55 protein-coding genes (2 of these 55 cut by a window edge) are annotated in these 57,671 nt (G+C 31.9%); 44 read left to right on the top strand and 11 right to left on the bottom strand.

Annotation, left to right across the window (positions count from 1 at the left end; genetic code table 11):
• Nucleotides 1–868: the 5' portion of a reprolysin-like metallopeptidase gene (locus tag CELLY_RS17225; RefSeq protein WP_244846992.1), read on the bottom strand. Its footprint begins 779 nt before the window's first position; the window shows 868 of its 1,647 coding nt (coding positions 1–868); it begins with the start codon at nt 866–868; its stop codon lies off the left edge, out of view.
• A 48-nt stretch (nt 869–916) separates the two neighbouring features.
• On the opposite strand from CELLY_RS17225, the gene CELLY_RS08870 reads away from it, so the two are divergent.
• The 7 genes from CELLY_RS08870 (at nt 917) to mgtE (ending at nt 8,983) form a co-directional block, all read left to right on the top strand.
• Nucleotides 917–1,846 (top strand): bifunctional riboflavin kinase/FAD synthetase, encoded by a 930-nt coding sequence (locus CELLY_RS08870; protein WP_013621338.1) that lies wholly within the window; start codon nt 917–919, stop codon nt 1,844–1,846.
• The gene (locus tag CELLY_RS08865; protein ID WP_013621337.1) at nt 1,843–3,153 is read left to right on the top strand and encodes an HTTM domain-containing protein; all 1,311 of its coding nucleotides are present in this window, start codon (nt 1,843–1,845) and stop codon (nt 3,151–3,153) included. The genes CELLY_RS08870 and CELLY_RS08865 overlap by 4 nt, the downstream gene beginning before the upstream one ends.
• A gap of 88 nt (nt 3,154–3,241) precedes the next feature.
• The gene (gene serS, locus CELLY_RS08860; RefSeq protein WP_013621336.1) at nt 3,242–4,513 is read left to right on the top strand and encodes a serine--tRNA ligase; all 1,272 of its coding nucleotides are present in this window, start codon (nt 3,242–3,244) and stop codon (nt 4,511–4,513) included.
• A 56-nt stretch (nt 4,514–4,569) separates the two neighbouring features.
• A complete protein-coding gene (locus CELLY_RS08855) occupies nt 4,570–6,357 on the top strand; it encodes a tetratricopeptide repeat protein (protein ID WP_013621335.1) in 1,788 nt (595 codons plus the stop codon).
• A 51-nt stretch (nt 6,358–6,408) separates the two neighbouring features.
• The gene (locus tag CELLY_RS08850) at nt 6,409–6,741 is read left to right on the top strand and encodes a DUF4286 family protein (RefSeq protein ID WP_013621334.1); all 333 of its coding nucleotides are present in this window, start codon (nt 6,409–6,411) and stop codon (nt 6,739–6,741) included.
• A 48-nt stretch (nt 6,742–6,789) separates the two neighbouring features.
• Nucleotides 6,790–7,650 carry a 16S rRNA (adenine(1518)-N(6)/adenine(1519)-N(6))-dimethyltransferase RsmA gene (gene rsmA / locus CELLY_RS08845; RefSeq protein ID WP_013621333.1) on the top strand — a complete coding sequence of 287 codons (861 nt, stop codon included), beginning with the start codon at nt 6,790–6,792 and terminating at the stop codon, nt 7,648–7,650.
• A complete protein-coding gene (gene mgtE / locus CELLY_RS08840; RefSeq protein WP_013621332.1) occupies nt 7,637–8,983 on the top strand; it encodes a magnesium transporter in 1,347 nt (448 codons plus the stop codon). Before rsmA ends, mgtE begins: the two co-directional genes overlap by 14 nt.
• Here the strand turns inward: mgtE and CELLY_RS08835 are convergent.
• Nucleotides 8,978–9,430, bottom strand: a complete 453-nt coding sequence (locus tag CELLY_RS08835; RefSeq protein ID WP_013621331.1) for an Lrp/AsnC family transcriptional regulator — start codon at nt 9,428–9,430, stop codon at nt 8,978–8,980. The genes mgtE and CELLY_RS08835 overlap by 6 nt on opposite strands.
• Nucleotides 9,431–9,591: 161 nt before the next feature.
• On the opposite strand from CELLY_RS08835, the gene CELLY_RS08830 reads away from it, so the two are divergent.
• The 8 genes from CELLY_RS08830 (at nt 9,592) to CELLY_RS08795 (ending at nt 16,133) form a co-directional block, all read left to right on the top strand.
• Nucleotides 9,592–10,743, top strand: coding sequence for a histidine decarboxylase (locus CELLY_RS08830; protein ID WP_013621330.1), 1,152 nt, complete (start codon nt 9,592–9,594; stop codon nt 10,741–10,743).
• A 104-nt stretch (nt 10,744–10,847) separates the two neighbouring features.
• A complete protein-coding gene (locus CELLY_RS08825; RefSeq protein WP_013621329.1) occupies nt 10,848–11,843 on the top strand; it encodes an MBL fold metallo-hydrolase in 996 nt (331 codons plus the stop codon).
• 39 nt (nt 11,844–11,882) lie between these two features.
• The gene (gene ggt, locus CELLY_RS08820; protein WP_013621328.1) at nt 11,883–13,553 is read left to right on the top strand and encodes a gamma-glutamyltransferase; all 1,671 of its coding nucleotides are present in this window, start codon (nt 11,883–11,885) and stop codon (nt 13,551–13,553) included.
• A gap of 17 nt (nt 13,554–13,570) precedes the next feature.
• The gene (locus tag CELLY_RS08815; protein ID WP_013621327.1) at nt 13,571–13,936 is read left to right on the top strand and encodes a cupin domain-containing protein; all 366 of its coding nucleotides are present in this window, start codon (nt 13,571–13,573) and stop codon (nt 13,934–13,936) included.
• A 2-nt stretch (nt 13,937–13,938) separates the two neighbouring features.
• Complete coding sequence (locus CELLY_RS08810; protein WP_013621326.1) at nt 13,939–14,877, top strand: 2-hydroxyacid dehydrogenase; 939 nt, start codon at nt 13,939–13,941, stop codon at nt 14,875–14,877.
• A gap of 31 nt (nt 14,878–14,908) precedes the next feature.
• Complete coding sequence (locus CELLY_RS08805) at nt 14,909–15,364, top strand: DUF1801 domain-containing protein (protein WP_013621325.1); 456 nt, start codon at nt 14,909–14,911, stop codon at nt 15,362–15,364.
• 7 nt (nt 15,365–15,371) lie between these two features.
• Entirely contained in the window at nt 15,372–15,758 is a 387-nt protein-coding gene (locus CELLY_RS08800) for a VOC family protein (protein WP_013621324.1), read from the top strand.
• Between the two features lie 60 nt (nt 15,759–15,818).
• Nucleotides 15,819–16,133 carry a TM2 domain-containing protein gene (locus CELLY_RS08795; RefSeq protein WP_013621323.1) on the top strand — a complete coding sequence of 105 codons (315 nt, stop codon included), beginning with the start codon at nt 15,819–15,821 and terminating at the stop codon, nt 16,131–16,133.
• A 54-nt stretch (nt 16,134–16,187) separates the two neighbouring features.
• Here the strand turns inward: CELLY_RS08795 and CELLY_RS08790 are convergent, their stop codons facing one another.
• The 4 genes from CELLY_RS08790 to CELLY_RS08775 form a co-directional block, all read right to left on the bottom strand.
• Entirely contained in the window at nt 16,188–17,192 is a 1,005-nt protein-coding gene (locus CELLY_RS08790; RefSeq protein WP_013621322.1) for a carboxypeptidase-like regulatory domain-containing protein, read from the bottom strand.
• A gap of 12 nt (nt 17,193–17,204) precedes the next feature.
• Nucleotides 17,205–19,016, bottom strand: coding sequence for a GNAT family N-acyltransferase (locus tag CELLY_RS08785; protein ID WP_013621321.1), 1,812 nt, complete (start codon nt 19,014–19,016; stop codon nt 17,205–17,207).
• Between the two features lie 79 nt (nt 19,017–19,095).
• The gene (locus CELLY_RS08780) at nt 19,096–20,346 is read right to left on the bottom strand and encodes an aspartate kinase (protein ID WP_013621320.1); all 1,251 of its coding nucleotides are present in this window, start codon (nt 20,344–20,346) and stop codon (nt 19,096–19,098) included.
• A 37-nt stretch (nt 20,347–20,383) separates the two neighbouring features.
• Complete coding sequence (locus tag CELLY_RS08775) at nt 20,384–20,863, bottom strand: GNAT family N-acetyltransferase (protein ID WP_013621319.1); 480 nt, start codon at nt 20,861–20,863, stop codon at nt 20,384–20,386.
• A gap of 112 nt (nt 20,864–20,975) precedes the next feature.
• Here CELLY_RS08775 and fbp point away from each other — a divergent pair, with 112 nt between their 5' ends.
• A complete protein-coding gene (gene fbp, locus CELLY_RS08770) occupies nt 20,976–21,986 on the top strand; it encodes a class 1 fructose-bisphosphatase (RefSeq protein ID WP_013621318.1) in 1,011 nt (336 codons plus the stop codon).
• 68 nt (nt 21,987–22,054) lie between these two features.
• Here fbp and CELLY_RS08765 read toward each other — a convergent pair whose 3' ends face one another.
• Nucleotides 22,055–22,477, bottom strand: coding sequence for a tellurite resistance TerB family protein (locus CELLY_RS08765; RefSeq protein WP_013621317.1), 423 nt, complete (start codon nt 22,475–22,477; stop codon nt 22,055–22,057).
• A gap of 236 nt (nt 22,478–22,713) precedes the next feature.
• Here CELLY_RS08765 and CELLY_RS08760 point away from each other — a divergent pair, with 236 nt between their 5' ends.
• From CELLY_RS08760 to CELLY_RS08715, 10 genes are all read left to right on the top strand, one after another.
• Nucleotides 22,714–23,439 (top strand): GLPGLI family protein, encoded by a 726-nt coding sequence (locus tag CELLY_RS08760; RefSeq protein ID WP_013621316.1) that lies wholly within the window; start codon nt 22,714–22,716, stop codon nt 23,437–23,439.
• A 102-nt stretch (nt 23,440–23,541) separates the two neighbouring features.
• Nucleotides 23,542–24,249, top strand: coding sequence for a GLPGLI family protein (locus CELLY_RS16715; RefSeq protein ID WP_013621315.1), 708 nt, complete (start codon nt 23,542–23,544; stop codon nt 24,247–24,249).
• Nucleotides 24,233–24,943, top strand: coding sequence for a GLPGLI family protein (locus CELLY_RS16710; RefSeq protein WP_013621314.1), 711 nt, complete (start codon nt 24,233–24,235; stop codon nt 24,941–24,943). Before CELLY_RS16715 ends, CELLY_RS16710 begins: the two co-directional genes overlap by 17 nt.
• Nucleotides 24,933–25,700, top strand: a complete 768-nt coding sequence (locus CELLY_RS16705) for a GLPGLI family protein (RefSeq protein WP_013621313.1) — start codon at nt 24,933–24,935, stop codon at nt 25,698–25,700. Before CELLY_RS16710 ends, CELLY_RS16705 begins: the two co-directional genes overlap by 11 nt.
• 1 nt (nt 25,701) lies before the next feature.
• A complete protein-coding gene (locus CELLY_RS16700; protein ID WP_051983468.1) occupies nt 25,702–26,439 on the top strand; it encodes a GLPGLI family protein in 738 nt (245 codons plus the stop codon).
• A gap of 254 nt (nt 26,440–26,693) precedes the next feature.
• Nucleotides 26,694–26,903 (top strand): hypothetical protein, encoded by a 210-nt coding sequence (locus tag CELLY_RS08735; protein ID WP_013621311.1) that lies wholly within the window; start codon nt 26,694–26,696, stop codon nt 26,901–26,903.
• A 61-nt stretch (nt 26,904–26,964) separates the two neighbouring features.
• Nucleotides 26,965–27,687, top strand: coding sequence for a GLPGLI family protein (locus CELLY_RS16695; protein ID WP_013621310.1), 723 nt, complete (start codon nt 26,965–26,967; stop codon nt 27,685–27,687).
• A 7-nt stretch (nt 27,688–27,694) separates the two neighbouring features.
• Nucleotides 27,695–30,370: a TonB-dependent receptor gene (locus tag CELLY_RS08725; protein ID WP_013621309.1), complete on the top strand. Its 2,676-nt coding sequence runs from the start codon at nt 27,695–27,697 to the stop codon at nt 30,368–30,370.
• 90 nt (nt 30,371–30,460) lie between these two features.
• The gene (gene mfd, locus CELLY_RS08720; RefSeq protein ID WP_394363714.1) at nt 30,461–33,757 is read left to right on the top strand and encodes a transcription-repair coupling factor; all 3,297 of its coding nucleotides are present in this window, start codon (nt 30,461–30,463) and stop codon (nt 33,755–33,757) included.
• An 84-nt stretch (nt 33,758–33,841) separates the two neighbouring features.
• On the top strand, nt 33,842–35,158 hold the full coding sequence (locus CELLY_RS08715) for a TlpA family protein disulfide reductase (RefSeq protein WP_013621307.1): 1,317 nt from the start codon (nt 33,842–33,844) through the stop codon (nt 35,156–35,158).
• Between the two features lie 11 nt (nt 35,159–35,169).
• Here CELLY_RS08715 and CELLY_RS08710 read toward each other — a convergent pair whose 3' ends face one another.
• Together CELLY_RS08710 and CELLY_RS08705 are read right to left on the bottom strand one after the other, a co-directional pair.
• Nucleotides 35,170–35,829 (bottom strand): hypothetical protein, encoded by a 660-nt coding sequence (locus CELLY_RS08710; protein WP_013621306.1) that lies wholly within the window; start codon nt 35,827–35,829, stop codon nt 35,170–35,172.
• A gap of 157 nt (nt 35,830–35,986) precedes the next feature.
• Nucleotides 35,987–36,346: a YraN family protein gene (locus CELLY_RS08705; RefSeq protein ID WP_013621305.1), complete on the bottom strand. Its 360-nt coding sequence runs from the start codon at nt 36,344–36,346 to the stop codon at nt 35,987–35,989.
• Nucleotides 36,347–36,541: 195 nt separating this feature from the next.
• On the opposite strand from CELLY_RS08705, the gene CELLY_RS08700 reads away from it, so the two are divergent.
• Both CELLY_RS08700 and CELLY_RS08695 read left to right on the top strand, forming a co-directional pair.
• Nucleotides 36,542–38,035, top strand: a complete 1,494-nt coding sequence (locus CELLY_RS08700) for a DUF1800 domain-containing protein (RefSeq protein WP_013621304.1) — start codon at nt 36,542–36,544, stop codon at nt 38,033–38,035.
• Nucleotides 38,036–38,044: 9 nt separating this feature from the next.
• Nucleotides 38,045–39,760 (top strand): DUF1501 domain-containing protein, encoded by a 1,716-nt coding sequence (locus tag CELLY_RS08695; RefSeq protein ID WP_013621303.1) that lies wholly within the window; start codon nt 38,045–38,047, stop codon nt 39,758–39,760.
• Nucleotides 39,761–39,821: 61 nt separating this feature from the next.
• Here the strand turns inward: CELLY_RS08695 and CELLY_RS17075 are convergent, their stop codons facing one another.
• Entirely contained in the window at nt 39,822–39,992 is a 171-nt protein-coding gene (locus CELLY_RS17075) for a hypothetical protein (protein WP_013621302.1), read from the bottom strand.
• A gap of 171 nt (nt 39,993–40,163) precedes the next feature.
• Between CELLY_RS17075 and metG the strand changes: the two genes are divergently transcribed.
• The 6 genes from metG to CELLY_RS08665 all read left to right on the top strand — a co-directional run bounded on the left by metG (nt 40,164) and on the right by CELLY_RS08665 (nt 46,650).
• Nucleotides 40,164–42,242 carry a methionine--tRNA ligase gene (metG, locus tag CELLY_RS08685; RefSeq protein WP_013621301.1) on the top strand — a complete coding sequence of 693 codons (2,079 nt, stop codon included), beginning with the start codon at nt 40,164–40,166 and terminating at the stop codon, nt 42,240–42,242.
• 29 nt (nt 42,243–42,271) lie between these two features.
• Nucleotides 42,272–42,790 (top strand): ferritin, encoded by a 519-nt coding sequence (locus CELLY_RS08680; protein ID WP_013621300.1) that lies wholly within the window; start codon nt 42,272–42,274, stop codon nt 42,788–42,790.
• 75 nt (nt 42,791–42,865) lie between these two features.
• The gene (locus tag CELLY_RS17070) at nt 42,866–43,039 is read left to right on the top strand and encodes a hypothetical protein (protein ID WP_013621299.1); all 174 of its coding nucleotides are present in this window, start codon (nt 42,866–42,868) and stop codon (nt 43,037–43,039) included.
• Nucleotides 43,040–43,211: 172 nt separating this feature from the next.
• The gene (locus CELLY_RS08675) at nt 43,212–43,688 is read left to right on the top strand and encodes a lipocalin family protein (RefSeq protein WP_013621298.1); all 477 of its coding nucleotides are present in this window, start codon (nt 43,212–43,214) and stop codon (nt 43,686–43,688) included.
• A 43-nt stretch (nt 43,689–43,731) separates the two neighbouring features.
• Nucleotides 43,732–44,439 carry a YiaD family glycine zipper/OmpA-like lipoprotein gene (locus CELLY_RS08670; protein ID WP_013621297.1) on the top strand — a complete coding sequence of 236 codons (708 nt, stop codon included), beginning with the start codon at nt 43,732–43,734 and terminating at the stop codon, nt 44,437–44,439.
• A gap of 87 nt (nt 44,440–44,526) precedes the next feature.
• On the top strand, nt 44,527–46,650 hold the full coding sequence (locus CELLY_RS08665; RefSeq protein ID WP_013621296.1) for a Tex family protein: 2,124 nt from the start codon (nt 44,527–44,529) through the stop codon (nt 46,648–46,650).
• A 66-nt stretch (nt 46,651–46,716) separates the two neighbouring features.
• On the opposite strand, the gene CELLY_RS08660 is transcribed toward CELLY_RS08665, so the two are convergent.
• On the bottom strand, nt 46,717–47,052 hold the full coding sequence (locus tag CELLY_RS08660; protein ID WP_013621295.1) for a single-stranded DNA-binding protein: 336 nt from the start codon (nt 47,050–47,052) through the stop codon (nt 46,717–46,719).
• 367 nt (nt 47,053–47,419) lie between these two features.
• On the opposite strand from CELLY_RS08660, the gene CELLY_RS08655 reads away from it, so the two are divergent.
• From CELLY_RS08655 to CELLY_RS08610, 10 genes are all read left to right on the top strand, one after another.
• A complete protein-coding gene (locus CELLY_RS08655; protein WP_013621294.1) occupies nt 47,420–47,776 on the top strand; it encodes a hypothetical protein in 357 nt (118 codons plus the stop codon).
• 257 nt (nt 47,777–48,033) lie between these two features.
• Nucleotides 48,034–49,104, top strand: a complete 1,071-nt coding sequence (locus CELLY_RS08650) for a DUF4297 domain-containing protein (protein ID WP_013621293.1) — start codon at nt 48,034–48,036, stop codon at nt 49,102–49,104.
• Nucleotides 49,105–49,158: 54 nt separating this feature from the next.
• Nucleotides 49,159–50,919 carry a hypothetical protein gene (locus CELLY_RS08645; RefSeq protein WP_013621292.1) on the top strand — a complete coding sequence of 587 codons (1,761 nt, stop codon included), beginning with the start codon at nt 49,159–49,161 and terminating at the stop codon, nt 50,917–50,919.
• A 232-nt stretch (nt 50,920–51,151) separates the two neighbouring features.
• Nucleotides 51,152–51,844, top strand: coding sequence for a hypothetical protein (locus tag CELLY_RS08640; RefSeq protein WP_013621291.1), 693 nt, complete (start codon nt 51,152–51,154; stop codon nt 51,842–51,844).
• Between the two features lie 212 nt (nt 51,845–52,056).
• Nucleotides 52,057–53,190: a hypothetical protein gene (locus tag CELLY_RS08635; protein WP_013621290.1), complete on the top strand. Its 1,134-nt coding sequence runs from the start codon at nt 52,057–52,059 to the stop codon at nt 53,188–53,190.
• Nucleotides 53,163–54,623 carry a leucine-rich repeat domain-containing protein gene (locus CELLY_RS08630; RefSeq protein WP_013621289.1) on the top strand — a complete coding sequence of 487 codons (1,461 nt, stop codon included), beginning with the start codon at nt 53,163–53,165 and terminating at the stop codon, nt 54,621–54,623. Before CELLY_RS08635 ends, CELLY_RS08630 begins: the two co-directional genes overlap by 28 nt.
• A 168-nt stretch (nt 54,624–54,791) precedes the next feature.
• On the top strand, nt 54,792–55,181 hold the full coding sequence (locus CELLY_RS08625; protein ID WP_148228895.1) for a hypothetical protein: 390 nt from the start codon (nt 54,792–54,794) through the stop codon (nt 55,179–55,181).
• Nucleotides 55,182–55,704: 523 nt separating this feature from the next.
• The gene (locus tag CELLY_RS08620; protein WP_013621285.1) at nt 55,705–56,241 is read left to right on the top strand and encodes a hypothetical protein; all 537 of its coding nucleotides are present in this window, start codon (nt 55,705–55,707) and stop codon (nt 56,239–56,241) included.
• Between the two features lie 197 nt (nt 56,242–56,438).
• Entirely contained in the window at nt 56,439–57,269 is an 831-nt protein-coding gene (locus tag CELLY_RS08615; protein ID WP_013621284.1) for a DUF5694 domain-containing protein, read from the top strand.
• A gap of 233 nt (nt 57,270–57,502) precedes the next feature.
• Nucleotides 57,503–57,671: the 5' end (the start) of a carboxypeptidase regulatory-like domain-containing protein gene (locus tag CELLY_RS08610; RefSeq protein ID WP_013621283.1), read on the top strand. The gene runs 338 nt beyond the window's last position; the window shows 169 of its 507 coding nt (coding positions 1–169); the start codon lies at nt 57,503–57,505; its stop codon lies beyond the right edge, outside the window.

The following is a 57,671-nucleotide window of genomic DNA, read 5'->3' as shown; positions in this document are numbered from 1 at the left end:
CTTGATGAAAAAGGTGTCCAACATCATAATTAGCAGCACCTATTACTGTAGAAAATGTGTTTTGGGCTTGCGTATTTAAACTACCAGAGTACGGATCTGTTGTTGCATCTGTATAAATTACCTCATCTGTATTTGCTACTAGTTCTAAATGTATTCCTAAATCGGTCTCAAAAACCTGATTTACCCTAGTTAGTGTTGCATTTATTGCTGCCAATGCATCTGCCACGCTACCACCATGATAAGCTGTGTACTCACCAGATGCAGAAATAGCTATTCTGTATGTTCTTAAAGTTTGGTCGTTTATTTGCTTAGCTGCAGACGCTTTTTTACTTGTAGCTATTACAGATTCTGTTTCACAAACAAACGCATCTTTATGCTGGTGTGCACTTGCTTTGTATATAACGTATTCTCCTTTGTTTTGCTTTGTAGGCTGCATATAAGTTGCTTCTTCCTTATCTGCATTAACCATCATACTTTGTATACCCTTGTGAGAAACACTAAAACGTATTCTTTGGTTAGGATTTACAACTCCTTTACCTATGTATGACTTAATATTAGGATATTTTGCAGCCAAACCTGGAGCAAAAATTGCATGTTCTTCCACATAAAAAGCTTTTAGTTCTGCGTTAGCATCAGGAAAATACATTACTTTTTTTCCTTTAGCACTTATATTTGGCTGTAAAGAAGCAGAAAAAGAAGATTCATCTAAATAAAACGTTTTTGCTTTATTTACATCTATATTTTGTATAGTTTTAGACGCTAAATTATGTTGTAAGCTACCAGTTTTCCAATAATTCTGTTGTGCAAAACCGTAAAAGCTACCAAATAATATGGTTATTGAAAAAACAAGGCGTAGTTTTGTAATCATTAAAAGCAATTTAATATTCAAAAATAGTCTTTTTATTATTTTAGTCTCGTGATAACAATTAAAAGCATTACAAAATTCGACAAAGCACACGCTACAGTTATTACAATTGGTACTTTTGATGGTGTACACATTGGCCATAAAAAGATACTAGAAAGACTCATAAATAGTGCCAAACTATTAGAAATAGAAAGTACTGTGCTTACTTTTTTCCCGCATCCTAGAATGGTTTTGCAACAAGATAGTAATATTAAATTACTTAACACTATTGAAGAAAAAGAAATGATACTAAGCAACTTAGGCTTAGATTTTTTAATTATTCATCCTTTCTCTAAAGAATTTTCTAGGCTTAGCGCAATAGAATTTGTTCGTGACATCTTAGTTAATAAACTCAATACCAAAAAAATTATTATAGGATATGACCATAGATTTGGGCGTAACCGTAATGCAGATATTAACGACTTAAAAAATTACGGCACTACGTTTGATTTTAATGTAGAGGAAATTACCGCACAAGAAATTGATGACGTATCTGTAAGTTCTACAAAAATTAGAAAAGCATTAGCAGAAGGCGATGTTAGCAAAGCCAACAGTTACCTTGGCTACAATTATATGTTAACCGGTATTGTTACCAAAGGTAAAGGCTTAGGGAGACAATTAAATTTTCCTACTGCAAATATTTATATAAAAGAAGAGTACAAATTAATACCTAAAAATGGTGTGTACGTAGTTAAAGCCAAATTAAACAATTCTACTGTTTTTGGTATGATGAATATTGGCTACAACCCTACTGTTAACGGAACAGAAAAGACCATTGAAGTAAATTTCTTCAATTTTAATGATGATCTTTACGGCAAAAAAATACAGGTAGACATTTTAGAGCGCATTAGAGATGAAGTAAAGTTTGACTCTATTAACGATTTAAAAGTTCAGCTTACAAAAGACCAAGAAACTGCTACTAGTTTAATTGCTAAACTATGACCACTTTCCTATTTAAAAAAATAGACAATGCCGGCTTAATTCTATTTAGAATATTTTTTGGCATACTTATAAGTTTAGAATCCTTTGGAGCTATACTTACTGGCTGGGTAAAGGCCAACCTTGTAGAACCTACTTTTAATTTTTCTTTTATTGGTTTTGAGTGGCTAAATATTATTACTGGCCCTAGTATGTATGCCTATTTTATTATTATGGGTATTACTGGTATTTTTATTTCTGTAGGATACAAATACAGGTACAGTATGCTTGCCTTTGCATTGTTATGGAGCTGTGTGTATTTAATGCAAAAAACATCATACAACAACCATTATTACCTATTAATGTTAATTTCTTGGATAATGGTGTTTTTTCCAGCTAACACAGACCTTTCTGTAGACGCTAAAAATAACCCAGAACTACGCACTACCAAAATGCACGCATATTATAAATATATAATTGTACTACAGCTAACCATTGTATACACATATGCTTCTGTAGCCAAATTGTATGCAGACTGGTTAGACTTTGGCTTTATAAAAGTGCTAATGCAAAACAAAGCAGACTATTTTTTAATTGGCGAGTTTTTACAACTTGCTTGGGTGCACAAAATTGTAGCTGTTTTTGGTATTTTGTTTGATTTACTTATTATTCCTGCATTATTATGGAAACCTAGCCGAAAAATTGCTTTTATTTTAGCTATCTTTTTTCACTTGTTTAACTCTATTGTTTTTCAAATAGGCATTTTCCCGTACTTAGCTTTGGCTTTTACAGTTTTCTTTTTTGAGCCACAAAAACTTAGAGATATCTTTTTTTTAAAAGAGAAAAAATACAAAGTACATACACTTGTCCCGCCAAAACACAAAAAACTTATTGTAGGTATTTGGGTTATCTATTTTTTATTTCAGTTGGGGTTACCCATAAGACATCATTTTTTTAAAGACAATGTTTTATGGACCGAAGAAGGGCATAGACTTAGTTGGCGTATGATGCTACGCTCACGTTCTGGCAGTGTTACTTTTACTACAGTAGACAAAGACACAAGTGAAAAAAAGCGAATTAATTTAAACAACTATCTTACTAAAAAACAACGCAGAAAAATTGGAGCATATCCAGATTTTATTTGGCAATTTGCACAACATTTAAAAAAAGAAGCCAAAAAGGAAAATAAAAATATTGCTGTATACGTAAACTCTAGAGTTAGCATTAATGGTAAACCATACCAACCTTTTATAGATCCTAAAGTAGATTTAGCACAAGAAAAATGGCATCATTTTAAGCACAATAATTTTATTTTACCTAGTCCAAAATAAATCACAAGCACTAAACTCTTCAACTTTTACGCATTCTCTTTTGCGCAATCCCTTTTTACCATTAAATTTGCTTTTAAAATTTAAATAAATGCTACAGCTTCAAGCTATCCGAGAACAAAAAGACGAGATTATTATCGCCCTAAAAAAGCGTAATATAGATGCAGCTCCTTTGTTAGAAAACGTACTTTCATTAGATGAAAAACGTAGAGATGCACAAACCAAATTAGATAACACACTTGCAGAGAGTAATAAGTTATCTAAAGAAATTGGTATGCTTTTTAAGTCCGGAAAAGCATCTGAAGCAACAGTTTTAAAAGAGCGCACCGTTGTTTTAAAAGAAGAGTCTAAAACATACCAAGAAGAATTAAATACGGTTGCTGAGGAATTACAAAGTTTACTGTACCAAATTCCTAATGTACCACACCCTAGTGTACCTGCAGGAAACACAGATGAAGATAATGAGGAAATTTTTAGAGAAGGAGATATTCCTGAATTAATAGAAGGTGCTTTACCACACTGGGAACTAGCTAAAAAATATGACATTATAGATTTTGAACTTGGTGTTAAAATTGCTGGTGCTGGTTTTCCTGTTTATAAAGGAAAAGGTGCTAGATTACAACGTGCACTTATTGCTTACTTTTTAGACAAAAATACAGCCGCTGGTTACCAAGAAATTCAAGTTCCGCATTTGGTAAATGAAACTTCTGGTTACGGAACAGGTCAGTTACCGGACAAAGAAGGACAAATGTACCACGTTACTGCAGATGATTTATACTTAATACCAACTGCAGAAGTACCTGTAACTAACATTTTTAGAAACACTATTGTTAACCAAAAAGATTTTCCTATTACATACACAGGTTATACACCTTGTTTTAGGAGAGAAGCTGGTAGCTATGGTGCGCACGTGCGTGGCTTAAATAGATTGCACCAGTTTGATAAAGTAGAACTTGTACGCGTAGAGCACCCAGACAATTCGTATGCTGCTTTAGATGGTATGGTAGAACATATAAAAGATATTTTAAGAGAATTAAAATTACCATACAGATTGTTACGCCTTTGTGGCGGAGACCTTGGTTTTACATCTGCTCTTACGTTTGATTTTGAAGTGTTTTCTACAGCACAAGACCGTTGGTTAGAGATTAGCTCTGCGTCTAACTTTGAAGCATACCAAGCTAACAGACTTAAACTACGTTTTAAAGATGAAAACGGCAAAAGCCAATTTGCACATACTTTAAACGGAAGTTCTTTAGCTTTACCACGTGTTTTAGCCGGGATTTTAGAAAATTACCAAACAGAAAAAGGCATTAAAATACCAGATGTTCTTGTGCCTTATTGTGGTTTTGACATGATAGATTAAGGTTCTTTAACAAGAACTTCTTATATTCTTGGTATCTTTACTAAAAAATAGATTTCTTGAGAATATTTATACTTATACTAGCCTGCTGTTTTGCGCAACTTTCCGTTGGGCAAAACAGCTTTTTAGCTAAACAGTATTATGATGATGGTGATTTTGACAAGGCAGTAGTTTTTTACGAGAGATTAGTAAAAGAAAACCCAAGAAGATCTGACTACCAAACGTTTTTAATTAGTTGTTACCAACAGTTAGAGCGTTATTCTGATGCCGAAAAACAAATTAAAAAAAACTTAGATTCGCCCAACCCAATACCTGTTTATTATATAGACTTAGGACACAATTATACCTTACAAGGCAATAATGAAGAGGCCAAAAAATATTATGACTTGGCTTACTCTAAAGTAGAAGAAAACCCAAGAAACGGATACGGCTTAGCATATAAATTCCAAAACTACTCACTTTTAGAGTATGCCGCAAAAACATACAACAAAGCAATGGAATTAAACCCGGCTTTAGATTTTAATTTTCAGTTAGCACGTATTTATGGGGAACAAGGTAATGTAGAGAAAATGTTTACCAGTCTACTAAATATAGTTGCTAAAGATCCTAATAGAATGTCTTCGGTAATACGTAATTTAGACGATTTTATTACCACAGATTCTGATAACAGAAACAACACAATACTAAAAAAACTTATTCTTAAAAACGCACAAAGAAGTCCGGATATTATTTGGAATGAAATGCTAAGTTGGCTTTTTATACAGCAAAAACAATTTTACAGTGCTTTTAGTCAAGAAAAAGCAATTTACAAACGCTCACAAGACAACAGCTTAAGAAGATTACAAACATTAGCTAATATTTGTGTTGATGAAAACGAAAAAGAAACTGCACAAGAAATTTATAATTACATTGTAGTTAACAGCCCTAGGGTAGATAATGTAAAATTATATGCAGAATTGCAAAGGATAGCATTAGACTTAGACTTGTCTAACAACAAAAATACAGATGCTACACAAAAAGCATTTGCTGTATTGCTAGAAACTTATGGTTACAAACCACACAGTATAATGTTACAGCTTAGGTACGCTAACTTTTTAGCTTTTAAAAAAGATGAAACAGAAGAAGCTACATTTGTATTAAAAAAAACACTAGAACTACAGCTTAACAGGTATGAAGAAGCTAAAATAAAAATGGCTTTAGCAGATATTTTGGTATACAACAAGAGGTTTAATGAGGCCTTAATTTATTACACACAAATACAAAAAAACCTAAAAAATGATGTTTTAGCTCAAAACGCGCGTTTTAAGGTTGCAAAAGCTAGTTTTTACAAAGGAGATTTTGACTGGGCTTTAGCACAATTAAAAGTGTTACGCAGTTCTACATCTCAACTTATTGCAAATGATGCTATGCAACTTAGCCTTTTAATTTCTGACAACAGCTTGCAGGACTCTACCCAAACAGCCTTAAAAAAATATGCTACTGCAGATTTATTAGCCTATCAAAATAAAACCACAGAAGCAATAGCAGCTTTAGATGATATTTTAGAAAATCACAAAGGAGAAAAAATTGAAGACGAAGCTCTGCTAAAACAAGCAGAACTTCTTATAAAACAACAAGAGTACGAGAAAGCAGAGCTTAATTACCTAAAAATTATAGAGTTTTATAAATCAGGAATTTTAGCAGACGATGCACACTATGCCTTAGGCGAGTTGTACCGTACAATACTGTACAAACCAGAAGAAGCTAAATACCATTACGAGAAAATAATATACGGCTACCAAGACAGCTATTTTTTTCCTTTAGCCAGAAAAGAGTTTAGAAAACTTAGAGGAGACGCTATAAATTAGTTATAGCTTTGCAAACTGTACAAAAATAAACATTACACTAAAAAAAAGACTATGTATATATACAACGTAACCATTAATGTAGAGGAAGAAGTGCACGATAAGTGGTTGTCTTGGATGAAAGAAACACACATACCAGATATGTTAGCAACTGGTAAATTTACTGGCGCAAAAATGTGTAAGGTTATTATAGAAGAAGAAATGGGAGGTGTAACATACTCTGTACAATACAGCACACCAAACAAAGAAACTTTAGACGTTTATTATAAAGATGATGCAGATAAACTACGCCAGGAAGCAAACAAGCTTTTTGCTGGCAAGTTTGTAGCTTTTAGAACAGAGTTAGAAGTTATTGGAGAAGCAGTATTAACTCCTGCAAAAAAATAAAACTACCTTTTGCAAAAAACAAAGTTTTAAACAATTAGCTACATAATTATGTCTAAAAAAAAGAAAGAATTTTTCAAGAAAAACAAGGCCCAACGTAAAAATGATAGTCCAGTTAAGGCTAAAAAACACCTTGGCCAGCATTTTTTGACAGATGAAGCTATTGCCCAACAAATTGCAGAAACACTAACTCATAATGGGTATACTAATGTTATAGAAATTGGTCCGGGTACTGGTGTACTTACCAAGTACATTTTAAAACATGATTTAAATTTAATAGCTATGGATTTAGATACTGAATCTATAGCATATTTAAATCAGAATTTTTTACTAGAACACCCAGAACTACTTAACCGAAAAGGTACATTTAAAGTTGTGGAGGCAGATTTTTTAAAACAAGATTTAACTACCATTTTTGGCGACGAACAATTTGCAATAAGTGGCAACTTCCCGTATAACATATCTACACAAATTGTATTTAAAACATTAGAGCATAAACAGCAAATACCAGAGTTTACAGGAATGTTCCAAAAAGAAGTTGCAGAGCGCATTTGCTCTAAAGAGGGCAGCAAAGCATACGGTATTTTATCTGTATTAACTCAAGCTTACTACCACGCAGAATATTTATTTACAGTACCGCCAACTGTTTTTAATCCGCCACCAAAGGTAGATTCTGGCGTACTAAGACTAACACGTAAAGAAAATTTAGACATTGGTGTAGATGAAAAATTACTGTACCGTGTTGTAAAAGCAGTTTTTAATCAGCGTAGAAAAACCATTAGAAACAGCTTAAAAACCTTTGAACTTTCTGATAATTTAAAAGAAGACCCTATCTTTGGCAAACGTCCAGAACAATTAGCCGTTGAGGATTTTGTAGCACTTACAAAAAAGATAGCCAATGACACCGTTTAAATTAACAGACGAATTTTTACAGCATATAGAAACATTAATTTCCAATCAAAAAGACGCAGATATTCAGCTTCTTTTAGAGGAAATACACTATGCAGATATTGCCGAAATAGTTAATGAGCTTAATACTGATGAGGCTACTTATATAATTAAATTATTAGAGAGTGATAAAACCTCTGATATTTTAACGGAGCTAGATGAAGATGTAAGAGAATCTATTTTAGGAAACTTATCTACCAAGGAAATTGCAGATGAGCTTAATGAACTAGATACAGATGATGCCGCAGATATTGTTGCAGAGTTACCACAAAACATTGTACAAGAGGTAATATCTGAACTAGAAGACAGGGAACATGCAAAAGACATTGTAGATCTTTTACGATATGATGAGTATTCTGCAGGTGGATTAATGGCAAAAGAGCTTGTAAAAGTAAATGTAAACTGGAACGTGCTTACTTGTGTAAAAGAAATGCGTGCACAAGCAGAAAATGTTACTAGAGTACACTCTATTTATGTAGTAGATGATGAAGAAAAACTCAAAGGAAGGTTATCATTAAAAGATTTACTTACCACATCTACAAAAACACACATTAAAGATGTGTATATCCCAAAAGTAGACTCTGTTTCTGTAAACGAAAAACCAGAGGAAATTGCAAAAATAATGTCTAGGTATGACCTTGAAGCTATACCTGTTGTTGATGAAATTGGCAGGCTAGTTGGAAGAATTACTATTGATGATATTGTAGACGTAATTAAAGAAGAAGCAGATAAAGATTATCAGATGGCTGCAGGTATATCTCAAGATGTAGAAGCAGATGATAGCATATTAGACTTAACAAAAGCACGTTTACCTTGGTTAATATTAGGCCTTTTTGGAGGTGTAGGTTCTGCCACTATTATGGGTACTTTTGAAGGTGTTATAAATGGCCATATTTCGCTACTATTATTTACACCCTTAATTGCCGCTATGGCTGGTAATGTAGGTGTGCAATCTAGTGCAATTGTTGTGCAAGGTATTGCCAACGATGATTTAAAAGGCAGTATGGTAAATAGGCTTATAAAAGAAATACTTTTATCTGCACTTAATGGCACTATACTAGCCATTATACTTTTTTGTTTTGCTTGGCTTATGGAGGGCGATGTTAAAATGGCATTTGCCATATCTATATCATTAATAGCAGTTATTATTGTTGCTGGTATTATTGGTACGTTTGTACCTATTTTTTTACACAAAAGAGGTATAGACCCTGCCATTGCTACAGGACCATTTATTACAACCAGTAACGATATTTTTGGTATTATAATCTATTTTTCAATAGCTAAAATGTTCTTATAAAACATAAGCTGTATCATTCTTAATTTCTTCTAACACAAAAGAACTTTGCACGTTAGATATACCCTTAATTACAGATAATTTATCTAATACAAATTGTTGGTACTGCGTCATATCACTAACAGCAACTTTTAGTAAAAAATCATAATTACCAGACAAGTGTTGGCAGCTCATAATTTCTGGCAAATGGGCCACATTATTTTTAAAATTATCTATTAACTCTCTAGAGTGTGTTGCTAGTGTAATATGGCAATACACTTTTATGGCTTTATTTATTTTTTCTTCATTAAGCAGGGCAACATAACCCTTAATATAATTTTGCTGCTCTAACTTTTTTATACGCTCAAAGGTAGGAGATACTGTTAGTCCTATTTTATCTGCAATTTCTTTAGTGTTCTGTTTTGCATTTTGTTGCAATAACATTAGTATTTTTTTGTCTACAGCATCCATACCAGTATATTTTTTTGTTAAGCCGATAAAATTTAATCAAAATTAGAATAATACTATTGAAAATAACCACATATGCAGTATAATTTATCAAACTAACAACAAATTAAAGACACTTTGCCTGAAAATACTAATTTTACAGCATTAAAACCTACGCTACTACTATGTATAAAAATATATCAGTAAAAGACACAGAACGTCTTCATAAATTAAAAGAAAATATAGAACAAGCCAGGGATTCATTTTTAGGTTACCCTGTATCTAAAGATTTTAATTACGCTGAGCTTAGTAGTTTTTTACAATACCCAATAAACAACTTAGGAGATCCGTTTGAAGATGGCACGTATAAGGTACAAACCCACGAAATGGAAAAGGAAGTTGTTGCATTTTTTGCTAAACTATTTAGAGCACAACCAACAGATTATTGGGGCTATATAACCAATGGTGGCTCTGAAAGTAACTTATATGGTTTGTATTTAGCAAGAGAATTATATCCAAAAGGAATGGTGTATTACTCAGAATCTACACATTATAGTGTGCGTAAAAATATTCATTTATTAAATATTCCTAGCATCATTATTCGTTCTCAAGAAAACGGAGAAATAGATTATGAAGATTTTGAAAATACGGTAAGAATGAATCGTCATAAACCAGCAATTGTACTTACCACTTTTGGCACTACAATGAAGGAAGCTAAAGACGATGTTTCTAAAATAAAAGGCATTTTAAAAAACTTAGCTATACAAGACCATTATATACATTGTGATGCTGCATTATCTGGCACATACGGTGCATTTATGGAGCCACGTATACCGTTTGACTTTAAAGACGGTGCAGATAGTATATCTATAAGCGGACATAAATTTATAGGCTCGCCAATACCATCTGGTGTTATAATAACAAAGCGCAGTAACAGAGATCGTATAGCAAAAGGCATCTCTTATATTGGCTCTTTAGACACTACAATTACAGGATCTAGAAATGGTCATAGTCCGTTATTTTTATGGTATGCACTTAAAAAATTAGGTGTAGATGGCTTAAGAGCACGTTACCAAAAAAGTTTAGAAACAGCTGTTTATTGTGAAAATAGGTTAAAAGAAATTGGTGTAAATGCTTGGCGAAATCCAAACGCTATTACTGTTGTTTTACCTAAAACAGCACTAGAAGTAAAACAAAAATGGCAATTAGCCACAGAGGGTAATGTTGCCCACGTTATATGTATGCCCAATGTTACAAAAGCACAAATAGACGAGTTTATTTATGATATGTCACAAGCCAGTACTATTGAAGAAGAAGAATTTGAGCTAGATTTTTAGATTAACACTACTAGTTTAGAACCCAAAAAGTCAATGGATACAATTTCCATTGGCTTTTTTTAATGTCAAATAGTTATCTTTATAGAACTACAAAGCAACTACATATGACAAAAAACCTTTTACATATTTGTGTCTTATTACTTTTATTTAGTGCGTGTAAACCTAAAAACAAACCTGCTACCGCAACAGATAACACAGACCATAATACAGCAAGTAGCTCACCTACAAAGATTAGCAATACAGCTTTAATTATTTTAGGTACTGTACAAGATGCAGGGTCACCACAAATAGGCTGTAAAAAAGACTGTTGCAAAAACTTATTTACAAACCCAGATCCAAACAGAAAAGTAGTTTCATTGGGTGTTGTAGACAACCAAAACAAAGCCACATTTTTGTTTGAAGCCACACCAGATATTGCAACACAAGTAAAGGCCTTAAAAAACAGTGCTAATTTTAATGCACAAGAAATTCCTACTGGTATTTTTTTAACACACGCACATATTGGTCATTACGCAGGTTTAATGTTTCTTGGGAAAGAAGCTATGAATGCTAGTAACACACCTGTTTATACTATGCCAAAAATGAAAACTTTTTTAGAGGAAAACGGTCCTTGGAGTCAGCTTGTTGCAAATAAAAACATAGCTATTAAAGCAACAGAAAACAAGCAAACACTAGAACTTACCTCTAATTTAAAGGTGGTTCCGTTTACAGTGCCACACAGAGATGAGTTTTCGGAAACCGTAGGTTATACTATAATTGGGCCAAATAAAAGAGCATTATTTATTCCTGACATAGACAAATGGAATAAGTGGGGCCAAGATATTACTACTGAGATTGCCAAGGTAGATTATGCCTTTATAGATGCTACTTTTTTTGATGCCGAAGAAATAAACAACAGAGACATATCAGAAATTCCACATCCGTTTATTATAGAAAGTATGGGATTATTTAAAGAGCTACCAGCTACAGAAAAAAGCAAAATTAACTTTATACATTTTAATCATACAAATCCGGCTCTAAACATAAAAAGCACAAAGGCAAAACAAGTAATAAAAAACGGCTTTAACATTGCGCAGATTAATACTGTTTACAATTTATAAAATACCTATTAATACTATATTTACTCTAAAATTACACCTATGAAAATTAAACTGTTTTATCTTATAGCTTGTGCACTTTTCACTACAATTACCAACGCACAAACCTATGCTAAAAATGGTATGGTAGTATCAGACAATAGTGCGGCATCTAAAGTTGGCACAGAAATACTAAAAAAAGGCGGTAATGCAATAGATGCCTCTATAGCAACTGCTTTTGCACTAGCAGTTACGCACCCACAAGCAGGTAATATTGGCGGTGGTGGCTTTTTGGTTTTTATGAAATCTGATGGCAACGCCACAACTATAGATTTTAGAGAAAAAGCACCTTTAAAAGCTACAACAAATATGTTTTTAGATAAAGATGGTAACTTAATTGCTGGTTCTAACCACAACGGGTTACAATCTGTAGGTGTACCTGGCACAGTTGCAGGTTTATATATGGCTCATAAAAAGTATGGAAAATTGCCGTGGGCTTCATTAGTGCAGCCCGCTGTAGACTTGGCAGAAAATGGTGTACCGCTATCTTACACATTATACAAACATGCTTTACACTATAAAAAAGAATCTGAATTTATGGCTAACTATTTCACCAATGAAAAAGGTGAAATAACACAAATGGATGAAATTTGGAAGCAACCAGTACTTGCCGCTACGCTAAAAGAAATTAGAGACAACGGTAAAGATGGTTTTTACAAAGGGAAAGTTGCCAAAGAAATTGCTCGTTTTATGAAAAAGAACGATGGATTAATTACACTCAAGGATTTGGCAAAATATGAAGCTGTAGAAAGAGCCCCTTTAAAAGGCACTTACAAAGGTCATGATATTTTTGTAATGCCACCACCAAGTTCTGGTGGTGTTGCACTATTAGAAATGATGAATATTATGGAGTTAGCAGATTTTAACAAAGCACCTTTTAACTCAACTCCTTACGTACATTTGGTTGCAGAAGCTATGCGTAGAGCCTTTGCAGATAGAGCAGAACATTTAGGTGATCCTGATTTTAATTTAAATATGCCTTTAGAAAAACTTACCTCTAAAGAATTTGCTAAAAATAGGTACAACAATATAGATTGGCAAAAAGCATCTGTAAGTGACTCTACCAAGTACGGACAAATTTATGATGGTACCAACACCACACATTTATCTGTTTTAGATAAAGATGGCAATGCTGTCTCTTTAACATATACCTTAGAACACTCTTATGGCTCTAGATTAGGTTCTCCTAAACTTGGTTTTATTTTTAATAATGAAATGGGCGATTTTAATCCGCAACCAGGCTATACAAACAGCAAAGGCCTAATTGGCTCTGCTGCAAACATTATTAAACCAGAAAAAAGAATGCTTTCTAGTATGACGCCTACAATTGTAGCTAAAGATGGTAAGGCTGTATTGGTAATTGGCAGTCCAGGCGGAAGAACTATTATAAACACAGTTTTTCAGACAGTATTAAATGTTATTGAGTTTGATATGCCTATACATATGGCTATTGAAACTATGAAAATTCACCACCAATGGTTGCCAGATCGTATTTTATATGAAAGAGGCCTGCTATCACCAGATACCGTAAAAGCTTTAGAAGCAATGGGACACACTATGGAACCACGTGGCCAACTTGGTCGTTTAATGGGCATTACAGTTGATTCTGATAATAAAGTCTATGTAGGAGCATCAGACTCATCTAGTCCAGATGGTGGTGCTGTTGGTTATTAATTTTAATACATTTTATTTTGAAAACTATTAACCTACAAGAAAAACAAAGCAAGTTTAACAAACAGTGGCATCCGCACCAAATTGCTGTTGTAGACAATATGCAGGTACTTTTAGCCAAATTAAAGGGCGACTTTGTTTGGCACGCACACGAGAATGAAGATGAACTTTTTCAGGTATTAAAAGGCACACTTTATATGCAATTTAGAGACCGTACAGAAATTGTAAAAGAGGGTGAAATAATTGTGGTACCAAAAGGCGTAGAACATTGCCCTAGAACAGAAAACGATGAAGTTGTAGAGGTATTGTTGTTTGAAAAACTATCTACCTCACATACAGGCAATGTTATTGACAAAAAAACACAAACTGAATATCCAAAAATATAATAATGAAAGTATTGCATTTAGATAAAAATCATCCTTTAATAATAGAACAATTTAAAGGTTTTGGTTTTACAAACGATGTAGATTATACCGCAACTAAAGAAGAAGTAGAAGCTATAATTCATAACTATGAGGGCTTAATTATACGCAGTAGATTTCCGTTAGACAAAACATTTTTAGACAAGGCAACCAATTTAAAATTTATAGGGAGATTAGGTGCTGGTCTAGAAAATATTGATACAGATTACGCTACCCAAAAAGGCATTTTTTTAGCCTCTGCACCAGAAGGTAACCGTAATGCTGTTGGCGAACATACATTGGGGATGATTTTATCTTTGTTTAACAAACTAAACAAAGCAGACAAAGAAGTCCGTAATGGAAAATGGGACAGAGAAGGCAACCGAGGAATTGAATTAGATGGCAAAACTGTGGGTATAATAGGCTATGGTAATATGGGCAATGCATTTGCAAAAAAATTACGTGGTTTTGATGTAGATGTTATTTGCTATGACATTAAAGATGGTGTTGGAAACGAAAATGCAACACAAGTAGACTTAGAAGAATTGCAACAAAAAGCAGATATTTTAAGTTTGCATGTACCACAAACACAGCTTACAAAAAATATGATAACAGCGAATTTTATAAATGGTTTTAAAAAACCGTTTTGGTTATTTAATACTGCACGTGGCAAGTGTGTTGTAACGGCAGATTTAGTAACTGCATTAAAAGAGGGTAAAATATTAGGCGCAGGACTAGATGTTTTAGAGTATGAGAAAGCTTCTTTTGAACATATGTTTACAGATAACGAGCTACCAGAAGATTTTGAATATTTAATAAAATCTGATAACGTATTACTTAGTCCGCACGTAGCTGGCTGGACGGTAGAAAGCAAAATTAAACTTGCGCAAACAATTGTAGACAAGGTTAAAGCTAAATTTTTGTAAATTTAAAAGTGAACCAAAAGAACAGCAGATTATGCAATCTAAAGCAACAACACCAGACCAATATATAAATGAGTTACCAGAAGAGCGCAAAGAAGCTGTATCTAAAATTAGAGAAACAATTTTAAACAATATTCCTACTGGTTTTACAGAAACTATGAGTTATGGTATGTTAGGCTATGTTGTACCACATACTTTGTATGCAGATGGCTACCATTGTGATCCTAAATTGCCGCTCCCCTTTATGAATGTGGCATCGCAAAAAAACTTTATAGCATTGTACCATTCTGGTATTTATGCAGATCCAGACTTGTTAAATTGGTTTACTACAGAATATCCTAAGCATTGCAAACGCAAGTTAGATATGGGCAAGAGTTGTATCAGGTTTAAAAAGTTAGATGATATCCCATACGAGTTAATTGGCGAACTAGCTACAAAAATGACAGTACAACAATGGATAGATTTATACGAGAAAAACACTAAAAAATAAAACCAATATGAAGAATAGAGTTACAGGTTTAGGAGGTTTCTTTTTTAAAACAGAAGACCCAGATAAAATAAAGCAATGGTACAAAGAAAGATTAGGTCTGGATACAGACCGCTATGGTTGCACTTTTTGGTGGAAAGATAAAGAAGGAAAAGACTGTAGTACACAATGGAGCCCTATGAAAAATGACACTACGTATTTTGAACCAAGCAAATCTTCTTTTATGATGAATTTTAGGGTAGAAAATCTAGTAGAATTATTAAAAGTATTAAAAGCAGAAGGCGTTACTATTGTTGGTGAAATAGAAGAATATAGCTACGGTAAATTTGGATGGATACTGGACCCTGACGGAAATAAGTTAGAATTATGGGAGCCAATAGACGAAGCTTTTAAGTAATAATTAAAAAAAATTACTACATTTAACCCACAATTAAATTAAACCAACACACAAAAAATTATGTCAGAAGAAAACAAAGATTTTAACACAGAAGCAAAAGAAACTGCTAATGAATTCTCAGAAGGTCTAAACAATATGGCTAATAACGAAAATAAGAAAATGCTTGCAGGTATTTTAGGTATTCTATTCGGTTATTTAGGAATTCATAAATTTATATTAGGCTACCAAAAAGAAGGTATTATTCAAATAATAGCAAGTGTGGTAACTTGTGGTGCAGCAGGAATTATAGGATTTATTGAGGGTATTATATACTTATTAAAATCTGATGAAGATTTTTACAACACTTACCAAGTAGGTAGAAAGCCTTGGTTCTAAAGAATTAAAAACACTACAATACAATAAGGCTATCTATTTTTTAGATGGCCTTTTTTATTTTACAGACTCATAGTTTAAGGGCAATGTATTTGCTATTCTAAGCAAGCCCATATCACCACCAAACAACACCACATCTACAGGAGAGTGGTTGCCGTAAGCATCTATATAAAAAGGGTTTTGAGTTACAACAACAAAAGAATTACTCCACCTATTATACAGTATATTTAATCGTTCTAAAGACTGAACTACTTTAGCGCTGCCATCTTCTATTTTTTCTACTTTGTAATAGTCATAAGGGTTTACCTCTAAGCTTTCTTTAAAAATTCTAAAATTTTCTTCTGTAAGTCTCTTTGCAGACAAAGCCCTCATAAAATGCAATGTAGATCCCAAATAGGTAATTTCTCTATTTTTAACGTACTTACGTTTTACCTTTTTGTTTATCTCTGTAAATAATGCTGTACCTGCGTAAAATACAGACCCTGTAAGTCTAAAGCCATTAACATTAGTTTTATATCGAACCTCAAAATCTTGCAAATAATACGATAACTTATACCCTAAAAACTTATTTACTACTATAATAGGTTTATTTACATAAGCGTAAAGAACATCTTCTTTTTTACTGTAATACAAGCGTATGTCATCTTCATTTAAAATTTTACATTTTTGCGCAGGTAAAGTAGTTCCTAAAAACTGATTTCTAAAGATGCGTAACTTCTTTTCCCTACTCCAAGTATCGGGTTCTAAAACAACTTCATTTAATTGCTCTACTTCTTCTTGTAAATAAATAGTGCCAAGATCTTTTTTACCTACTGCACTTATAATTTTATTTTTATAACCAAAGTAACTTATAACAAGTGGCGCTGTGCTATTTTTTTCTGTGGAAATACTAAAATATCCTTTTGTATTGGTAACTACACCAATTGTGGTACCATCATAAAATACAGAGGTACCAATTAGGGGTTCTTTAGTATTTGCATCTAAAACATAACCCGTAACTGTTTGCTGTGCGGTGACTTTTAAAAAAACAAATGCAAATAAAAAAAAGAGTGTTGTTTTCATTTGCATTTAATATTATTCTGCCTGTTCGTTATTGTGTAGTTTCTGCTCTAATTCTGCCTGAAATTCTTCCATAACAGGCTTTACTGTACTCTCTGGTATATCTGCAATTTTTATATACATTAAACCATCTACAGAGTTGTTAAAAAGCGGATCTACATTAAAAGCTACCACTTTTGCATTTTGTTTAATGTATTTTTTAATTAAAACTGGTAATCTTAAATTTCCTGGTTCTACCTCATCAATAAGTCTATCAAACTTATTTAAATCGGCTTCAGTTTCATCAAAAATAAATTCTTTATCTGCATCTTTTAATTTTACTTTAAACTCCTTTTTAGGTCTAATGTATTGCGCCACGTAAGGATCCCAGTAGTTAGACTTCATAAACTCTATCATTAAAGATTTAGAGAAATTAGAAAACTGATTACTTATACTTACACCACCAATTAAGTATTTGTACTCTGGGTGCCTAAGTGTTGTATGCACAATTCCTTTCCATAATAAAAATAAAGGCATAGGTTTTTGCTGGTATTCTTTAACAATGTATGCCCTACCCATTTCTATGGTTTGTTTCATCATACCATACAGTTCTGGTTCTAGTCTAAAAAGATCTTGCACATAAAAGCCATCTATACCGTATTTTTTAAATATTTCTCCACCAAGTCCCATACGGTAAGCACCAACTATAGCTTTACCATTGTCATCCCAAAGAAATAAATGATGGTAATAATTGTCAAACTCATCTAAATCTATAGCCTTGTTTGTCCCCTCTCCTATTGCTCTAAAAGTAACTTCTCTTTGCCTACCAATTTCCTGTAAAATAAATGGCATATCATCTGCTGTAGCCAAAAACACTTCATAAGATTTACTTTGCAATAGCCTACAGTCTTTTTTACGAAGCTCTTCTATCTCTTGTTCTATAAGTTCTCTACTAATAGGTGTGGCTATTTTTTTAGGTGCCTTAGGTATTTTAAGTGTTGTAGGTACTTTATCTATTAACCTTTCTTTTTCAAAGGCATTAGAAAGCATATATGTTTTTCTACGTAATAGATCTGTAAAATCTACCAAGCTCTTTTGCTCATTTTGAGTTTTTACAGATATAGGCTGACCAATTCTAACCTTAATAACCCTGTTTTTTTGTGTAGTTACTTCAGAAGGTAATTTAGCGGTTCTAAAAACATCACTAATTTTAGACAACCTGTAAAACAACCTGCTATTTTTTGCGTGAAAATAGATAGGTACAACAGGCACCTCTGCTTTTCTAATTAATTTTAAAGCTGTTTCCTCCCAAGGTTTATCTACAATTAATTTTCCGTCTCTGTAGGTAGAAACCTCACCTGCCGGAAAAATACCTAATGGATGTCCGCCTCTAATATGAAGCATCGCATTTTTAAATCCGGCTAAACTACTTTTTACTTCCTTTCTACTCTCAAAAGGATTTACAGGTAATATGTAAGGCGACATTGGCTCTATTCTGTTTAACAGAAAATTAGCCATTATTTTAAAGTCTTCCCTGTGTTGTAATAGTAGTTTTAACAACAAAACACCATCTATACCACCCAGCGGGTGGTTAGATATAGTGATGTATGCTCCGTCTTTTGGAAGTCTTCTAAAATCTTCCTCAGGAATCTCAAATTTAATTTGATAATGCTCTAAAATAGCATCTAAAAAAGCAGTCTCTGTTAGGTGCTTATGATTGTCATAAAAGGTATTGATACTAGAAATTTTAGTCACCTTCATTAGCAACCAACCTATAAAAGTGCCAATAAAGCCAAACTTATCTACTTTAATGGCTTGCGCAACTTCTTTTGCTGTAACTAATCCCATACATTATATTGTGATAAACAAATATAACTTATTAGTTTTAATGTAAAACAATGTTGCTTATTTTAATACCAACAACATATTACTTTACCACTAATTGCACCGTTTCTTTAGCTCTTTGCTCTAGCAATATTTCTTTACCGTTTTGTATACTATCTATTGCTTTTGCATTAAAATGACGAATAGTATATAACGATACTCCCTCTTGATGGTTTACCTTAAACTTTCCTTTTAGCTTGTTTAATAAATCTGGTAACTGATCAAACTTATTATCTACACAAACAGAAAAACTAATAGCAGAATTTTGTATTAAATCTACCTTCATTTTATGGTCATGCAACAATTTAAATAACTCACTAATACTATCTTCCACAATAAAAGAAAAATCTAAAGAAGAAAGTTTCATTAAAACCAAATCTCTTTTAATAATAAAACAAGGCACTTTTGGCTCTATTCCTTCACCTTTACCAACAGTAGTTCCTGCATCTAATGGATTTAAAAAAGATTTTACACGCAGCGGAATTTCTTTACGCTGTAAAGGCTGTAATGTTTTTGGGTGAATTACAGAAGCTCCGTAAAAAGCAAGTTCTATTGCTTCTCTGTATGATATTTTGTTTAACAGCTGTGTTTCTTCAAAATACCTTGGATCTGCATTTAAAACACCTGGCACATCTTTCCAAATAGTAACCTCTGTAGCATTTAAGCAATACGCTAAAATAGCAGCAGAATAATCAGACCCTTCTCTACCTAAAGTAGTGGTAAAGTTATTATCATCACTACCTAAAAAACCTTGTGTAATGTTAAGTTTGCTTTTATCTATACCTGCAGTAATTTTTTCTTGTGTTTTATCCCAATCTACAATAGCATCTCTGTAATTGTCGCTAGTTTTTATAAACTCTCTAACATCTAACCAATTGCTTTGTATGTTAACTTGGTTTAAATAAGCACTTAATATGGTAGTAGAAAGCAACTCTCCGTACCCTACAACTTGGTCATAAACAAAGCTACGTTTTGGTGATTTGTTCCATGCTAAAAAGCCTTGTACCTCATCAAACAATACTTTTACTTTACCATAAACTTCATGTTGTGTATTATCAAAAAGATCATTTAAAATATCCGTATGAAAATCTATAACCTCTTGTATTGCTGCTGGCAAAGCCGCTTTATCTTTAAAATATGCATTTACAATATCTTCCATTGCATTTGTAGTCTTGCCCATTGCAGAAACCACAACTAAAGTATTTGTATGTCCTACTTGTTGCAATACGTTTACAACATTTTTTACTCCCATAGCATCTTTTACAGAAGCGCCACCAAACTTAAAAATCTTCATTCTATTATGTTATATTTTGTATTAGCTAACCTATTACCTACAGGTTTGCTATATAATTTTCAATTCCTTTTTCATCTAAATGCACAACGTCCCAATCTCTTTTTACGTCTGCACCTTTGCTTTGGTAAAACTTAATGGCAGGCTCGTTCCAATCTAAAACTTCCCAACATATACGTTTAACACCCTGACTATGGCCGTACTTTATAACCTCATTTAACAACAAAGTTCCTATACCAGAACCTCGCATTTTTAGGGTAACAATTAAATCCTCTAAATGCAAAACAGGACCTTTCCAGGTAGAGTATCTGTTGTAAACCAAAGCCAAACCAACAACTGTATTATTTGCTTCTGCAACAAAGCAGTGAAACAATTTATGATCACCAAAACCATCTAAAATTAAATCATCTACAGTAACCTCTACCGCTTCTGGTTCTTTTTCAAAAAGCGCCAATTCCTTAATTAAATTAAGCACTTGCGGCATATCTTCCTTAGTTGCATCTCTTGTAATAAACTCCATAATTATTCTCTAATAAACTGCAAAGTAACACGTTTAAGCGACTTTAAATAACGAAAACGTTGTAGTATCACAAAATTATCGATATTTGTACTTAAATAAAACACAGCTATTAATGGACAAAAAAAACAAGACTTTAGGAGAATTCATTATTGAAAACCAATCCTCATTTCAATATTCTTCTGGAGAACTTTCTAAACTGATTAACGCCATACGTTTAGCCGCAAAAGTGGTAAACCACGAGGTAAACAAAGCAGGATTAATAGACATTTTAGGAGCCGCTGGCGACACCAACATACAAGGTGAAGACCAACAAAAACTAGATGTTTTAGCAAATGAAAAGTTTATACAGACGTTAAAAAACAGAGAAATTGTTTGTGGTATAGCATCTGAAGAAGAAGATGATTTTATTAGCATTAATAGTCAAGATGAGCAACACCAAAACAAATATATTGTACTAATAGACCCATTAGATGGCTCATCTAACATAGACGTAAACGTATCTGTAGGTACTATTTTTTCTATATACCGCAGGGTAACACCAGTTGGTACACCGGTTACAATTGAAGATTTTTTACAACCAGGAGACAACCAAGTAGCAGCAGGTTACATTGTTTATGGTACATCTACAATGTTAGTATATACAACAGGTGACGGCGTAAATGGTTTTACATTAAACCCAGCAATTGGTACATTTTACTTATCGCACCCAAATATGCAATTTCCAGAAACAGGTAAAATATACTCTGTAAACGAGGGGAATTACATACACTTTCCGCAAGGTGTAAAAGATTATATAAAATACTGCCAGCAAGAAGAAGGAGACAGACCATACACGTCTAGGTATATTGGCTCATTAGTATCAGATTTTCATAGAAATATGATAAAAGGTGGCATTTATATGTATCCAAAAAGCAGCAAGGCTCATGAAGGCAAACTACGCTTGTTGTATGAGTGTAACCCAATGGCATTTTTAGCAGAACAAGCTAATGGTAAAGCAAGTGATGGTAAAGGCCGTATTATGGCTTTAAAACCAACAGAATTACACCAACGTGTACCTTTCTTTTGTGGAAGTACTAAAATGGTAGAAAAAGCAGAAGAATTTATTGCAAAAGCAAATAAATAAAACCATATTAAAAATAAAAAACGAGGCAAAAGCCTCGTTTTTTTTTATACTTTAAAAATACTATTTGCTTATTTTCTAACAAGCATAGCATAATCTTCAAAATCTAATTTACCACCAAAAATAACAATAGATCTAGTAATAACTTTATCTGCAGACTCATTAGAATATCCTAAACCAATAGCATATTTTTTAATAAGTACTCTTTCATCATCATCAATATCATGATCTGCAAAAATAATTTTAAACAAATCGTACATACGCTCTAAACGTCTGTCTAAACTTGTTGGCGGATCTATTGGGTAAGCCCCTGGGTTTTTCATTACCTCTTTGTACTCAGTTTCAGTAATATCTAATTTACGTGCAAAACGGTCTAAAACAACTTTTTCTGCATCGTTAACCTCACCATCTACACTTGCTAAAGAAGCAATAGATGCAAAGTGTGCAACATTTTTTCTATGTTGACTATTACCGTATAAATCTTTAAAAGACATAATTTATTATTTAATTTAGATTGCAAATATAATTTTTTGCAATAATAGAACTTCAAAATTTTAAAATTATTTTGGGCGTTCGTTAAAACAGCTGTTTTTAACGCCGTGCTATACGTTACTAATCCTCGCAAAAAAGCTGCGGGTTATTCACTACTATCACTAACGCGGTAAAAAGCAACAACCCTGTTTTAAAATAAGATTTTACTTACATTTATAACAAAACAAACCCGTAAGTAATGAAGCATTTTATAGTACTCATCTTTTTTAGTTTAAGCATTATTAGCGCTCAAACGCAAAAAGGAAAAGCCACCTATAAACTAAAACACCCGCAAATAGATGTAGTAGACACAACAAAAAAAACTTCTACAATGGGCAACCAAATAACAGAGTCTATAAAAACAGCCCAAGAGCTTATAGCGTTTAATTTGGCATTTAATAATAAAGAGTCTGTTTTTTACAGAGAAGAAAAACTATACACAAACCTAGACAAGTTTACTAAGGGTATGATAGACATTTTAAGTAAGGGCACCTATTACAGTAATATAGCTACAAACGAAAAATTAAAATCTACCTCTTTTGATAACAAAAATTATATAGTAAATATTTACCAGCCACAACCTTGGAAAATTACAGACACAACCAAAACCATACTTGGTTATACTTGCCATAAAGCCACACTTACCAAAACAAATAAAAAAACAACAAAAGACTATACTGTAGAAGCCTGGTTTAGTAAAGATATACCCTACTATTTTGGCCCAGACGAGTACAATGGCTTACCAGGGCTTATTTTAGAACTAAAACTAAACCCTAAACAAACAATATACTGTACAAGTGTACAACTGCAGAGTAAAAAAAATAAACTACTTACAAAACCTACCGAAGGAACTTATATAAATTCTAATGAAGAGTTTGAAGACATTGTAAAAACATTAGCCTCTAAAGCAAAGCAAAAACATTAATAATGTAAACAAAAAAATAAAGAAAAAGAATACAAAATATTTTTAAACTAAAAATATAGTTTTATATTAGCAAGGTCATCATCAATAAACAACAGACTATATATGAAACATTTACTCTATATAATTTTACTACTACCTCTTATTTCTTTAGCTCAAATACATAGCGGTACCATAACCTATGGCATTACGGTAAATAAGCAAGACGATAGTAGTTACAAAGGCAAGGAAGGAGTAAAAGAAACAATGATGTTGGTAAGTAAAGCTGCTGAAAACGTAAACTACAAACTTCAGTTTAACGCAGCATATGCAAAGTTTAATGTTGACAACAGATTAGCCATAAAAGATGGTGATTTAGAAGAGTTAGCAATTATTATTTCTGGAAACAATGGAACTTATTACACATCCTTACCACAAAAAAAACAAATAATAAAAACAGATGCAGGTATACATATTGACGCTCCAATAGAAAATGAAAATTGGAAACTAACTAAAGAGACTAAAAAAATAGGAGATTTTTTATGCTATAAAGCAACGTTAGCGAAAACTGGCTCCAAGAGAAGTTTAATAGCTTGGTACACACCGGAAATACCATTTGCTTATGGCCCCAACAATTTTGTAGGAAAAATACCTGGCCTTATATTGGAGGTAAAAACTTCTATGACAACTTACAAAGCCAAGGAGATAAAACTAAACCCTAAAAAAGAAATTGTTATAAAGTGGCCTAAAGAAAAAAACAACATGACTGTTAGCGAGTATAAAAAGGCTGGTGATAAACTCTATCAAGATCTTAAAGATGAGCGTAAAAGGTAAAAATAGTATGGTTGTAAACCTTATGTTTCTAGTGTTGTCCTTAACAAGTGTAGTAGCGCAAAAAACAACATCTGGCAGCATTACCTATACAATTAATTTAGCTCCAGAATTAATTAAAAGCATTTCTAAAACAAATAACCCTAATACAAGAGCAATATTAAAAAACTCAAAAGAGGTTAGTTACGCTTTAAATTTTAATAGCAAATCATCTACCTATCAAAAAAATGAAAGCTTGTATAATGAAAGCAAACAAAAACTAAACTTAGTTGCTACTGGTGCAGGCGGAACAGGTATATTCTACTACAACACAGAAGATAACGCTTTACTTAAACAACTAACAATAGGGGGAGATACATTTTTAATTACACAAAACGCTAAAAAATGGAAGCTTTTAAATGCTTCTAAAAAAATAGGAAAGTACAATTGCCACAAGGCAACTCTTTTAAATAAAAACAATAAAGAAACCAAAGTAACGGCGTGGTACACTTTAGATATTCCTTTACCATATGGCCCAAAAGATTATAATGGTCTACCTGGTATAATATTGGAGTTGTATGAAGGTAAATTCTTTTTTAAAGCATCTAAAATACAGCTATCAAATAAAAATAAAATTATAGAAAAGCCAGTAGACGGACTTAAACTAACACAAGAGGAATTTAATAACAGGTTTAAAGGTTTTTTTGATGAAAAATAGTGTTGTAAAAATTGCTCTTATAATTAGTGCTAGTTTAGGTTTTATTTCAAATAATAGCTACGCCCAGAACGCTAAATTTCTAGAGATTATTTATAAAAAAGATATTAGTTTAAAAGTTGATACGGCAAAAAACAACGCTCATCAAATAAACTTATCTGAGTTTAATGCACCGTTATCAGATGCTGCTAAAGATATAAGATACAGCTTAAAAATATCAAACCACAATTCTGTTTTTAAAGTTGTGGAGAGTTTAAATAATGATTCTAAAAATAACATATTAAAAAAAGCCGCAATAAATATTGGGGGAACAAATGGAGACTTTTATATAAATAAACAAGACTCAACAGCCATACTCAACAAAACTTTGCTAGACGCTAATTTTAGAGTTCTATTAAAGCCTAAAAAATGGAAGATACATAAAGAGAATAAACTTATAGGAAAGTACCTATGCTATAAAGCAACAACAATTGACACTGTAAATAATAGTAAAGGAGTTCATAAATTTAGAGTAAACGCCTGGTTTACAACTCAACTAGCTTCCTATTTTGGGCCTAGTGCATATTATGGGTTACCTGGCTTAATTTTAGAAGTTGATAATGGCAAAATGAAATTGACTGCCACTGAGGTAACTTTTGTGAAACCATTTCAAATTAGAAAACCTAAATCTGGTAAATTAATTACTGAAGATGAGGACAGCTCAAATCAAATTAAAGCTGAAAAAAATATAAAAGAACATTTTGATGATGTATTCAAGTAAAATGAAGAAAATTACAAAATTGGTCTTAATACTAATTCTACTAAGCAACCTTACTTATAGTCAAGAGCTGAGTGGTATTATTAAGTATAATGGATCTTTAAACAAAACTTATATAGATAGTATACTAAAAACAATTTACAATAATAAAAATATTCCCCATACTCATAAAGAATTTGCCAAAAATGAATATGGAAGTGCTGTTGATGTAGATTACTATTTACATTTTAAAAATAATCAATCGTATTTTTATTACAATGATGCTCTAGAATTAGAAACTGGACACAATCCAACATCGAGCTTAATAGGTAAAATGCCCTTTTATAGAAATATAAAAGCAAATAATATTATAGAAATAAACCAATACGTAGGAACAATAAACAGAAAACCTCTACAATGGAAAATAACTAATAAAACAAAAAAAATTGGCAAATATGTTTGTAACCAAGCATTGGCAACTGAAACTTTATTTAGCAGACAAGGGCATTATTATACAGAAAAAGTAGAAGCTTGGTTTACCACAGAAATACCTGTAAGCATTGGTCCTAAATTATATACTGGTTTACCTGGTTTAGTCTTAAAGGTTAAGACAGATAAATTTACAATGATGGCAACCGAAATTAACTTAAACCCCAAAAAAGAAATTAGCATTACAGTGCCTAATTTGGATAAAATAATAACCCAAGAACAAGCTAATAAAAAATGGGAAGAATTAGCAGAGGCTAGTAAGCAAAGAAGATAATGACTAAAATGGTTCAGATTTGCAATCAATATTCCCGTTAAAATATTGTTAAATTAAATAATCATTGTAATAATAATAATACATTTAAGGAGTCAAAAATAATATAGGTTTTTTCAAAGTCTACCTATACCATTTTTGGCAACTAGCTAGTAACCAACGTTGGTTTTTTTATTTAAAGACTTTGATAAGTGACTTTGAGCTTATTTTTATTTACTAATCAACCTAAAAAATAAATAGGTTACAAAATTAAAATTATGAAAAAGAAAATATTTAGTATCGCTGCTGTTGTTTTGTTTATGAGTACTAATGCGTTTGCTTCAATAAATAAAACTGAAGAAGATATAAGTAGATACTCATGCGAAGATTTAGCTTGGGATGTTATGGAATATGTTTATGACCAAGAGGGAGATGGTTTTCTTGCAGCTGAAGCAATGGATTATGTACTAGCCCATTGTGTTGATTAATAACTAAATTTTGAAAGTGTAGATAAATTTCTACACTTTCTATTATATCCAAATAATTTAAATGAAAAATATATTACTACTAATTTTACTTCCTATACTTTCGTTCTCTCAAATAAAAGAAGGGGTTATTGTCTACAAAATAGACATGAATAAACAACAAGCTGTGCTTGATAAAGAAAAATCCTCTATTGGTATACAAAAATATGAGTACCTTTCAAATGTATTTAAAGCCTCAAAAGAATTAGAATTCAATTTATCTTTTAATTCAAAATACTCTTTATTTAATCCATTAGACAATTTAGATGTTGGTAAAACTAACTATTTTAAAGGATTAGCTTTAATAATGTCCTCGAGTAAAGGAAAATACTATACTTCATTATCTCAAAAAAAACAGATAATAGAAACTAGAAGAAAAATAAACTTTGATTTACCCATAGAAAAAGGGAACTGGAAATTAACTAAGGAAACCAAAAAGATAGGAGATTTTTTATGTTATAAAGCTACTTTTTTGAAAACCACAAAAAACGGTAATAAGACAATCATAGCATGGTACTCCCCCGCAATACCATTTGCTTATGGCCCAAACAATTATGTAGGGCAACTACCAGGCCTCATATTAGAATTAAATGACATAATGGCTACTTACAAAGCCAAGGAGATAAAACTAAATCCTAAAAAACCAGTAGACATAAAGTGGCCCCAAAATATTAAAACTATGTCTAAGGATGAGTATAAAAAAGCTGGTGACGAGTATTATAATAAATTAAAGAAAGAGAAGAGATAGTATAATAATGCGCAAACACCTATATAAAATTATATTACTATTATTTATTAATTATACTTACAGCCAAGAAATTACATACAAAGGCTTTGTACAAGACAGTGTGCAAAGCCCTTTACCTAATGCTAATATTTTAGCTTTTCCAGATAGTGATGATGCAGAAACTGCTTTTGCCATTACCAATGAAAAAGGTGCTTATATTTTACGTTTGCAAAAAGGCTATACCTACCAAATTAACATTAGCTACATAGGCTACAAAAAATTAGTGGTTAACACTACAGCAACAGAAAAAACCACTAAAAACTTTGTTTTACAAGAAGATGTAAACACTTTAGACGGTGTAGAGATTACCTATAAAATACCTATAGAGGTTAAAGAAGATACTACTGTTTATGATACAGATGCCTTTACCAATGGTAAAGAACGCAAACTACGAGAAACCTTAAAAAAACTACCTGGTTTAGACGTAGACAGGGAAGGTAATGTAACCTCTAACGGTAAAAAAATTACCAATGTTTTGGTAGACAACAAACCCTTTTTTACAGGAAACACCAAAATGGCTGTAAACAACATACCCGCCAATGTTGTAGACCAAATAGAGGTTATAGATAACTATAGTGAAATTGCTATGCTTAAGGGATTGCAAGACACAGATAAAATGGCACTAAACATTAAACTTAAAAAAGATAAAAAACGCTTTTTGTTTGGAGATTTAGATGTTGCTGCGGGCTATAAAGACAGGTACGCCGTACACCCAAATGTATTTTACTACAGTCCTAAAACCAATATTAATTTTATTGGTGATATAAACAATACTGGCGAAAAAGCATTTACGTTTAGCGACTATATGGAATTTGAAGGCGGTTTTAGCAAAATACTGGCTGGTTCTGGCAGTATGTCTAGTTTGTTTCAGTCAGACTTTAGTCAGTTTTTAAACAACAATAATTTTAAAGAGCGTAGTCAAAAATTTGGTGCGCTTAACGTACGCCAAGCCATAAATAGCACCACAGATATTAGTGGTTATGTTATTGCATCTAAAACAGATACCGACACAGAAAACCAAACCGAGAATATTTACCAAAACAACAACGATCCTTTTACAGAAAACAGAACCACAACTGGCAATGCCAATAACTTTTTTACCATTGGTAAAATAACACTAGATTATGACCCAACCTACAAGGAAGATTTTGCTTTTAATACGTTTGTAAAACTAACCAATAACAACGGTTTAAACACCATTAATACAAACAGCCCAACAAACACTAATAGCATACATACCGCTAATGACATAGATGCACTAACGCTAAAACAAAATGTAACCTATAGTCGTAAACTAACAGACAACCATACCGGTACTTTAGAGGCCACGCACAGTTATACCATAGACAAGCCCAACACAAATTGGCAAACAGATAAAGGAATACTACAAGGATTAATTCCGTTACAGGCAGATGATGTGTATAACATACAGCAAACCAAAGAAGTAAAAACACATAGTGTAAATGCCATTGTAAAAGACTATTGGGTGTTAAACAACTACAACCACTTGTATTTTAGTTTGGGTGTAAACTCAACCTTTAACTCTTTTGTAAATGAAGATGTGCAGCTCTTAAGTAGCGGAGAAATAAACAATTTTAATACTGCTAATTTTGGTAACAATTTACAGCATAATTTTATAGACACTTATGTAGGTTTAGAATACAAATTTAGAACTGGTATTTTTACGTTTAAACCTGCCGTATACCAACATTATTTTAACTGGTCTTTACATCAGTTACAAACAAAAACAACCAATACAAAAACGGTACTTACACCAGAGTTTACCACAGAAATTAAATTTAAAAACGGTGCAAAAGCAACTTTTAAATACAAAGCAAATGCTCGTTTTCCTTCTGTAAACAACCTTGCAAGTAATTTTATACTCCGTAATTTTAATTCGGTTTTTAGAGGCAATGCCAACCTAGAAAATGAGTTTTTTCATACCACAAGTTTTAATTACTCTAAAAGAAGTTTATTGCGCGGTTTATTTTACAACTTAAATGTTAGATACAATAAAAAAACAGAGCAATTAAAAGGAGAAACGCAGTTGCAAGGCATTAACCAATTTAATTCTTTAATACTATTTACACAACCGGAGGATAGCTGGGTGTTTAGTGGTAATTTTAATAAAAGAATAAAAAAAATAAGGGCTAAATACAGAGGCTCATACAACTACAGTAATTTTTACCAGCTTGTAAACGCAGAGACACAAAAAAATACCTCTGGGAGATTCTCAAATACCGTAAGCCTAGAGACTGTTTTTAAAAAAGGCCCAAATTTAGAGGTTGGCTATACACAAACCGATAGTGACTACAACACATCTGTAGGAAAAAACAAGTATAGAAGCACCAACTTTTTTACCTATTTAGATTATGTTTTTCTAGAAAATTTTACCTTAAAAGCAGAATATAATTTTGATAATTATGTGAATAAAGACCGAAACATAGATAATAGCTTTGACAATGCTATGGTTTCTCTTTTTTACCAACAAGAAGATAGTCCTTGGGGTTTTGAAATTAAAGCTACTAACCTGTTTGATACACAGTTTAAGCAAGACAATTCTTTTAGTACATTTTTAATAAGCGATAGTAAAACCTTTATTTTACCACGCATTGTTCTTTTTAAAATTAGCTACAAACTATAATTGTTTAAAATTGTAGCTTTATATTTGCAAAAAATGTATTGACTTTTGGGAAAATCTCTCATTTTAAAATCGTTGGCACAGCTTCCGCAAATGCAGAAACTGCAAACTACTATTGCCAAAAATGAAAAAAACACAACACTTACAGGTTTAACAGGCTCTGCCCTATCCTTTGTAATATCTGAAACTTTTAAAGAAGCAGACACCCCTTTTCTGGTTGTTTTTAGCGACAAAGAAGAGGCTGCTTACCATTTAAATGATTTAGAGCAATTGGTAGGCGAAAAAGATGTACTGTTTTATCCTGGTAGCTACCGTAGACCTTACCAAATAGACGAGGTAGATAATGCTAATGTGCTGCTACGTGCAGAGGTTTTAAACCGAATTAATTCGCGTAAAAAACCAGCATTACTAGTTACGTATCCAGATGCGTTGTTTGAGAAAGTGGTAACCCGCAAAGAACTAGATAAAAACACACTAAAAATTAAGGTTGATGACACCATTACCCTAGACTTTTTAAATGAGGTGTTGTTTGAGTATAAGTTTAAACGTGTAGACTTTGTTACCGAACCTGGAGAATTTTCGGTTCGTGGTGGTATTGTAGATGTTTTTTCGTTTTCTAATGATGTACCTTACAGAATAGAATTTTTTGGTGATGAGGTAGATAGCATTAGAACTTTTGATGTAGAAACACAATTATCTACAGACAAAGTCACTAAAATTACCATTGTACCCAATGTAGAAAACAAATTTTTAGACGAAACAAGAGAAAGCTTTTTAAAATATATTGCCGCAAAAACTGTCATTTTTTCTAAAAATACAGAACTTTTACATGATAGGTTAGACTCGCTTTTTGCAAAAGCAGAAGAAGCTTTTACAAAACTTACAGGCGAGCTAAAACACGCTCAGCCTAAGGAGTTGTTTGTAGACTCTAATCAGTTAAAAAAAGAGTTTGATGGGTTTAATGTTATAAGCATTCATCAAACAGCAACAAATGCAGATAAATCTATTGTTTTTCATTCTAAACCACAGCCTTCTTTTAATAAAAAGTTCGACTTACTAATTGAAAACCTAGATCAAAATCACGCTAATAAGTATACCAATTATATTTTTTGTGCTACTGAGCAACAAGCAAAACGTTTTCATGATATTTTTGATGAAGTAGAACAAGATGTACATTACAAAACAGTTGTATTACCTCTTTTTCAAGGTTTTATTTTAGACGATATAAAAGTTGCATGCTACACAGATCATCAAGTTTTTGAGCGTTACCATAAATTCAACCTTAAAAATGGCTATGCAAAAAAGCAAGCCATTACACTTAAAGAACTTACCAAGTTAGATATTGGAGATTATGTAACACACATAGATCATGGCGTTGGTAAATTTGGCGGTTTACAAAAAATAGATGTAGAAGGTAAAAAACAAGAGGCCATAAAATTAATGTATAGTGAGCGTGATGTGTTGTACGTTAGCATACACTCCCTACACAAAATATCTAAATTTGCGGGCAAAGACGGTAAGCCTCCAAAAATATTTAAACTAGGTTCTGGTGCTTGGAAAAAACTGAAGCAGAAAACCAAAACCAGAGTTAAACAAATTGCGTTTGACCTTATTAAAGTATACGCCAACCGTAGGCTTAAAAAAGGATTTAAATACGCTCCAGATAGTTATTTACAGCACGAGTTAGAGGCTTCTTTTATTTATGAAGATACCCCAGACCAAAGTAAAGCCACCGAAGATCTTAAGAAAGATATGGAGAGTGATAGGCCAATGGATCGTCTTATTTGTGGCGATGTTGGTTTTGGTAAAACAGAGGTTGCTATACGTGCCGCCTTTAAAGCGGTAGATAACGGCAAACAAGTAGCTGTTTTAGTGCCAACTACTATATTGGCTTTTCAGCACCATAAAACATTTGCAGAGCGTTTAAAAGATATGCCTGTAACGGTAGATTATGTAAACCGTTTTAGAACTGCAAAAGAAAAAAGAGAAACCTTAGAACGTTTGGCAGAAGGCAAAGTAGATATTATAATTGGCACACACCAATTGGTAAATAAAAACGTAGTTTTTAAAGATCTAGGTTTGCTAATTGTAGATGAGGAACAAAAATTTGGTGTTGCTGTAAAAGACAAGTTAAAGTCTATTAAAGAAAATGTAGATGTACTTACATTAACTGCTACGCCAATACCAAGAACGCTGCAATTTAGTTTAATGGCAGCCAGAGATTTATCTACAATAAACACAGCGCCACCAAATAGATACCCAATAGACAGCCACGTTGTGCGCTTTACAGAAGACACCATTAGAGATGCAGTTTCTTACGAGATACAAAGAGGCGGACAAGTGTTTTTTATACACAACCGTATAGAAAATATTAAAGAGGTTGCTGGTATGTTGCAACGTTTGGTTCCTGATGCTAAAATTGGTATTGGTCACGGACAAATGGACGGTAAAAAGCTAGAGACTTTAATGCTTGCTTTTATGAATGGCGAGTTTGATGTTTTAGTGTCTACCACCATTATAGAAAGTGGTTTAGATGTTCCTAACGCCAATACTATTTTTATAAACAACGCCAATAATTTTGGTTTAAGTGATTTGCACCAAATGCGTGGCCGTGTAGGGCGTAGCAATAAAAAAGCATTCTGTTATTTTATTACACCACCTTATGACTCTATGAGTAACGATGCTCGCAAGCGTATACAAGCATTAGAACAATTTACAGAGTTGGGTAGTGGTTTTAATATTGCAATGAAAGATTTAGAAATACGTGGTGCAGGTGATATTTTAGGTGGTGAGCAAAGCGGATTTATTAATGAAATTGGTTTTGATGCCTATCAAAAAATATTAGCAGAAACTGTAGAAGAATTAAAAGAAAACGAGTTTAAAGATTTATACGAAGAGGTAGAAGGTAAAGACAAAGTGTTTGTAAAAGAAACTCAGATAGACTCTGATTTTGAACTTTTATTTCCTGATGATTATGTAAATAATGTTACAGAACGATTAAACTTATACACCCAATTAAACCAAATTACCACAGAAGAAGGTTTAGCTAAGTATGAAAAAGAATTGGTAGACCGTTTTGGGGAAATACCTAGTCCGGTTGAAGATTTACTAAACTCGGTTCGTATAAAATGGATTGCAAATAGCCTAGGTTTAGAAAAAATTGTACTTAAAAAAGGTAAAATGATTGGCTATTTTATTGCAGACCAACAATCTGGTTTTTACCAAAGCCCTAAATTCACTAAAGTTTTACAATTTGTACAAGCCAATACCGCTATTTGTAAAATGAAAGAAAAACAAACTAGAGCTGGCTTACGTTTACTTTTAGTTTTTGATAAAATTACTACTGTAGAAAAAGCATTAAAGAGCTTGGCTCCTTTTAATACGCATTAAAATGATTAAAAATATTTAGTTTGGTTCGGTTTTTGAAAATAAGCTATATAACTAAGCATTAACCATTGCTAAAAAAAGCATACTATGAAAAAAACGCTAACATTATTATTTGCTCTTATTGCTATGTCATTAACAGCACAGCACACCATATCTGGCACGTTTTCGCCAGCCAAAGAGTATACTTGGCTTATTGCATACCAACTTAAACCTGGTACACAAGTTTATGTTGCAGATACTAAAATAGAAGACGGTAAATTTAAACTAGAATTACCCCCAAATGCAGCAGCCGGAACTTACAGGCTGGTATATGCCGTACCACAAGAAGAGTTTAATTTTGATGTTTTGTACAATGGCAAGGAAGACATTGTTCTTAATTTTAATGCACAAGATGGGGCCACCTATGCAACATCAACAGAAAACAAAATAGTAAACAGTTATTTTTTAGAAATTAATGCGTTGCAAAAGCAGGTTATAGACTTTTACACATCTAACAGCACTAATAAAAAAGAGTTAGCAAAACTTTACAATAAAATAAATAGCACACAAGCTAAGTATGAAGCTGATGCTAAAGATTTAATAGCTCTTAATTTTATTAAAGCAAATAAGCCATACGTAGCAAGTAGTTTTGAGTCTATCTACGAATTTGTAGAACATAAAAAGCAAAATTATTTTTCAGCAATAGATTTTAAAAATGAGCAATTACAGGCTTCATCATTCTTAACAGATAAAACATTAAATTATGTGTACACATCTTTGCCGTTAAATAAAATTACAAAAGATGCTACAGAAACAGTTTTGCAACAAAACATACAAACTGTTGCTAGCAAGTTAGAGGGTGTTAATGATACTTTTAAGTTTAGCTTGTTTTATGACTTATGGATTTATGCGGCAAGCGCAAAGTATAATAAAACATCAGATTTTATATACAGCAACTACCTAAAAGAAATTGGCGCTGTAACTAATAATCAAGAATTAATAAAAGGTATAGAAGCGCATACAAGGTTAAGAATTGGTGCAAAAGCACCAGAAATTACTTGGAATGATGGTAAAGATAGTCTTAGTAAATTATCTGGAGCTGAAAACTACGTTGTTGTTTTCTGGAGTAGTACATGCTCTCATTGTTTAAAAGAATTACCACAACTAAACAAAGCAATACAGCAATACAGCAACGTAAAAGTACTTGCTGTTGGTTTAGAGGACGAGTACAATTATTGGGACACAGAGTCTGCTAAACTTAAAAGTTTTACACACGCATTAGCCCTAGGCAAGTGGGATAGCAAATACGCAGAATTGTATAACATTTCTGCCACACCTACCTACTTTATTTTAGATAAAGACAAAAGAATTGTAAACAAGCCAGAAACCTACAAAGAGGTTCTAGAATATTTAAATAAAGAATAGTACAAATAGACTTATAAAGCCTTTAGATCTTTTATAGTTTTAAAGGCTACATCTACCTGCTCATCATTTACTAAAATAGTAAACTCATTGGTTGTAGAAATCACCTCAAAAAGTACAATACCTTCCCAAGCTAAACGCTGAAAAATAAAATAATAAATACCAGGAACAGATACATTCTCTGCTGGTAATTTTACAGTAATAGAAGATAAATTTTCTGCTTTTTGGGTACATCTTTCGTGCTTAAACAACTCTTCTACTGTATTATCTAAAGTATTATTTACCACAATATTAAGCTCATTTACTCCTCTAGAAGAAGTATAAAAAACATCTTTATTTTTGTTAACTTCTCTAATTAGCTTTGTTTGGTTATCTAAGATAGAATCAGACAATAAAAAAGTGAAATCTGTTAAAGAAGACCTCACCGTAATTTCTCCTATATTTTTAAGGACTTTTACAATTTTGTGCGTAGCTCTAAACTCTAAATCGTCAGATAACCTTTTTAAAGCCATAACAATAGCTCCGTTTCTAATATCTTTACCTAATTCAGATTCTATTTCTGGCTTAATTATTCTAGATAACGACGTTAAGTTAATAATGCTTTGTGCCAAAGCACTTTGTAAAAAAGGCTTCTTTTTAATGTACTCCTCTACTACGGATGATATTGTTTTCATCTTGCTGTTAGTTTAAATTAATTTTTGGTTGTTTGTTTTGCGTGTATTAGAAAAATATTTTTCAGTATAAACGAAAAAAATCATCTTTACATTACAAAATTAACAAATTGTTTTAAATGTAACAATTGTAATATGATAAAAATATGTAGGTTCAATTTTAAAAATGATAAAATGCATCCTTTAAATGCTCAATTTTTAAATTATCTGCATTTTTTAAAATTGTAATAATATCAAATCTAACATCTACATCTAAATCATTATCAGACACATAATGATCTGCAGCCATAACAAGAAGTTTAATTTTTTTAGCGGTTACCGTATCTGCAATATTCTGTAAAGCGTCACTACTTCTAGACTTTACCTCTATAATGGCTAGTGTGCTTTTTTGCTGTGCAATAATATCTACCTCAGCTTTTAAATAACGGTAATTAAGGTGCTTAATAACGTAACCATTATCCTTTAAAAACTCTACTGCTAGTTTTTCCCCTTCTTTACCAAACTGATTGTGAATACCCATAAAAAAAATTTAACACACAAATTACAGCATTTCATCGAAAAAAAAAGCTTTTCATCATCTAAAACCGCTTAATTTACGTAGGTAATAAAGTTGCTTTGTTAAAATTTTTGACCATTCATATACGGTAATGTATATTTTAACGTTAAAAATAAACACACAACCTAATAACCGATCAATACTAATGCAATAATTATTATGGAATATTTTGTGAATTGCAATTCTGCATCGCTAAACCCCATAGCTGGCTCACTAGACAAACAAAAAGCTGAACATCTTTACAGAAGATTAGGTTTTAGTGCCTCTGTAGACACTATTACAAACGCTGTAGGACAAAATGTGTCTGCATATGTAGATAATTTAATAGCAGAGGCTATTAGTATGCCAGAAATTGCAGCACCTATATGGGCAAATTGGACAGGTGCAGATTATCCTGAGGATGATGACGCTAGAAACCAATTAAGAAATCAACAAAAACAAGAGTTTATAAGTCTATACATAAATGGTTTAGTTACAAATAATTTAAAAGATAGGTTAAGTTTCTTTTGGAGCAACCATTTTGTAACGGAATACAGAAACTACATGGCTCCGCCTCTATTGTATAGGTATGTAGATTGTTTACAACGTAATGCAATAGGCAATTTTAAAGATTTTGTAAGTGAAATTGGCCTTAATGACGCTATGTTATTTTATTTAGATGGTGTGTACAATAATGGTAACAACCCTAATGAAAACTATGCGCGTGAGTTGTATGAATTATTTACATTAGGTGAAGGTAACGGCTATACAGAAGAAGATATTATAGAAACCGCTAGAGCCTTAACTGGTTGGGTAGAACGTGGTGAAGAAAGTTATACTCCAATTACTTTTGACCCAACAAAGCATGACACAGGTAGTAAAACCATTTTTGGCCAAACAGACACCTTTGATTATGATGGTGTTATAACTAATTTATTTGACCAAAGAGAAGAAAAAATAAGCTGGTTTATTTGTAAAAAATTATACGAGTTTTTTGTTCACCCAGATTCTGATGACGAAGAAAACAACGGTAATGCAAAACAAATTGTTGACGAATTAGCGGCAGTATTTAGAGGTAGTGGTTTTGAAATAGCAGAAGTATTAAGAGTGCTATTTAAAAGTGAACATTTTTATGATGACGAAGCTGTTGGTGTAATAATTAAGAGTCCGTTTGATATTTATATAAACCTAATAAACGAAACTAATTTTACGTTTGATGAAGATACAATTGCAAGTGTAGAAAACACATGCAGACTTCTTGGACAAGAAATTTTTAACCCACCAGGAGTAGAAGGTTGGTACAGAGATAGGTATTGGATAAATACTAATTTTATGATTGGCCGCTGGCTATCTGCAGAACTTTATTTGCAAACAGCATACAATGTAAGTTCTGAGCAATTTAGAGATTTTGCTATTTCTGTGACACCTAATGCATCTACAGAAAGTAATCCAGACAGGGTTACCGATGCCATTTTAGATAAATTATTACCAAAAGGTATTGCTGCAGACGAGCTACAAAATGCATATGATGTATTTAGAGACGATGCACTGGTACAATATTACGCTCCTCCAGAAGGAGACGGTACCTGGAGCTTATATTACCCAGGTGCAGAAGTATTAGTTTTTCAGCTTATGATGCATATTATTAGACAACCAGAATTCCAATTAAAATAACCATTTATTATGTGCAATACAAATTCTAAAGTACAACATGCAGACAAAGAGGCTCATGACTTAGAGCATAAAAAATGGAACAGACGTTCTTTTTTACAAGCAATGGGGATGGTTGGCTCTGGTTCTATGCTATTAGGTAGCAATGTACTTAACGCTTCGGCCACGTCACCTTTGTCTACTGCAATTGCAGATGCAGAGTCAGACGGTAAAGTTTTAGTTTTAATAAGACTTGCAGGTGGTAATGACGGTTTAAGTACTGTTATACCAATAGAGCAATATGATACTTATGCAAATGCAAGACCTAATATATACATACCAGAAAGTAAGGTTTTAAAATTAACCGATAATTTTGGTGTTCCATCATACATGACCTCTTTAGAGCGCATGTGGGGAGAAGGTCAGTTTAAAGCAGTTCATGGCGTAGGTTATGAAGGTCAGAGTTTATCTCATTTTACAGGATCAGATATTTTTGCAAATACCGATTTAACAACCACTGGTTTTTCTGGTGAAAAAACAGGTTGGATGGGTAGACATTTTGAAGAATTATATCAAGATTATTTAATTAACCCGCCAGAAGCTCCTGCTGCTATCCAAATAGGACAATATGGTAGCTTGGTTTTTCAGGGAGAAGAAACAAATTATGCATTTGTAACAAGTAATATTAACCAACTAGAACGTATTGCAGAAACAGGTAACCAATATGAAATAGCTGACGAAACTATTTTTGGCGATTGTATGTATGGTGACCAAATTAAGTTTTTAAGAGGTGTTGCTAATACTACTTATGAGTATTCTGGTAAAATACATGAGGCTTATGAACGTGGTGAAGCTTTAGGTTGCGGTATTGAATACCAAGACAATAGTTTTGCACGACAATTAGCTGTATTAGCCAAGCTAATAAAAGGTGGCTTAGGCACAAAAGTATATATGATTTCTATGGGTGGTTTTGACACGCACGGAAATCAGCCATTAGTACATGAACGCTTAATGACAAATTTATCTGTTGCCGTAAGCGATTTTTACCAAGACTTAGCCTGTACAGAGCAAGATGACAAGGTTTTAAGTATGACCTTTTCTGAGTTTGGACGTAGAATATACGAAAACGGATCTAACGGTACAGATCATGGTAAAGCAAGTCCTACACTATTCTTTGGTTCTGCGTTAAACGGTAGTGCATTTGTTGGTGATCATCCATCATTAGAGGATCCTAATGAAAGAGGTAACCTAGAGTATACAATGGATTTTAGAGATTTATATGGCACTGTTTTAGCAGAATGGTTATGTGTACCTAGAGAAGCTGTAGAAAGACATTTATTAGGGCGCACTTATGTGCCAGTAGATTTAGGTTTTAGTTGTAGTGGAGAAGATTTTCCAGATATTGCTATTGATGATGAAACTCCTGTTTTACCTGGACCACCAGACGGAGGAACAGATCCTACAGAACCAGACCCTGTAATAGAAAATATGGTAGTTCACAAACCATATTACCCTACAAAAGGAAACCCAACAATACATTTAGAAATGCCATTTACGGCACACGTAGATATTCAAATTTATAACATTTTAGGGCAAAACATAGGCACAGTATACAATGCTATGACTACAGAAGGCTCTCAAGAAATTAACATTAGAGAACGCCTACCTGTAAACCTTGCCACAGGTAAATACATTTACAGAATAAGTGTTCAAGATCAAAAAATGAGCAAATCTGTAATGGTATCTTAATCAGTTTACATTACAATTAATATTACATTAAAGCACCTATTATTTAATTTAGGTGCTTTTTTTATGTCAATTTAGTATTGTTCTTTTTTGTTTTAAAATCTAACTCCTTTTTAACTCTAGAATTTTTGTTTTTATACACACGTGTAATATCATCTTCAGACTTAGGAGTATCTTTTATAGCATCTAAATCTACAGATTTTAAAACATCTTTACGTACTGGCTTACCACTCATAACTTTATCTTTTTTATACAATTACAACTAAAAAATACAGCTTATATTTTAAATAATCGTTGTATTGCGCTAGTTTTTAAAAGTAGCTAGTGGTTGTAACACGCATTTATTTCTATCTTTTCTTTAGTACTGCTTGCTAAAAATGTATTTTTGCAGCTTAATTCAATTTTAATGGCACAACAAACAAAAACACCAAGTAGATATACAATTACAGCAGCGTTACCTTACACAAACGGACCAATACATATTGGCCATTTGGCAGGTGTATATGTTCCTGCAGATATTTATGCACGTTATTTAAGAGGCATCAATAAAGATGTTGCCTTTGTTTGTGGTAGTGATGAGCACGGTGTTGCTATTTCTATGAAAGCCAAAAAGGAAGGCATTACACCTAAACAGGTTATAGATAAATACCACGCAATCATTAAAAAATCTTTTTTAGATTTTGGAATTACTTTTGATAATTACTCGCGCACATCTGCACAAGTACACCATGATACAGCTTCTGAGTTTTTTAAGAATTTGTATGACAAAGGTGATTTTATAGAAGAAACTACAGAACAATTATATGATGCAGAAGCTAAACAGTTTTTGGCAGATAGGTTTGTAATTGGTACGTGTCCAAAATGTGGCCATGAAGAAGCTTATGGAGACCAATGTGAAAACTGTGGATCTACATTAAGTGCTACCGAATTAATAAATCCTAAATCTACCGTATCTGGTGCTGTACCTACTTTAAAAGAAACAAAACACTGGTTTTTACCTTTAGATAGGTATGAGGACTTTTTAAAAGAATGGATTTTAGAAGGCCATAAAAACGATTGGAAACCTAATGTTTACGGACAATGCAAATCTTGGATAGACGATGGTTTAAAACCACGTGCCGTAACCAGAGATTTAGACTGGGGAATTCCTGTTCCGGTACCAGGTGGTGAGGGCAAAGTACTTTATGTTTGGTTTGATGCACCTATTGGCTACATCTCATCTACCAAAGAATGGGCTGCACGCGAGGGCAAAGATTGGGAGCCATATTGGAAAGATGAAAACACAAAAATGCTTCACTTTATAGGTAAAGATAATATTGTTTTTCACTGTATTATTTTCCCTAGTATGCTAAAAGCACACGGAGATTTTATTCTACCTGAAAACGTACCAGCAAATGAATTTTTAAATTTAGAAGGCAATAAGTTATCAACTTCTAAAAACTGGGCAGTTTGGTTGCATGAGTATTTAGAAGATTTCCCAGATATGCAAGATGTTTTGCGTTACACACTAACTGCAAACGCTCCAGAAACTAAGGATAACGATTTTACTTGGAAAGATTTTCAGGCACGTAATAATAACGAGTTGGTTGCCATTTTTGGTAATTTTATAAACAGAGTTGTGGTATTAACAAACAAATATTACAACGGTGTTTTACCTACTCCTGCTACATTTTCTGAAATAGATAAAGCTACTTTAGAAGAGGTTAAAAAATACCCAGAAATAATTTCTAGTTCTTTAGAACGCTATAGATTTAGAGAAGCCGGACAAGAATTAATGAATTTAGCTAGACTTGGTAACAAGTACTTAGCAGATGAAGAACCTTGGAAAGTTATTAAGCAAGATGAGGAACGTGTAAAAACCATAATGTATGTTGCTTTACAAATAGCATCTGCATTGGCTGTACTAAGTGAGCCATTTTTACCTTTTACATCGGATAAACTTAAAAACATTTTAAATGTAAGTGCTGCAAATAATAACGTAGAATGGAATACTATTGCTACCCAAGACGTATTATTACCAGCCGGACATACAATTAACAAAGCAGAATTGTTGTTTAGAAAAGTAGAAGACAAAGAAATTGAAGCTCAACTAGCAAAGCTAGAAGCAACAAAAAAAGCAAACTTACAAATGAGCAAAGAAGTAGCTGCACAAAAAGACACCATTACTTTTGACGATTTTACAAAGTTAGATATGCGTGTTGGTACCATTATAGAAGCAGAAAAAATGGCTAAAGCAAAAAAGCTATTGGTTTTAAAGGTAGATACTGGTTTAGATACCCGCACCATAGTTTCTGGTATTGCAGAAAGCTTTACTCCTGAAGAAATTGTAGGCAAAAAAGTTACTGTTTTAGTAAACCTAGCTCCAAGAGCTTTACGCGGTGTAGAGAGTGAAGGAATGATTTTAATGACAGAAAATGCAGACGGAAAATTAGTTTTTGTGAACCCAGATGAAGATGGTGTAAATAGTGGCGAAACAATAAATTAATTTTGTAATTTTATAAAAAGAAGAAAATTATGTTATCAAAAAATATAGAAAAAGCACTTAACAATCAGATAAAAATAGAAGCAGAATCTTCTCAGATTTATTTAGCTATGGCTTGTTGGGCAGAGGTAAAAGGTCTTGAGGGTGTTGCTGGTTTTATGTACGACCAGTCTAATGAAGAGCGAGACCATATGCTAAAACTGGTTAAATTTGTTAATGAACGTGGCGGACACGCACAAATTTCTGAGCTTGCCGCACCTAACGTAACCTTTAATTCTTTTAAAGAAATGTTCGAAAAATTATTTGAACATGAAGTGTTTGTTTCTAATAGTATTAATGAGCTAGTACACATTACCTTACAAGAAAAAGATTATGCTACACATAACTTTTTACAATGGTACGTATCAGAACAAATAGAGGAAGAAGCTATGGCACGTACTATTTTAGACAAAATAAACCTTATTGGAGATGATAAAGGTGGTTTGTATTTGTTTGATAGAGATATACAGCAACTAACAGTGTCTACAGCCTCTACAGAAGATCCACAATAAGTTTAACAAAATAATTTTATTTAGATTAATTTAAAATAACTACTTTTGCCGTACTATTTTTAGGCATAAGTAGTTATGGGCAAAAAAAAGGATAAGAAAAAAGAAAAAAAAGCATTAAAAAAATTGCTAAAAGCAACTCCTAAAGTTGCAGATAAGGTAAAAAGCAAATGCTGTAAAAAATATAAGAAATCTGAAAACAAGCGTTGTAAAAAATGTCCTTGTTTTGATTTGCTTAAAAAAGTAGCCTAAGACTACGCACTTCATCTAATTTACAGTTTTTTTCACACCTAGTTAATACAACATCTAGTATCTTTACATAGTATTTGGACTACAAATTTATTGCATTATCATTTTATGCAAATGAGTTACTGTGTGGTCTAAAAAAACAGTTATTTCGTATATACATAAATCAAAATAAATTATGAAACAGTTAATAGTACTACTACTTGCAGTAAGTTTAGTTTCTTGCGGAGCATCAAAAACCGTTAGAACATCAAAAAAAGTAATTAAAGGAGAATGGACACTTAGCAACATATCTTATAGTGAAGCTGGTGAATATAATGTTACGCTTTTAAACGATGTATCTAAAGAATGCTTTCAAGGTAGTTCTTGGTCTTTTATACCTAACAACAACACTGGTAAGTATAGCATAAACAATGCAAATTGTGCTACAGGAGAACGTAACTTTATTTTTACAATTCAGGAAATTGATGAAACTACTGGTTTGTACGACTTTCTAATTAAGCCTACAGACGCAAAAGGTAAAAGTCAAAACAACGTAGGGTTTAGATTATCACTTGCATTGTTAACAGAGTCTAATATGACCTGGACACAAACTTTATCTGTAGATGGCAAACCATTTACAATTACAATGAACTTTACCAAAGCAGATTGGTAAAAAAACACAACCCATTAATTATTAAATAATTTAAAATTAACACATGAAAACAACAATAAAAAAAATAACAATAGGTGTATTTGCATTACTATTAATGGTAAATTTTACAAGTTGTGATGCTGTACAAAACGCAAACAACAAACAAAAAGGTGGTGCAATTGGTGCTGCTGGTGGTGCAATTTTAGGTGCTATAATTGGTAACAATGTAGGCAAAGGAGGCAATGGCGAGCTAGGTGCAGTTATTGGTGGTGTTGTTGGTGGTGGTGCTGGTGTGCTTATTGGTAATAGAATGGATAAGCAAGCACAAAAAATTGAAGAAGAAATTCCGGGTGCACAAGTAGAGCGTGTAGATGATGGTATTGTTGTAACTTTTGATGAAAACAGTGGTGTATTTTTTGACACAGCTAAATACAACATTAACGGTGCATCTAAAACATCTTTAGATAAATTAGCTAATGTATTTATAGAGTATCCAGATACCAATATTTTGGTTGTAGGCCATACAGATAGTTCTGGTGCTGCAGATTACAACATGACGTTATCTAAAAACAGAGCAAACGCAGTAACATCATACTTAACAGCTAAAGGAATTGCTGCTAGTAGATTTACTACAGAGTGGTTTGGAGAAGAAAAACCAACGCATGATAACAGTACACCAGAAGGTAGAGCAAAAAACAGAAGAGTAAACGTTGCTATTTTACCTAACGAGAAAATGATAAATGATGCTAAAATGCAGTCTGGCGAAAACTAGAAAAATTATAGCACAGAAATTCGATTAAATCAATTGAGTTAAATATATTAGAGACCTTATAAAACTAAATTTATAAGGTCTTTTTTAATGATAAAATATATACTTAAACACACGCAGTTACCAGAACTAAGTGTAAAAAATACTATAGAGCTTTTAAATCAAGATTGTACCATACCTTTTATATCTAGATACCGTAAAGAAAAAACAGGAAATTTAGACGAGGTACAAATTGGTGCTATTGTTACCTACAAAGCTCAGTTTGAAGCCTTAGAAAAAAGAAAAGCAGCAATACTAAAAGCGTTGCAAGAACAAGATGTTTTAACGCCAGAACTACAAACAAAAATTGCTGCCACAGACAACCTTACTACCTTAGAAGATATTTACCTTCCGTTTAAGAAAAAGCGTAAGACAAAGGCAGAAACCGCTATTAAAAACGGTTTAGAGCCTTTAGCCAAAATAATAATGGCACAGCGTAATGATGAAATTGAATATACAGCCTCTAGATACCTAAATGATGTTATTGTTAATGAAGATTTGGCGTTAGAAGGAGCCAGACATATTATATCTGAATGGATTAATGAGCGCACAGATATTAGAAACGGTATACGCCACCAGCTTGAAAACTATGCCCTAATTACCACCAAAGTTATTGGCACTAAAAAAGAAGACGAAAAAGCCCAGAAGTTTAGAGATTATTTTGACTGGAGCGAGGCTTTAAAACGATGCCCATCACACAGGTTACTTGCCATTTTAAGAGCAGAAAAAGAAGGTTTTATTAGGGTTAAAATAGAAATAGACAATGATAGAGCTTTAGATAAAATTGAAACCCGAATTATAAAAAGTAACAATGCCTGTGCACAGCAAATAGAGCTTGCTATACAAGATGCTTACAAAAGACTACTTCTCCCCTCTTTGTCTAACGAGCTTTTAAAAAATGCTAAAGAAAAAGCAGATGCAGATGCAATAGCTGTTTTCTCTAAAAATTTAAAACAATTACTATTAGGTTCTCCTTTAGGCGAAAAAAGAATATTAGCCTTAGATCCTGGTTTTAGAACCGGTTGCAAATTGGTGTGTTTAGATGCCCAAGGAGATTTGTTGCATAATGAAACCATTTATCCGCATGCACCACAAAACAAAAGCACAGAAGCAATTAAAAAAATTAGCTCTTTAGCAGATGCTTATAAAATTGAAGCCATAGCAATAGGTAACGGTACAGCCTCTAGAGAAACAGAGCAATTGGTTAAACGCATACAATTTAAAAACCCATTAGAAGTTTTTGTGGTTAGCGAAGCAGGCGCATCTATATACTCGGCATCAAAAATTGCTAGAGACGAGTTTCCTAATTATGATGTTACCGTGCGTGGTGCGGTTTCTATTGGGCGTAGACTTGCAGATCCGTTAGCAGAATTGGTAAAAATAGATGCAAAATCTATAGGTGTTGGGCAATACCAACATGATGTAGACCAAAGCAAACTAAAACAATCTTTAGACACTGTTGTAGAGAGTTGTGTAAATGCGGTTGGTGTAAATATAAACACCGCAAGTACATCTTTACTAAGTTATGTATCTGGTATTGGACCAAAATTAGCCGAAAACATAGTAAATTACCGAAACGAAAATGGTGCTTTTACAAGCAGAACAGCCATAAAAAAAGTACCACGTTTGGGCGGAAAAGCATTTGAGCAAGGTGCAGCTTTTTTACGCATAAAAAATGCCAAAAATCCGTTAGACGATTCTGCCGTACACCCAGAGAGTTACAGCATAGTACAACAAATAACAAAAGATGCCAAAGTACCTATTGAAGAGTTAATTGGCAATAAAGAGGTTTTACAAAAAATAGACCTACAAAAATACTGCACAGATACTGTTGGTTTACCAACATTGCAAGACATTGTTAAGGAGTTAGAGAAACCAGGTTTAGATATTAGAGAAAAAGCCAAAGTATTTTCTTTTAACCAAAACATACGATCTATAACAGACCTTGTTGCTGGACAGTTATTACCAGGTATAGTAAACAATATTACCAATTTTGGTTGTTTTGTAGATGTTGGTATTAAGGAAAGTGGCTTAATACACATATCTAACCTGGCAGACACTTTTGTAAAAGACGTAAATGAGCACGTAAGCCTACACCAACAAATAGTGGTAAAAGTATTAGAGGTAGACGTTGCCCGTAAGCGCATACAACTAGCTTTACATAAAAATATGTAATACTAAAAAGGCTTTCTAAACCAGTATAGAAAGCCTTTTTAGTTTATGGTTAGTGTTTAGGTTACATTACCCTTTACCAAGCATTAAAATCTCGTTACAATTCACCTCTGTACCATATCTTTTTTCGCCTTCTTTGGTCTCGTAAGACCTGTTAACCAATTTGCCCTCTAAAGCAATTTCTTTTCCTTTGGTTAAAAAGTTCTCTACAATTTCTGCAGTTTTACCCCAAGCAACAACATTGTGCCATTGGGTATCTGTTATTTTTTCTCCAGCAGCGTTTTTGTACGTCTCATTAGTAGCTATAGAAAAGCGTGCAAGCTTTTTACCACCATCTAAGTTTATAATTTCTGGATCGTTACCTAAGTTCCCAATTAACTGTACTCTGTTTTTAAGTGCGTTCATAATTTGTGTGTTTTAATGTTTAACAGTTACTACTACCAAAGCACTATTGCAATGGCACTGCAAACCTAAAACCGCAACCAAACTTTATACGGTTACAAAGCGCTTACTTTCGGTTGTAACTATTTGTAGTCGTTTAAAAATGATTAAAAAATTCCTAAATAAAAATACAAAACGGGGTATATTTAATGCATTTTACACACAAAATTGGGCTAATTACACATTTACGTAATTACAATACAGAAAATAATTATAAATTGTGGGAAAAATAACAGTTAAAAATGTAAAATGTGCGTTTATTCAACCATATTGGCGGAATAAACGCAATAAAATGAGGTTACTAACTAGTTAGCTTTAATTGTTCCGAAAAATGAAAATCGTAACCGAAAAAATAAATAGCGAACCAAATCATTCCATCTCGAAAAAGGATGTGAAAGCGATTATCGAAATTATTCCTGATGATTGGATTGGAATTGCTCACATTTTTTCAATTTCTTCTCAACTCTTTGAAAATTCGAATTGGGACAGACCAGTTATTCAGAATAACACGACATTTAAAATATTATCACGCGGAATTGACCGAAACGAAATAATAAAAGAATTACTAATTGAATTGGCTATTAGACCAACCAAAACGTATCCACCGAAAGGACATTCTTTGACAAAATCACAACGGAAAAAATTAGAGGAATTGATAATGCCATATTATAATAAATTGACTGAATAAAACGGAATTATCACTCAAGCGGAATTTGAGCAAGTTTGCGGAATTGAAAATCGGAATAATAATAAAACGTGTTCACTCAAATGTGTCACAACTAAAAGCTAACAATGTATAAAAATAATGCTAAATTAGTTGCTTAATCAAAGGTTAGTACGCTTTTGTTACGTCTGATTTTCCTTCGGAAAATCCTCGCACACAAAACCGCACTATTCTTATACGTAACCGTTAGCAGCAAGGTAAAAAAAACAACTAACAGAACAATGAGTGATAAAACAAATCAAAATCCACTTTTAGCCGTTCAACGAGAAAAGGCAGGTTCTGAAACGTTTGAAAAATATTCATACCAATATCATTGGGCTTTATATCGTGTTTTAAATGACCATATTAAAGCCAATGAGTATGCAGTATTTGTGGAACTTCACGAAGATGTAGTCGTAAGCGACTCGTTAGATGCTTCAAAAGCTAAATTTGAATTTAATCAAGTTAAAACTACAAAAGGACGATTTACTGCAAATAAATTGGTTCATCAAAAAAAGAACAAAAAATGTGTGTTAGGTAAACTAATAAGCAGTGGATTTGAAAAACCTTTTAAGGATAGAATAACAGAATTAAACTTGGTTGCACTTAATGACTTTTCACTTACTCTCAAAGAAGAAGGTTTAAGTCTTAACAAAATAACTTTGAATGATTTGTCTGATGCTCAATTTAAAGAATTAGAAGATGAAATACGAAAAGAAATGGGGATTTCATCGTTACCTTCTAATATACAATTTATCGTACCAGAGCTATCAGAAAAGAATTTTCAAAATGATGTAATTGCTTCAATTGCTAAGTTAGTCTCTAATTTATTTCCAAATTCTCATTGTAGTCCTGTTGAGATATACCGTTTACTAATAGATGAAATAAATCGAAAAGGAAAAGTTACTTATGATTTCACAAAATGGAATGATTTACTAATAAATAAAGCACTTACATCTATTACAGTTACTGAGGTTATTAATTCATTTACAAGCATCAAAGACGAAGCAAAAATTGAAGTTGAATTTCACACAATATGCTCGGAAATAGGATTAAATTCAATTAATTCTAAATTATTAAAACGACCATTTGATAGATACAGAGCTAAAAGAATCAGCAATAGTAGCACTCTTCAATTGGACACAACCAATTTCTTTGCTAATGAAATTCAATTAAATTTAGATAAAGGGATTGATGATTTAGGAAAATTAATCGACAACGTAAAAAAACAAATCCCTAAAAAAATTGAGAAGCAATTTAACAATGAACTAGAAATAAAGAGTGCCATTATTTGTGAATATATATTGTTGTAAAAATGAGTAAAGAAAATTTTAAAATATTAATACGAAATCTAAGAACTTCAAAAAATGCTAAACTTAAAATTCAAACGTCTGCTGATTCTATCAAATTCAACAAAATCAGCAAATCAATTCGAATTCAGCGAAACTTTGAATCTAATCACGGCAGTTGACAATAGTGTAGGTAAATCAACATTAGTTAAACTTTTATTTTGGGGTATTGGATGTGAACCAACTTTAGATACTAATTGGAGCACAACCGATAGTAAAACTATTGTGGAATTTAGCGTTGACACTAATGATTATACTGTAAAACGATACAAAAATCAGATTTCCTTAAAAATCAAGGATGAAGATTTTGTCGATTATGAAAAAATTACTGGAGAATACTCTCAAAAAGTAGCAGAAATTTTGGAATTCAAGGCTCTTCTACCAAATCGTAGTACGGGATTAATGGAAACACCACCACCTGCTTTTTATTTTCTACCATTTTACATTGACCAAAAAAGAAGTTGGTCGAAAGCTTGGGACAATTTTGAAAAATTGGAACAGTATAAAAATTGGCGAAGCACAATAGTAAAGTACCACGTAGGGTTGCTTACACCGAAACATTTTGAACTAGAAAGTAAAAAAGCTGAAAAAAAGGACACTAAAAACTTAGTACAGTCTCAAATAGAGAGAATTGAAACAACATTGGATGTGGTGGAAGAATATATTCCTCATATTACAAATGCAACAACTGAAACCAAAGAATTTGAATTATTGACGGAAGAAATTAAAGTTGACTTAAAAAATCTACAAGAAGAACAAGAAAAAATACTTAGTCAATTAACCTCATTAAATGGAGATAGAGTATACTTAGAACAACAACAAATAATCACGGAAAAGATAATTTCAGAACTCGACAAAGACTACAAATTTACAATTGAAAACATAGAAGAAGATGAAATAGAATGTCCATTATGTGGGGTTGTTCACGAAAACTCAATAATAAATAGAACTTCAATAATGACAGACAAAAGTCAAGCGGAGAATCAATTACAATCGATTTTAACTGAACTTGACAAGATTAACAAAAAAATTGATAACGCTAATTTCAAATTAGATAAGGCACGAGAGAGCATTCTAAAAATAAATGAGAAATATGTCATTAGCGAAGAACTACCTGTATCTAAACACATTGAAAACACAAATTCGGTAAAACGTGATGATATAGAAATTAAAGATTTTAATTTCAATCAAATTATAGAGAATATTGCAGGTAACGCAATTAAAAAAAGTGTGTTAAATGATAAAATTGAAAAAGTTAATTCTGTAGACACACTTAAAAAGGACATAAGGCAATTAGGTAAAGAACAAAAGGGTTTAATTACTCTTGAAGATATTGAAAAGATTAACAATTCATTCAGTTCAATTTTTTCTGATTATATAGAGTTATTAGATGCAGAAGCAGTCAACATTTCATCAATTGAATCGCCTTTAGATTATAATAAAGTCATAAAAGAAGGTGGAGCTGCTGAGGGTTCTAGAGCCATTCTAGCATATTATTTAAGCATTTTCACAATGGTGGAAGAATATGGAAACGAAGTGAAATCAGCATTAGTTATTGACACACCCAATCAACAAGAACAATCTGATACGAATTATGAGAAGATAGTAAATCTGCTTACCAATAGAACATCCAAAAAAACACAAATATTATTGTGCGCAATGGAAAATGAACATTTAGTCCAATTTAAGAAAAAGGCTAAAATTATAACCTTAACAAAAGATAGATTATTGCTTAAATCAGAGTACGAAAAAGTAAAGAAAGTGTTCGATAATAAATAAAACCCAGCTGCTAACAAGGGCTATAATTAATACGGGGTTTGGTGTTTAATCCAGCGTTTAGTGTATTTTTATAATGTCCGCCAAATCTTTTGATTTGGCTTTAAAAATGAAAAAATTAAAACAAAATAAAAAGTTTTGGCTAAGTGCTTAATCGGAAATTAATCGCTTTAAATTCACGTACTAATCATAGCCGAAGCCGTTAGGTGTAATGCCAAATAACCAATAAAACTGAATGTTTACAAAAAAGGAATTAATAACTAAAGAAATTGACTTCTCATACTTCAAAGAAAGTCTAAATTCTGAAAAAAAATATTTAGAACAATACTTTGAAATCAATTCTGAAAAAATATCAGAGACAAATAACCAGTTTTCTGATAAACTTTTAGAACAAATTGAAGAAAACCCAAGTCTTGAAAGTAAAATAATAGCTGAATATGAAAGTAGTTTTAGAGCTATTAACTCTTACTATTTTCATTCATCTATCGCATTAATCCACACTTATTTCGAAAGTTACATTTCGCAATTGTGTAATATAATAACAGACCACACACTCTCAAGTTTCAGCCTTCAACTACTAAAAGGTAATAACTTAATAAAAACAGCATTAGATTACCTAAAACTTACCACTGGATTAAACGATGAAATAATTAACATACACAAACCTCGATTAGGAAAGTTCCAAAATTTGAGGAATAAAATCATTCACGAAAACTCAACTTATAAAGACGATACCGATAAAGCTAAATTAGAAAATGGTTTCAGTGGGAAAATTGAATTTGATGAAACCAATAATAAGTTCTTTTTAAAAGATGACGAATTAGCGATTGAATATCTTGAAAAATCAAACATTTTTTTAAATGAAATTATAATAATATTATCTGAAAAAGAATTTGTAATAGAAAACACTACACCAAACACCGTATAAAATTAATTGCTAGTGCAAGCCGACTTTCGAAAATCCTCGCGGATTTTCTATTCGGTTTTTATTTGCTAAATTAGGTACTTATATACGTATAAGTATTATATAAAAAACACTTAGTAAGAAATTTAAAAATAATCTACTCTATTCAATAATTCAATACAAATAATAATATCTAAATTAAAAAATACTATTTTAAAGATTATATAGGTTAAATTATGTACTTAAAATTAAAGTTCTCAATATTATTTTTGCTGTTATCCAATTTAACACAAGCCCAAAAAGCAACTTGGGATAAAACTTTACCCACAAAGGAACTAAAGGTTCAAGAAATAAAAAACCAAATCATTGATAAAGAAGAAAAATTATATCAATTAATTGAAAGTTTACATTATAATTCACCTATTTATGATTGGGAAAGCTATATAACATTTGACAGTAAAGAAAAATTACAACTACATATTGATCGTTATCAAAAAATTATAAAAAAAATTAGTCATAATCCCAATCTATTTTCAATTTGCAATGAAATTAACAATTTGAATCATAAAATAAATGCTAAAAAAGAAGATGCCTGCAAGCGTTTAAACAAGGATTTAAGTATGGCTAAAAAAAATGTTAGAAACGCCAAAACTAGATTAAAGGAATTATCTGGAATAGAAGAAAAAGAAAATAATGACGTAAATTCTCACCTAAAAGAAATGGATTTATTGGATGAAGAGATAAGGAATGAATCTGAAAAAAGCAAAACCATTTCTAATAAGCTAGATGCTTTAAATGGAAATAACAAAATTAGTTCAATTGATGACTTCTTAGCTACTACTAATAATACACCTACCGACTTTCTTTCTGAACAAGAAAATAATAATATTGATGACTTTTTAAGCGATTCTAGAGAGGACTCTAGTGACGATTTTTTAAGTGAAGCAAACAATAGTACAGATTTTAAAATCACTACAAAAAACAATTTACAAGGCGTAGTTAATACTAAAGGAGATATTTTAATCCCTTTTAAAAACTGGGAAATTTTAGAGTACAAACAAGGCATTGCTAAAGTTTCAATTGTAGTAAAAGAGAAAAATTTTGGGACAAAAGAATCTCCTTATTTGTATTTAAGTACAATCTATAAAATAGGATTTGTGGATGCATCTGGGAATTTAATTAATGAATTTACTTTAAAATCAAAAAGAATAAAAAGACGCTCTTATAAGGTTACTGGACTATACCTTCTACATGATGATTATAAGAGAGATAAAAGAAAAGAGGAATATGAAAAAAATCAAAAAAGACTTAAAGAAAAACAAGCTTTAAATAGGGCAAAAGAATGGGAATTAAATCAGATATACCAATGAAAAAAATCACAATACTTACCTTCTTTTTTCTAATTTCACAAATTAGTTTTGGACAATTAGATAATGTTACCAAGAACAAAATTAAAGCTTATTATTTTACAGCAGAAGAGCTTTACAACAATGGGGCTTACTCTAAAGCATTAGACAAGTTAGAGAGTTTAGAAGAACTGTCTAAAGGTATTAAATTAGCAACCTCTCAAAATTTAAAGGTTAAAATATTAGTAAAACAAAACGAATTAATAAAAGCTAAACAAGAGTTAGAAATTCTTTATACCTTAAACCCTTCTAAAGCCATCTTTAAAGATATTGCATCATATTCAAATAAAATTGATGAAGGTATAGAAGCAGAACAAATAATATTAGAAAAAAAACGTGAACAAGAAAGAATAGAGAGTGTTATGCTGTCTACTGGCACAACACGGTCTGAATATGATGAACTTACGAAGCTATCAATTTCTCAAGGAGGCAATGGGTTATTTAATACTGAAGATGTAAAACAACTTAGAGAAAATAAGAGAATAGCTAGGATAAAATTAGAAGATGAAGAGAAACAAAAAATAAGAGAACAAAATAAAATTGATCAAAGTAATTGGGATAAAACTCTTAGCATAAAAACTGAAGAATCTTTTAATAAATATTTAAGCAACTCCAATAACACGCTATATAGGCTTGAAGCAAAAAAATATCTGTCTCTTGGCTCTATAAAAAAAATAACTTTGTTACCCAATGGTAAGCTTCCTGAATTAGAACGATATACATATGCAAAAACAGGAAAAGTAACTGAAGAAATGCCCCCTTATTTAAATGTGGCAGACTTTGAAGAATTAAAGTTTTATTTTAATCTTACGAGTATTAAAACACATCGGTTTTACGCTTTGGAAAAATTTCATGAAAATATAAAAGACTTATCAAAGTTAAAGAGTATTACATATTCCTCACAAAAGTTAACCAAATTACCTAATATTTTTGAAAGTTTACCGAATATTACTTTTTTAAATTTCTATGACAATAAATTAACTTCCATACCTAAAAGTATGTGGAAGTTAAAAAAACTTACTAAATTAAATTTAAGTAAGAATAAATTAACTTCTATTTCTGAAAACTTAGGGTATTTAAAAAATCTAACAACTTTAGATTTAGGTCACAACAATATTAGTTCTTTACCCGACTCTTTTAGCAACCTTATTAATCTAAAATATTTACATTTAAGTAAAAACCCAATTAACTCAATACCTGATTTTATTGGAGATTTTAAAAAACTGAAAACATTATACTTAGATCGTACCAATATTCAAAATTTGCCAGAAAATCTCAGTAATATTGATGGACTAACTATCTATTTAGATAAAAACCTATTTTTAAAGTTAAAATCAGATATAAAAAAAATACAGAAGAAAAATTCCACAATAGAAATAAAAAAAATGGATTATTAATATATACATAATTAATTAATTACCAGTCATAGCTAACTTACAAATCCTGAAGCGTATGTACTCGCGGATTTTCTTTATCAGTAATTATTTACTAAATTAGATACTTAAACCACGCCACTAATCTTATACAACCCGTTGTGGTTAATGCTGAAAATTACTTGTAAAAAAATGACCAAAAAGCGAATTGATACAAATCTACATTATATTCAATACGTAGGTGGGCGAATTGGATTAGTAGTTGTTATTGGATTTCTAATTTACAGTATCTGGATTCAAAGGACTTCCGCAATTATCTTTTGCTCTTTATTCCTTTTATATACTCTTTTTCTTTTAAAAAAGGTTTTTGACAAACCGATGAAAATTGAATTTGACGAAAATTATATTTATCTCGAAAATGGAAATAAAATGATTGAATTAAATAAAATTATCGGAATTAAATGGAATCGAATTTTATATCAGTCTGGCGGAATTAAAGAAAAAATTAAATTGCCGAATTTTTATTTTATGAATAAAAACTGGATTGAATTAAAAAAATTGATATGTAGTAAAAAAAAGTAATGCGAACTCTAGGACAAAACCGAAAAGTCTGTGCATATTATCAAAGTCTACTAAATATAAAAATTGGCATTTATAGTAGAAAAATAAAAACAGAACATAAAATTAATCACATCTTTTTATTTAGTATGCCTACTAGAATTTACAGAAGGATAGTTAATGTAACTAAATATTTAACTATGTAATAAAACATATCTATGAGCACTAAAAAACTTATTTCTTTAAACAAAAACTATTACAGTACCTTAGTGATGACATCAAATTATCTAAATAAATACTTTAACCTTAATATTGGTACATTTTTTGATGTATTAAAACGGGATGATAAAACTAGTTTTTAGTGAATTTCTATCACTTTTAAGAATCTTTTATACGTGTAAGATAATTGAAGAGTCTGATTTATATTATGATCAGTTTAAACTAGCTAAAACCTTAAATATTTTTATCAAATCCTTTAATCTTGAGTTAATGAAACTGAAGAATTTAAAATTTTAAACTCATTACAATTAATTTAAATTTTAACATTATGAAAACACAAATTGCTTTATTTTCACTTATCCTTCTTTCTCTTGGTGGTTCAGAGTATACAAATAATTATAATTTGCAAACTCCCATTGCTAACCAAGCAAATTATAAACCAAGCAAAACTAATGTGTTACCCAACAATGACAAAACAAATTCAATAGTAAAAAGTCAAAATCTCTGGAAAAATATTAAAGCAAAAGATACTGTAAAAGAAAAAGAAAACTACAAAATTCTAAAAAGTAATCCAGCTTTAAAATACTCTATTCGAAAAATAGGCCAAGGGAATAGAGTTATCTTTTCGGTAAATAACGGCTTAAGAAAATTGCCAGACCTAATCTACAATCAATCTAGTGGCATTTACACTGAAACAAATCGCAACAAACAAGGGTTTGATAATGTAATATTTCCATTTAAATGCTCATTATCTACCTCTGTGAATTTTAATGAAAATCCATTTAATAATATTGGCGAATTACTTAATGATTTTGAAATTGAAATTAATGAGCCCGGACTTTGGGAAGTATCATTTAGAAACTAATTTTTTAAGAATTTTATTCAAGGTGAAACATTGAATATTAACAAATGTGTAAATAACTTACAAATCCATTGCTAGTTCTAGCTTACTCACAAGTCCCGAAGCGTCGGGACTTGTGGATTTTATATCTCTGATTTATTTGCTAAATTAGTTTGTTAATCACGTAACTATTCTGATACATAAAAAACTAGATTAAATTAATGAATAAACTACTAATTGGATTAGCAGCTATAATCTTATTTGGTTGCAATGCCAAAATCAAAAAAGAGAAAGAAAACAGTAAGAACGAACAAAACCCTAAAACAGAATTAAACGGAAAAATTAGGGTTTTAAATTTTGGAACTGCTCATTTAAGCCAAACATCAGATGCAAATTCTTCTCAAATAAATTTAAATGACCCAAATGAAAAAGCTGACTTAAAAAAACTCGTTGAAAAAATTGTTGAATTTAAGCCCACTATTATTTGCCTTGAGTTAGAACCCAAAAATAATAGCTATATAGCTTCTACATATTCAGAATATCTAAAAGACCAAACTAATAGATTAAATTACTCGGACGAGTTAAATTCAATAGGACTTGAAGTGGCACGATTGAGTGGTACAAATAGGATTTATGGTATAGACAGCCAAACAGGTTTTGATTACCCAAGTTTAGTAGAGATTGCCAATAAAAAAGTCGCTGATAGTCTTTATATTTCACAAGTTATGAATAACTATAAAAGGGTAAATGCTTTAAAATTTAAAGAACAATTTAAAGAGATTAACACAAGAAATTATAAAATGGAAACATTTAACTTATATAATTTTTTGGCGACACAACATACCAAAGGAAACCAAGAAGGAGTTAATGAAATTACTAAATTCTACCAACGGAATCTAAAAATGTATAGTAATTTTAATGATATAGAAATGACCAAAAACGACAGGGTCTTTATCCTTTTAGGTGCTACACACACTGCCTATTTTGACATTTTTCTTGAAAATAACCCAAAAATTCAATTAGAAAATCCGAATAAATATACTGATTACTAAAAAATACTAAGCAAAATAAAATATGATAGTAAAAATTAAGTGAAAACCCATTAATTTTTATTTAAAAGATTTCCTGTAGGCATTGTTAAATATTAACCCAGGTTTTTACAATGGCATTGCTTAGTACTTGGTTGTTTACCTAAACCAAAACCTTCATATTTTATATGATTTTTATTTGCTAAATTAGTTTCTTAATCACGTAACTAACAATATACAAACACTTTGCGCGTATTATGAAGAAATATATTCAAAACAAAAAGATTTTACTTACAACTTATAGTTTGGTCTTATTTAGTTTTTATTCTTGCATAACAGGAAAAACGTATTCAGCTAAAATAGCTAAATTTCAACCAAGTTTTTGGGGAGAAATTAAAGAGAATATTGTAAAAGAAGTTACAGATA

It is taken from the genome of Cellulophaga lytica DSM 7489, assembly GCF_000190595.1.
GTDB classification, from domain to species: Bacteria; Bacteroidota; Bacteroidia; order Flavobacteriales; family Flavobacteriaceae; genus Cellulophaga; species Cellulophaga lytica.
The sequence above is the reverse complement of the archived record's forward strand: the minus strand, read 5'-3'. Positions and strand labels throughout refer to the sequence as shown.

What these genes read in the sequence shown, in the direction of transcription:
- CELLY_RS08865 (WP_013621337.1), top strand. Translation starts at nt 1,843, where the DNA reads ATGACCACTTTCCTATTTAAAAAAATAGACAATGCCGGCTTAATTCTA.
- serS (WP_013621336.1), top strand. Translation starts at nt 3,242, where the DNA reads ATGCTACAGCTTCAAGCTATCCGAGAACAAAAAGACGAGATTATTATC.
- CELLY_RS08850 (WP_013621334.1), top strand. Translation starts at nt 6,409, where the DNA reads ATGTATATATACAACGTAACCATTAATGTAGAGGAAGAAGTGCACGAT.
- rsmA (WP_013621333.1), top strand. Translation starts at nt 6,790, where the DNA reads ATGTCTAAAAAAAAGAAAGAATTTTTCAAGAAAAACAAGGCCCAACGT.
- mgtE (WP_013621332.1), top strand. Translation starts at nt 7,637, where the DNA reads ATGACACCGTTTAAATTAACAGACGAATTTTTACAGCATATAGAAACA.
- CELLY_RS08835 (WP_013621331.1), bottom strand. Translation starts at nt 9,430, where the DNA reads ATGGATGCTGTAGACAAAAAAATACTAATGTTATTGCAACAAAATGCA.
- CELLY_RS08830 (WP_013621330.1), top strand. Translation starts at nt 9,592, where the DNA reads ATGTATAAAAATATATCAGTAAAAGACACAGAACGTCTTCATAAATTA.
- CELLY_RS08825 (WP_013621329.1), top strand. Translation starts at nt 10,848, where the DNA reads ATGACAAAAAACCTTTTACATATTTGTGTCTTATTACTTTTATTTAGT.
- ggt (WP_013621328.1), top strand. Translation starts at nt 11,883, where the DNA reads ATGAAAATTAAACTGTTTTATCTTATAGCTTGTGCACTTTTCACTACA.
- CELLY_RS08810 (WP_013621326.1), top strand. Translation starts at nt 13,939, where the DNA reads ATGAAAGTATTGCATTTAGATAAAAATCATCCTTTAATAATAGAACAA.
- CELLY_RS08805 (WP_013621325.1), top strand. Translation starts at nt 14,909, where the DNA reads ATGCAATCTAAAGCAACAACACCAGACCAATATATAAATGAGTTACCA.
- CELLY_RS08800 (WP_013621324.1), top strand. Translation starts at nt 15,372, where the DNA reads ATGAAGAATAGAGTTACAGGTTTAGGAGGTTTCTTTTTTAAAACAGAA.
- CELLY_RS08795 (WP_013621323.1), top strand. Translation starts at nt 15,819, where the DNA reads ATGTCAGAAGAAAACAAAGATTTTAACACAGAAGCAAAAGAAACTGCT.
- CELLY_RS08790 (WP_013621322.1), bottom strand. Translation starts at nt 17,192, where the DNA reads ATGAAAACAACACTCTTTTTTTTATTTGCATTTGTTTTTTTAAAAGTC.
- CELLY_RS08785 (WP_013621321.1), bottom strand. Translation starts at nt 19,016, where the DNA reads ATGGGATTAGTTACAGCAAAAGAAGTTGCGCAAGCCATTAAAGTAGAT.
- CELLY_RS08780 (WP_013621320.1), bottom strand. Translation starts at nt 20,346, where the DNA reads ATGAAGATTTTTAAGTTTGGTGGCGCTTCTGTAAAAGATGCTATGGGA.
- CELLY_RS08775 (WP_013621319.1), bottom strand. Translation starts at nt 20,863, where the DNA reads ATGGAGTTTATTACAAGAGATGCAACTAAGGAAGATATGCCGCAAGTG.
- fbp (WP_013621318.1), top strand. Translation starts at nt 20,976, where the DNA reads ATGGACAAAAAAAACAAGACTTTAGGAGAATTCATTATTGAAAACCAA.
- CELLY_RS08765 (WP_013621317.1), bottom strand. Translation starts at nt 22,477, where the DNA reads ATGTCTTTTAAAGATTTATACGGTAATAGTCAACATAGAAAAAATGTT.
- CELLY_RS08760 (WP_013621316.1), top strand. Translation starts at nt 22,714, where the DNA reads ATGAAGCATTTTATAGTACTCATCTTTTTTAGTTTAAGCATTATTAGC.
- CELLY_RS16715 (WP_013621315.1), top strand. Translation starts at nt 23,542, where the DNA reads ATGAAACATTTACTCTATATAATTTTACTACTACCTCTTATTTCTTTA.
- CELLY_RS16710 (WP_013621314.1), top strand. Translation starts at nt 24,233, where the DNA reads ATGAGCGTAAAAGGTAAAAATAGTATGGTTGTAAACCTTATGTTTCTA.
- CELLY_RS16705 (WP_013621313.1), top strand. Translation starts at nt 24,933, where the DNA reads ATGAAAAATAGTGTTGTAAAAATTGCTCTTATAATTAGTGCTAGTTTA.
- CELLY_RS16700 (WP_051983468.1), top strand. Translation starts at nt 25,702, where the DNA reads ATGAAGAAAATTACAAAATTGGTCTTAATACTAATTCTACTAAGCAAC.
- CELLY_RS08735 (WP_013621311.1), top strand. Translation starts at nt 26,694, where the DNA reads ATGAAAAAGAAAATATTTAGTATCGCTGCTGTTGTTTTGTTTATGAGT.
- CELLY_RS16695 (WP_013621310.1), top strand. Translation starts at nt 26,965, where the DNA reads ATGAAAAATATATTACTACTAATTTTACTTCCTATACTTTCGTTCTCT.
- CELLY_RS08725 (WP_013621309.1), top strand. Translation starts at nt 27,695, where the DNA reads ATGCGCAAACACCTATATAAAATTATATTACTATTATTTATTAATTAT.
- mfd (WP_394363714.1), top strand. Translation starts at nt 30,461, where the DNA reads ATGCAGAAACTGCAAACTACTATTGCCAAAAATGAAAAAAACACAACA.
- CELLY_RS08715 (WP_013621307.1), top strand. Translation starts at nt 33,842, where the DNA reads ATGAAAAAAACGCTAACATTATTATTTGCTCTTATTGCTATGTCATTA.
- CELLY_RS08710 (WP_013621306.1), bottom strand. Translation starts at nt 35,829, where the DNA reads ATGAAAACAATATCATCCGTAGTAGAGGAGTACATTAAAAAGAAGCCT.
- CELLY_RS08705 (WP_013621305.1), bottom strand. Translation starts at nt 36,346, where the DNA reads ATGGGTATTCACAATCAGTTTGGTAAAGAAGGGGAAAAACTAGCAGTA.
- CELLY_RS08700 (WP_013621304.1), top strand. Translation starts at nt 36,542, where the DNA reads ATGGAATATTTTGTGAATTGCAATTCTGCATCGCTAAACCCCATAGCT.
- CELLY_RS08695 (WP_013621303.1), top strand. Translation starts at nt 38,045, where the DNA reads ATGTGCAATACAAATTCTAAAGTACAACATGCAGACAAAGAGGCTCAT.
- CELLY_RS17075 (WP_013621302.1), bottom strand. Translation starts at nt 39,992, where the DNA reads ATGAGTGGTAAGCCAGTACGTAAAGATGTTTTAAAATCTGTAGATTTA.
- metG (WP_013621301.1), top strand. Translation starts at nt 40,164, where the DNA reads ATGGCACAACAAACAAAAACACCAAGTAGATATACAATTACAGCAGCG.
- CELLY_RS08680 (WP_013621300.1), top strand. Translation starts at nt 42,272, where the DNA reads ATGTTATCAAAAAATATAGAAAAAGCACTTAACAATCAGATAAAAATA.
- CELLY_RS17070 (WP_013621299.1), top strand. Translation starts at nt 42,866, where the DNA reads ATGGGCAAAAAAAAGGATAAGAAAAAAGAAAAAAAAGCATTAAAAAAA.
- CELLY_RS08675 (WP_013621298.1), top strand. Translation starts at nt 43,212, where the DNA reads ATGAAACAGTTAATAGTACTACTACTTGCAGTAAGTTTAGTTTCTTGC.
- CELLY_RS08670 (WP_013621297.1), top strand. Translation starts at nt 43,732, where the DNA reads ATGAAAACAACAATAAAAAAAATAACAATAGGTGTATTTGCATTACTA.
- CELLY_RS08665 (WP_013621296.1), top strand. Translation starts at nt 44,527, where the DNA reads ATGATAAAATATATACTTAAACACACGCAGTTACCAGAACTAAGTGTA.
- CELLY_RS08660 (WP_013621295.1), bottom strand. Translation starts at nt 47,052, where the DNA reads ATGAACGCACTTAAAAACAGAGTACAGTTAATTGGGAACTTAGGTAAC.
- CELLY_RS08655 (WP_013621294.1), top strand. Translation starts at nt 47,420, where the DNA reads ATGAAAATCGTAACCGAAAAAATAAATAGCGAACCAAATCATTCCATC.
- CELLY_RS08650 (WP_013621293.1), top strand. Translation starts at nt 48,034, where the DNA reads ATGAGTGATAAAACAAATCAAAATCCACTTTTAGCCGTTCAACGAGAA.
- CELLY_RS08645 (WP_013621292.1), top strand. Translation starts at nt 49,159, where the DNA reads ATGCTAAACTTAAAATTCAAACGTCTGCTGATTCTATCAAATTCAACA.
- CELLY_RS08640 (WP_013621291.1), top strand. Translation starts at nt 51,152, where the DNA reads ATGTTTACAAAAAAGGAATTAATAACTAAAGAAATTGACTTCTCATAC.
- CELLY_RS08635 (WP_013621290.1), top strand. Translation starts at nt 52,057, where the DNA reads ATGTACTTAAAATTAAAGTTCTCAATATTATTTTTGCTGTTATCCAAT.
- CELLY_RS08630 (WP_013621289.1), top strand. Translation starts at nt 53,163, where the DNA reads ATGGGAATTAAATCAGATATACCAATGAAAAAAATCACAATACTTACC.
- CELLY_RS08625 (WP_148228895.1), top strand. Translation starts at nt 54,792, where the DNA reads ATGACCAAAAAGCGAATTGATACAAATCTACATTATATTCAATACGTA.
- CELLY_RS08620 (WP_013621285.1), top strand. Translation starts at nt 55,705, where the DNA reads ATGAAAACACAAATTGCTTTATTTTCACTTATCCTTCTTTCTCTTGGT.
- CELLY_RS08615 (WP_013621284.1), top strand. Translation starts at nt 56,439, where the DNA reads ATGAATAAACTACTAATTGGATTAGCAGCTATAATCTTATTTGGTTGC.